Here is a 57,671-nt window from a genome sequence, read left to right on the forward strand (position 1 = left end):
CCACTTTGCCGCCTTCAATACAGGTGTAAATAGGCGGAGGAAGATAATAGGCATTTCTTTCTACCAATGAATAGGAAATGGAAGTGCGTCGATCTTTTAAATAGTTGGTGTACTCTTCTTTTTGGGCATCGCGTTCCCCTAATTTTTCTTTCTTTTCGTCGCGTTGTTCCCGGAGTTTTTTTAATTGATCTTCGAAACCGGAATTATCGGCATATTCCCCGGATTCGCTGCTCAAAGCTCTTTCTTCCATGAGCTCTTCCAGTGTTTTTAGAGGTTCTGGGTTGCCAACACTGGGTTTTGCGGTTTCGTTGAGGGCCATGTGGCTTTTAATGGGGTCATTGGCAGCTCGCATTTCTTCCAGTCTCTCTTCCTCTTCCTCAATAAGCTTTTCAATATCCTCGTCGGCCAGGCTCATTTCAATAACATACTCATCCTCTTGTACGCCCCCTAGGTGAATATTGAAAAGCAATAAAATCACTATGGACATAGAGAAGAAAGTAATCAAAAGTGATAACTGGCTCTTGTTAAGGTTCATGGCTTTACTATAACCGCTTTTTTATTAAAATATTTTATTTGGACCTATTTAGGTCGGTGTATTTACCTCAAGTTTTTCCTTGAAAACATTGGGGCTTGTAGCATTATCTACGTTGAAATCCCCTATTTTGGTTCTTCTTAGTTTGCTAAGATGGGCCCCGGACCCCAAAGCATTGCCAAAATCGTGCGCAAGGGAACGTATATAGGTCCCTTTGCTGCACACTACCCTAAAGTCCACTTCGGGGAGATTAATTCGGGTGATCTCAAATTCAAGAATTTCTATTTTTCTTGATTTTATCTCTACTTGCTTCCCTTCCCTGGCGAGTTCATATAATCGCTTCCCATCTTTTTTTAAGGCTGAAAAAATAGGGGGTACTTGGTCAATCTCTCCTAAAAATTGTGTAGTAGCTTCTTGGATTGATTCATTGGTAAGATGTTCTGTGGGAAAGGTCTCGTTCACTTCGGTCTCCAGGTCGTATGAAGGCGTAGTAGCTCCCAAAGTAATAGTTCCGGTGTACTCTTTTATCTGTCCTTGAAGCTCTGGAATTTTTTTGGTGAATTTCCCCGTACAGATAATCAACAAACCTGTGGCCAAGGGATCCAAGGTGCCGGCATGACCGATTTTTATCTTTTTTAGGCCAAATTTTTTCCGGATGGCCCATTTTAGGGCATTCACTGCTTGGAACGAAGTCCATTCCAAAGGCTTATCGATCAAGAGTATCCGACCGTTCAAAAAATCTTCTTGGGTATTCAAAAAATTGGGATTTTGGCATCAAATATACTGATCTATCCCCAAATGCTCCAAGCAAGGGCAATTAACCCAACTATTAAACAGTAAATGGCAAAATAACTAAGCTTGCTCTGGCGTACCAGCTTGATCATCCAGGTACAGGCTGCCAATCCGGCAAAAAAAGCGGCTGCAAACCCTGCCCCCATGGCTATGGCCTGATCACCATGAAAATTGATTTCGCCTCCCATAAGATCTTTGGCCACTTTTCCCAAGATCAACGGGACTACCATTAAAAAGGAAAAACGTGCCGATTTTGTCTTGTCAACTCCTAAAAGTACGGCAGCCGAAATAGTTGCCCCACTTCGGGAAATACCGGGCAGGATGGCAACGGCCTGTGCCATTCCAATAATGAAGGAACTACGAAAAGAAACACCTTTTTCCGTAGTTTTGGCCAAATCTGCCAAATACAGTAAAAATGCCGTAATTATGAGCATTATCCCTACGATTACAATGGCCCCATCAAAAAATACTTCGATAAAATCGTTTAAAAACAATCCTACCAAGGCGGCGGGAATCATCGAAATAACAATCTTTAAGGAAAATTGGGTCTCTTCGTTCCATTTAAATTGAAAGAGGCCTTTTAAAATATCGAAAACATCTTTCCGAAATACCACCAAGGTGCTCAGTGCAGTGGCAAAGTGCAAGATTACGGTAAATAAAAGGCTTTCCTCTGGAACGGCCTGTGCTCCCAATATGGCTTTTCCCAATTCCAAATGTCCGCTGGACGAAACGGGTAAAAATTCGGTCAATCCCTGAATGATTCCAAGGATAATAGCATCGATTATCTCCAAATTACTCCTTGTTTTTCTTGTTAGGATTCAACAAAATGGCGTACACTTGAATGCCTAGACCGATAAGAATCAAGGTTGGTGCAAGGCGGATTCTTCTAAAGTTGTATATCTCGGGGTTGAATACTTCGGGGTCGTCGCTTCCGCCACCGCTCATCAAAATAAACCCAAGGGCAATAAAGGCAATACCTATAAATAGGAAGAGATAGTTTTTCTTCTGGAAAACAAATTCTTTTGTAGGCTTTGAACCGTTGTTGTTTTTCTTGCTCATGCTGCAAATTTAGTAATAAAGATCGTCCGTTCTCAGGTTTAAAAAGCGTTGGGTCGCAAAATGGGTGCTGGCCCACGAAATGATAACGCCCAAACCAAATACACTAACGAACAAAATAATGAGAACGATATAATCTTGCAAAAGATTCAGTTCGGGGAAGTTTTTGTCGATATAGAACACCAATACACCCAACCCGATCAAAGCGACAACTGCCCCGACCATGCCCAGTTTAATGTTGGTCCAGATAAAAGGCCTTCGGATAAAGGTTTTCGTGGCGCCTACCATTTGCATGGTTTTAATAATGAATCTTTTGGAATAAATGGAAAGTCGGATGGAACTATTGATCAATAAAACGGCAATTACGGTGAAAACAGCACTGGCCACCAATATCCATAAACTGATTTTCCGTGCGTTGTTGTTGAGCAAGGAGATCAAGGGTTTGTCATAGCTAACTTCGTCCACGTAGGCCTTGGCCGCCAAGTCTTCTGCAATCTCATCAATTTGTTGTGGAGAGACAAAATCGGCCTTTAAATGCACATCGATGGAATTTTTCAAGGGATTGTAGCCCAAGAACTCTTCAAAGTTTTCGCCAATTTCCTCGCTGTATTGTTCGGCCGCATCTTCTTTGGAAATGTATTCGGCGGATTTTGTGTGCTCCGCAAGGGCCAAACTTTTTTGTAACTGGTCAATCTCGACCGGCTTGGCATTATCTTTCAAAAACACCGAAATAGTGATCTGCTCTTTAAAATGGTCTGCCAATTTTTTGGTGTTGAGCACCAAAAGGCCCAAAACACCCAAAAGAAACAGGACCAAGGCAATGCTCAAAGCCACGGAAAAGTAGGAGGAAATCAGTTTTCGTCTCTGATATCGTTCAATATATTGGCTCATAGAATAGAATCAGTACGTAAAAATAGAAAAGTAAATTGTATTTAGGGGATTAAACCTATTTTTGCACACGAAATTGAACAAGATTAACAATGAATTACGATTTCCGCGAGATTGAGGCCAAATGGCAGAAGTATTGGGCAGAAAATGAAACTTTTAAGGCATCCAACGATTCCAATAAACCTAAATTTTATGCATTGTCGATGTTCCCTTACCCCTCGGGGGCAGGCCTGCACGTAGGGCACCCGCTAGGATACATTGCCACGGACATTTATTCGCGTTACAAAAGACACAAAGGATTCAATGTGTTGCACCCAATGGGCTACGATTCCTTCGGGTTGCCAGCGGAGCAATATGCGATTCAAACGGGTCAGCATCCTGCGATTACGACGGAAAACAACATCAACAGGTACCGTGAGCAGTTGGACCAACTAGGTTTTTCTTTTGATTGGAGCCGCGAAGTGCGAACCTCCAACCCACAATATTACAAGTGGACACAATGGATTTTTATCCAATTGTTCAACGCTTGGTACAATAAGAAATCGGACAAAGCAGAAAACATTTCCAGTCTGATCTCCATTTTGGAAAAAGAAGGGAATACCAATGTTGAAGCCGCTTGTGATGATGATGTTCCAAGTTTTGATGCAGCCACTTGGAATACGTATTCCGACAAGGAAAAGCAAGAAATCCTTTTAAAATACAGATTGACCTATTTGGCGGATACCGAAGTAAACTGGTGTCCTGCCCTTGGAACCGTTTTGGCCAATGATGAAATCGTAAATGGGGTTTCCGAGCGTGGAGGTCACCCCGTAGTCCGTAAAAAAATGACGCAATGGAGCATGCGCATCACCGCTTATGCCCAGCGTTTGTTGGACGGATTGGATAAAATTGATTGGCCGCAACCTTTAAAGGATTCCCAAACCAACTGGATTGGGCGATCTGTAGGTGCTTCGGTTACTTTTAATGTGTTGGACGCTGAGCGTAGTCGAAGCGACCGGGATGTCACTTCGAGCACAGTCGAGAAGCCTTACGAGATAGAGGTCTTCACCACCCGGCCCGATACCATTTTCGGTGTAAGTTTTATGACGTTGGCTCCAGAGCACGAGTTGGTGGCCAAGATTACGACACCTGAGCAAAAAGCAGAGGTTGATGCTTATGTGGAAGCTACGGCAAAACGTTCCGAGCGCGACCGTATGGCCGATGTAAAAACCATATCTGGGGTGTTTACGGGAGCTTATGCAGAACATCCGTTTACCAAAGAACCTATCCCGATTTGGATTGGTGACTACGTGTTGGCCAGTTATGGAACGGGAGCGGTTATGGCCGTACCCTGTGGCGACCAACGCGATTATGATTTTGCAAAACATTATAATATAGATATCCCCAATATTTTTGAAGGTGTCGATATTTCCGAAGAGGCATTTGCTGATAAGGAAACTACTATTATTGCCAATTCTGATTTTCTAAATGGGCTTTCTTATAAAGATGCCATGAAGAAAGCCATTGCCGAGTTGGAGAAGATCGGACATGGCGAAGGAAAAGTGAATTACCGTTTACGCGATGCCGTATTTAGCCGTCAGCGCTACTGGGGCGAACCATTTCCTGTATATTATAAGGATGGTATGCCGCAAATAATCGATTTGGAGCATTTGCCCTTACAATTGCCCGAAGTGGAAAAATATCTTCCCACGGAAACGGGTGAGCCGCCATTGGGCAACGCCACCGAATGGGCGTGGGACGTAAAACAATGTACAGTGGTCAATAATCAATTAATTGATCATGAAACTGTATTCCCTCTAGAATTAAATACCATGCCGGGTTGGGCGGGAAGTTCCCAATACTTTAATAGGTATATGGATCCACGGAACGATGACGCTATTTTCTCTCCAGAAGCCATCAACTATTGGCAAGATGTGGATTTATATATTGGAGGTAGCGAACATGCTACGGGCCACTTGTTGTATTCCCGTTTTTGGCAGAAGTTTATGTTCGATATGGGCTACGTGCCCAAAGATGAATTTGCCCAAAAGTTGATCAACCAAGGAATGATTACGGGGACGAGTGCGTTTGTTTATAGATTGGAGTTGAAAGATTTTACGGATTCACTGGGTAATTTCATCCAAGGGAGGAAATATTCTCAAGAAGAAGTTGATCAAATAACAAAATTTATAGGACGTTATAATAATAAGATTTTAGTATCAAAGGACTTGTTGACTAATCAATTGTATCCGAATGCAGATTTCGGTGATGGTGAGTTAAAAATATTTTCACATTTTCCTTCTCTAGAAGCCGCACTAAAAGAGAAATTCCCAGTATTAAAAAACTTGTTAGATGGAATTTTAAAAGCGGTAATTAAAATTCACGCCGATGTTTCCTTGGTCAATGCATCCGATGAATTGGATGTGGAGGCCTTTAAAGAATGGCAACCTGAATATAAAGATGCGGAGTTCATTCTAGAAAATGAAAAGTACATTGTAGGCCGCGAGGTCGAAAAAATGTCCAAATCCAAATACAATGTGGTGAACCCAGATGCCATTTGTGAGGAGTATGGGGCAGATTCCCTTCGTTTGTACGAAATGTTCTTAGGGCCATTGGAGCAGTCCAAACCTTGGAATACGGCAGGTATTTCCGGAGTGCACTCTTTCCTTAAAAAACTTTGGAAGTTATATACAAATGGGTCGCTGAATGGAGCTGAAACGGAACCCACCGCCGATAATCTCAAAACGCTGCACAAGACCATCAAAAAAGTGGAAGAGGATATCGAAAACTTCTCGTTCAATACATCCGTATCTACCTTTATGATCTGTGTAAACGAGTTAACATCTCAAAAATGTACCAGCAAGGCGATTCTGGGTCCATTGGCAGTTTTGGTTTCACCTTACGCGCCGCACATTGCCGAAGAGCTCTGGGAGCGGTTGGGCAATACCGGGTCCATTGCCGAAGTGCCTTTCCCGAAGTTTGAGGAAAAATATTTGGTGGAGAGCAGTAAGGAATACCCGATATCCTTTAATGGAAAAATGCGCTTCAAATTAGAGTTGCCGTTGGATATGAGCAAGGAGGATATTGAAGCCGCGGTGCTGGCCCATGAGAAAACGAAGGAGCAGTTGCAGGGCAGAGAACCTAAAAAGGTAATCGTGGTTCCAGGTAAGATTGTAAATATTGTTGGGTAATCCGATAAATTGTTGCTGTCATTCCGAACTCGATTCGGAATCTCATACGATTAAATCAGTTTTATGGGAACCTGAATCAAGTTCAGGATGACGAAAACATCACCTTACGATAAAATCAATACGAATTTTATAAGAATACCCTCAAAAAAGCATGCCGACCGGCATGCTTTTTTGTTTAAAACACAACACCCCTTAAAAAAATAGGGGTACAAAGTCAAAAACATATAAAAAAATTAATTAGACCTATATAAATAGAGGGTATAAATGTTAAAAAATATATTATTTAACCTGACACCCCTACTTTTTATCGATTATTTCTGTTGTGATTCATTTTTTTTGTACAACTTTGGTCCCAGAAACCATTAAAAACAACAAAATGACTGTTGGGATACCGAAAGAAATCAAAAACAATGAGAGCCGGGTGGGCATGACGCCCGCTGGAGTATTTGAATTGGTAAAGAACAATCACACGGTTTACGTGCAATCAGGTGCAGGTGAAGGCAGTGGTTTTTTCAATCAGGATTATCAGCAGGCCGGGGCCACAATTTTGGATACCATTGGCCAAGTGTATGCTATGAGCGATATGATCGTTAAGGTAAAGGAGCCCATAGCAGAAGAATATAACCTAATTCAGGAAGGACAGATTGTGTTTACCTACTTCCATTTTGCTTCCAGTGAAGCCTTGACCAAGGCCATGATCAGGAGTAAGGCCATTTGTATTGCTTACGAAACGGTGGAAGATGAAGATGGAACCTTGCCCTTGTTAACCCCAATGTCCGAGGTTGCCGGCAGAATGGCAATACAGCAAGGAGCAAAGTATCTGGAAAAGCCTGTTAAGGGTAAAGGAGTGCTTTTGGGTGGAGTTCCCGGAGTTTCACCAGGTAGGGTTTTGGTTCTGGGAGCGGGTACTGTTGGTATTCAGGCTGCTAAAATGGCAGCAGGTCTGGGTGCGCAGGTCACTATTTTGGATGTGAACATGAAGCGCCTCCGGTACGTGAACGACATTATGCCAAGTCATGTTGTAACCGGTTTTTCTAACGAGTTCAACATCAGAAAACATATAAAAACGCACGACCTTATTATTGGGGGAGTGCTTTTAAAAGGGGCCAAGGCACCCAACTTGATCACCAGGGATATGCTAAAGGATATGCATCCGGGCACCGTAATTGTCGATGTTGCCGTAGATCAGGGAGGATGCGTGGAGACCACCAAGCCTACAACCCATGAGGACCCGGTTTTTATTATAGATGATGTAGTTCACTATTGTGTAGCCAATATGCCAGGGGCAGTGCCTTATACTTCTACAGTTGCCTTGACGAATGTTACACTGCCCTATGTGCTACAATTGGCCAATCTAGGATGGAGAAGTGCATGCAAATTGGATCCGTCCTTAAAAAAAGGATTGAATGTTGTTGAAGGAGAGATTATTTACAAAGAAATCGCCGAAACTTTTCATTTAGAGCCCGTAATGGCCTAACAAACTAACATTTTGACAGTATTTTAACCCTGCCACGATTTGGCGGGGTTTTTGCATTTATGTGGTATATTTATATAAACGATTAAATTATGATGACATATTATATATTGATCGGGGGAATTGCCCTGATCAGCTGGCTGGTGAGCAACCGATTAAAGAGTAAGTTCAAGAAGTATTCCAAGGTGCATTTGCGCAATGGGATGAGTGGTGCGGAGATTGCCCAAAAAATGCTGGATGATCATGGAATTAGGGATGTTAAGGTTATTTCCACCCCCGGAATGTTGACGGACCACTACAACCCTAAGAATAAAACCGTAAACCTTAGTGAAGGTGTGTACAACCAACGAAATGCTTCTGCTGCCGCGGTAGCGGCACACGAATGTGGACATGCGGTACAACATGCGCAGGCATATGAATGGTTGACCATGCGTTCCAAATTGGTTCCTGTGGTGAGCGTTACCTCTGGAATGTCCACTTGGGTGGTTTTTGGTGGAATTATGCTGATGGCCGCTACGGGTGTAGCGGGCGGTATTGGCTTTTATATAGCTGTTGCTGGTTTGATTATGATGGGATTTGCTACTTTGTTCAGCTTTATTACCCTGCCCGTTGAGTACGATGCCAGTAAAAGGGCTTTGGTGTGGTTAAAGCAAAAGAACATGGTTACCCAAGAGGAGTATTCCGGAGCAGAGGATGCACTAAAATGGGCGGCAAGAACCTATTTGGTCGCAGCTTTGGGCGCCTTGGCCTCCCTATTGTACTGGGCGGTACAGGTTTTTGGAGGAAGAGATTAAGAATTGATTATAACTCAAATAAAAAGGGGCCGATCGGCCCCTTTTTTAATGACTTTCAGAAAATTGACTAGTCAATCCAGTTTGCTACTTGATTGTCGATCATTTGGAGTCCAACACCTTCGGTGCCCGTTACCTCGATCATATCCAAGATGTCCCTTACGGTATTTTCTTCTTCCACCTGCTCCATTACAAACCAATCCAAGAAACGCTCGGTTGCAATATCGCCGGATTCACGGGCTTTTTTAACAATATTGTGGATTGATTTGGTCACTTTTACCTCATGCTCCAGAGTAGATTCAAATACATCAACAATGGAAGAGTAATCGTGGTTGATATTGGTTACTTCCGGTGAAATTGGGTTCCCTCCTGTATCAACCAAAAAATTGAAGATTTTCATCATATGTTCACGTTCTTCCTCTGCTTGTTTAAAGAAAAATTTGGCGCTGGTAAAAAAACCATTTTGCTCGCACCATGAGGCCATGGCCAAATAGGTCGCAGAGGCATGGGCTTCCATTTTTATTTGTCCGTTGAGCAAATCCATGGATTCCACTTTTATGCTCATACTTTGTCTTGCGATATCTTTCATAATACTAAGTTTCTAATGTGATTGTGATATAAAGTTACAGATTTAAATCTGTACAGCGTACAGGTCCCTTTAATTTAGAAACCAATTAAGACTGGATAAAAGTAAGTAGGTCTTTTACGTAAGGGCTTCGGCTTTGGCAGAAAGTCCTATGGCCACAAAACCATTATGGATAAGATTTTTAAGATCTAGTACCTCTAAGGTATTAAGGATGAACAAATGCTCTTTATTGCAAAGCATCAAAACTTCGAAACCGTGGGAATTCAAATCACTATCAAAATGGTCTTCTACGGAGATGGACAGTATTTTATGCCTAAGGGATAACAGCTCGCAAAGAGACATGCGAACTAGCTTTTGTCCAAAATCGATATAATATCGGCGTTCGGCCGTGGATTGATAAAGTGTATAATATTTGGATTTGAATACTACATTCATGGGGTCAAATGTAATATTTATTTAGATTCAATACAAATATCAAATCCGTATTTGTCTATCAATTTGCTGATCCAGGGAGATAAAGGTTTCTGTTCGTGATACTCCTTCGATCTGTTGGATTTTTTTATTGAGGACCTGCATGAGGTGTTCGTTGTCCCGGCACAATACTTTAATGAGTATGGACCAGTTTCCTGTGGTGTAATGGCATTCCAGTACTTCCGGAATTTCTTCCAATTGTTTTACCGCTCTCGGGTTGGTCATGGCCTTGTCCAAATAAATGCCGATGTAGGCCATGGTAGAATAGCCCAATACTTTTGGGTTGATTACAAATTTGGATCCTGCCAATAGCCCTGAGCTTTCCAGTTTGCGGAGTCTTTGGTGTATTGCGGCTCCCGAAATGCCTATGTTTCTTGCTATTTCGAGAATGGGTCGTCTTGCATCCTCCATGAGATACCTTAGGATCTTTTTGTCAATACCGTCTATTTTTACGGAACTGTTATTGTTTTTCACTTCTTGAATTTTAAAGTATAGCTAAAGGTATCCAAAATCTAACAAATTTTAACTCGCTACCGAATCGGGATTGTAACCTAAATAGGGAACTTGATATTCTTTGAACTCGATGCCCTGGGTACGCAATTCGGATAAGATAGGTTCGTATACCTCTTTGCTTATAGGAATTTGTACACCTGGTGTCGTAATTTCTCCGTTCAGGATTTTTAAGGTGGCGATAGCTACGGGAAGACCTACAGTTTTGGACATTGCCGTATAACGTCGGTTTTCACCGATGACCACCATATTGGCATCAATCTGTTTTTTTTCGCCATTTAATTCGTATCCAAACTTGTGGTACATTACGATCATATCCTTTTCGTCTTCTTTCAGGGTCCAGCTATCCTCAAGTATGTATTGGAGCATTTGTGCAGGCGATGCATTTTTGAGCGGAATTTTTTTAGAGTCGTCAAAAATGTTCAAGTCCAAAAGCTTGCCCCACATAATATCGTCTTGGTCAATCTTTAGGTAATGTCTCATTTTTAACTCTACCGAATCTGTAGGCGAATAGGGAAGAAATAAATTCACAAATTCGCGATAGGACATTCCTTCGGAATTTTCAATGGAGTAACTATCATCCGTCATGCCCAGGACCACAAACATTTGCCATGCTTTGGAAAAACCTACCCTTCGCATGGTTCCTCTAAAAAGTGTTAACGCGTCTTGCAGGCCGTACGCTTCGCGGTACTTTAAGGAATCGCGATTGGCATAGGCTTCAAATGTGCCGTAGCCCTCGACGTCCATAAATTCTGTCCTTCTGAACAATTTTTGATAGGGTATGTATTTGTACGTGCCCTCTTGGATAAATTTTGCTGCGCCTCCTTGGCCGGCCAGTACCACGTTTCTGGGATTCCAGGTAAATTTATAGTGCCATAGATTGGTGTCGCTTTCCGGGGCTACCAATCCGCCGGTAAAGGATTCGAACAGCAACATTTTTCCACCTGCGTCCCGGATGCGATCTATTACCTCCATGGCGCTCATATGGTCGATTCCAGGGTCAAGACCAATTTCGTTCATAAATACAAGGCCCTTTTCTTTTACTTTATCATCCAGAGCCTTTAGTTCGTTACTTATGTACGATGCTGTAATAAGATGTTTATTGAATTCGATACAATCGTGTGCAACGTTTATGTGCAGACTTGCTGGTAACATGGAAACTACAATGGAGGCTTCCGATACAGCTTTTTTCCTATCGGCCTCATTAAAAATATCCAACGTAAATACCGTGCAATTGGAATGTCTGGAAAATTCATCGGGGATATTTTCGGGACGAAGATCCCCGATTTTTAAATGAATATTTTCTTCGTTCGCCTTTTTTAGAAAATAATCTAGTAAGTATGAGGTTGATTTACCTGCGCCTAAAACCAATATAGTGCGGACCATGTGTTTTGTTTACTTTTGTTTAATCGTTACTAAGGTATTAAAATGTTATATTTTTAAAAAAATAGCAAATAAAAGTTATGAACAGAACAATTTTGCTCACTGGAACCTTTTTGGGAATGTTGGCGATAGTGTTGGGGGCTTTTGGCGCCCATGGGCTTGAGAAGCTTGTGGATTCCGATGCTGTTGATACTTTTGAAACAGGGGTTCGGTACCAGATGTATCATGCCTTGTTCCTTCTTTTCCTGGGTATGTATAATGGTGTTAAGATTAAAGCAAAGAAGCCGGTTTTTATCCTTTTGCTATTGGGTGTTGTATTGTTCTCTTTTTCAATTTACCTATTGGCATTGAACAGTTTAACTTCATTTGACTTTAAGATTATCGGCTTTTTAACACCAATCGGGGGAGTTTTCTTGATCATGGCTTGGATTTATTTGGGATATCACATTTTAACCCAAAAAGAACTCAATTAACCCATATTTAAAAGGTCGAAAAGCGAATATTTTCTAGTTTTGTACCAACAAATAAACTAAACTATGAAGGATTCTGCTTCAGCCACGAAATCGATTTCGTTAAAAACGTATGGGATAACCCACGATAATATCAATTATCAACTTTCACCGGACGAGCTGCACGACATTACCATTGAGTTGGGTATGGGCAAAGAGGCCTCCTCTGGAGCTTTGGCCGTTAACACGGGGGAGTTTACGGGAAGATCACCCATGGACCGTTTTATTGTTAAGGACGATATTACATCCGATAAAATATGGTGGGGCAACATTAATATTCCCTTTGAGAGCGAAAAGTTTGATAAGCTTTATGATAAAGTAATCGCATATCTCAACAATAAAGAGCTGTATGTTAGGGACTCTTATGCTTGTGCCGATCCAGAATATAAGTTGAACATACGGTTGATCAATGAATATCCTTGGTCCAATATGTTTGCCTACAACATGTTTCTTCGCCCTACCGAAGAAGAATTGCAAGGTTTTGACCCGGAATGGACTGTTGTAAATGCACCAGGTTTCAAGGCCGATCCAAAGGAAGATGGAACCCGCCAGCATAATTTTGCCATACTTAATTTCAGTAAAAAAATTGCCCTGATCGGGGGTACCGGGTATACGGGGGAGATTAAAAAAGGGATTTTCTCTGCTTTGAACTTTATTCTACCTGTATATAAAAACACCTTGCCCATGCATTGCTCCGCAAATATGGGGCAAGATGGGGATACCGCAATATTCTTTGGGTTGTCGGGAACCGGAAAAACTACCTTGTCCACTGATCCCGACAGAAAGCTAATCGGTGATGATGAGCATGGATGGACCTTCAAGAATACGGTTTTTAATTTTGAAGGTGGTTGTTATGCAAAAGTTATAGACCTTGCCGAAGAGAAAGAGCCAGAGATCTACGGTGCCATAAAAAAGGGGGCAATTTTGGAGAATGTGATCATGGACGATAATGGGGTGGTCGATTTCGCCGATACCTCCATTACACAAAATACAAGAGTAAGTTACCCGATTCATCATATCGAAAATATTCAAGAGCCGTCCATTGGTGAAAATGTAAAGAACATCTTCTTCCTTACTGCCGATGCTTTTGGTGTGTTGCCTCCAATTTCTAAGCTGACACCATCCCAAGCGGCATACCATTTTATTTCCGGATACACGGCCAAGGTTGCAGGGACCGAAGCGGGTGTTGTGGAACCCCAGCCCTCTTTTTCGGCATGCTTTGGAGCTCCGTTTATGCCGCTTCACCCTACTAAATATGCTGAAATGTTGAGTAAGAAAATGAAGGAGTCCGGTGTTGATGTTTGGTTGGTGAACACAGGTTGGACCGGCGGACCATATGGAGTTGGTACCCGTATGAAGTTAAAATACACCAGAGCAATGATAAGTGCGGCATTAACAGGTAAACTTGGGCTGTACAATTACGAAAACTATCATATACACTCCGTATTCGGGGTGGCACAGCCAAGGGAATGTCCTGGAGTACCTAAAGAAGTGCTCAGTCCACGAACTACTTGGAACAATGATGAGGCTTACTACAAAACAGCTTTTAAATTGAGCAATGCCTTTAGGGAAAACTTTAAAAAGTTTGAATCTTATGCCAGTGAGGAAATCCGAAGGGGAGGCCCGCAACGGTATGCATTCTAAAAAAATAAAGCCCCGATTTTCGGGGCTTTTTTATTGATCAAAATTTCGACTTTATTTGTTTACACTGGTAATGTATTTCTGCAGTGCCATGGTCATCGATGGAGTCTCCGGCGTTGGCGCCTGAATATCGATTCTAAGTCCTGCATTGGTCGCGGCCTTTACCGTACTATTGCCGAAAACGGCAATTCTCGTGTTGTTCTGTTCAAAATCCGGAAAATTCTTCATCAAGGACTCAATGCCAGAAGGGCTAAAGAATACCAAGATGTCGTAATAAACGTTTCTTAGGTCGGAAAGATCACTGATCACGGTTTTGTAAAAAATTCCACGTGTCCAATTAACTCCCAATTCGTCCAATAATTCGGGGACAATAGGTTTTAGGGAATCAGATGACGGTAATAGGAATTTTTCGTCCTTATACTTTTTGATCAGAGGAATCAATTCGTTGAAAGTCCTTTTTCCAACATAGATTTTTCTCTTACGGTATACAACATATTTTTGTAAGTAATAGGCAACTGCCTCCGACTGACAAAAATATTTCATTGAATCCGGAACCTTGAAGCGCATTTCGTCAGCAATTCTAAAAAAATGGTCAACAGAGTTTCTACTGGTCAAGATAATTGCAGAGAAGTTGTTCAAGTCGATTTTTTGTTGCCTAACATTCTTGGCCTCTACGCCTTCAACATGAATGAATGGTCTGAAATCTACTTTAATTTTCTCTTTTTCAATTAATCTTGAGTAAGGTGAGTTTTCGACTTTGGGTTCTGGTTGGGAAACCAAAATTGTTTTTACTTTCATAAGTTATCAACCTTTTAAATAGCTTCCAATTAACACCAAGGGCGCAATTTCGAGTGCGCAAAGGTACAAAATAAAATAGACAAAATAAGGGAACAGTGCTTTTTGATAGTTCTTCAACAGCTTGGCCACACCAATGCCATTAATTAGGGCAACACATAGAATTGCAGTATATATTGCTGTTTTTGAGTTGGTTGTAATGTAAATCAATAATATGTTGGTGAGTAAAATTACAATACTGCTGTAGTTGAGGTAAGAAATTTTACTAAAAATCAGGCCGCTTATAACAACTGTATTGTTAAAAACATATCCCGTGAACATTTGAACTAAAAATTTAACCAGTTCGAACAGGGCCAAAAAACCCAATAATATAAAATAAATGGTAAGAGGTTCGCCATCCGGCAACAAGGAAAAAGTTCTTAAGACCAAGTAAAGAAACAGTGAAAGGTTGATTAATTGGAAAAGGGTTAAAAGTAGATGGAACCAATGGGAAAATTGCCCTTTTTTATTATGGAGAAGAATGTATTTATCATTAAATGGAAGGATAATAAAATTCAAGAATTTTTTGTGGTACAAATACTTGCCCAAAGCCAAAACAACCAAACTGATGAACAGCGTAACCGTCATCCAATCTATAGAAATGATCGTTTTTTCAACCGGTTCCATCATTCAATTTTAATAGGTTGTCCGTTTAGTCCGGGAGGCAATCCATTTTCTGCAATTCCAATCCTAAAGTAAGATGGGTTTTCCATTTTGGACAGGGGTAGATCAAAAGAATAGAACAAAGTGTCCTTGGACCGCAAGGTTGATGCTTTCGGCGTTAGCTTATTAACTTTTAAAGAACGCATTTGTTTTACTTGTTTGTGTTTGTTGGAATAGGAAATGGTGAATTTTAATTGCTCCAACGGGATGTCAAAAGGATAAGGATTGTATACTTTTAAAGAATAACCCGTATTGTTTTCCTTTTTGTCCACTATGCACTTTAGATTTCGGTACGATTGGAAGTTTTCAATATAGTTTCCAAAAAATATGGTGCTGTCCAAATGCATATAGGTCACATCCCCACTCTTTTTATATTTGGATACGTACAATACTTTTTTGCCGCGAACCCTTTCTTCGGAACCATCTATGGAATATTGGTTTTTTCGGTACATATAATTGTTCAAGGAAATGGATGGAACCCCCGAGTAAAATTCATATTTGGGAGCCCTGCGATAGGAGTTTTCGAAAACAACCGGAACACCCCCGGACTTTTCTTTAAGTTCTTTGGCCCAAATCTTGTTGCCATGGGTTTCGTAGAGCATGGGAAATAACGGGTAGTGTACCATCCATGCTCTGGCGTACATTAAAAGCACCAAGCTGACAATACCTGTTCGGTACATCCATTTTCTACTTTTTTTATTGCTGATCAGGTAATCAAAAGCAATTATGGCCAACGGGATCGAGACAACAATGGTCCACTGCGCTTGTACCCTTCTGTTAAAACTGGAAATGAAAAAGAAAATCAATACACCGTATACCAAATAAACCAAAGCTTTGGAAAAAGTATCCTTGGGCCTGAACTTAAAAAGCGAACCATAGATCCAATAGAACAATAGACCGACTATTGCAATAATGTTCAAGAAATATCCCAATGTAAAACCATCAAAGGAATAGGCTTGGTTGGGCCGTTCGTACAAATGGAAGGTAATGGATACAAAGTTGTTCTTATAGAGCCAAACAAAGTGGGGAATGTAGCAAATCAAGGCCAGTATTACTGCAAGCCACGCTTTTTTGTTAAAAATTAGTTTGTAGTTGGAAAGGAAAACAAACAAGATGACCAATACCGCATGGTACTTACTGTACATAAGCGCAGCCATGGTCAGGCCCAGTAAAATTGTGGTCAAGATAGCCTCGTTTTCAAGAAAGCGTTTGTATAGCCATAGGAACAGGGCGGTAAAGAACAGTAGGGATGTATCGGGCAAGGTTAAAAAACCATATGCGTTCATCAAGGTAAAAGAAAACACCAACAAGAAAAAATGAACAACATAGTCCTTTTTCTTGGGGTTGTCCACCAAAAGCCAGAGCAAAATATAGGTGCCGGCCGAAAGTATGGTGCTCATAAACCTTACCCCTAGTTCACCATCAAAGAAAAGACTACTTAGTTTGATCAAAAAGGCAACCATGGAAGGATGGTCAAAATATCCCCAGGACAAGTTTTGCGCATAGTACCAGTAATAGGCCTCATCGTAAATCAATTCCGTTATCGAAGCTTGAACAAGATTGAGTACAAAAAGAACCGCTAATAGTATAAAAAAAAGTCTGGGAAACTTTTGAGACATTAAAATAGGTTTTTTAAAGGCGCAAAGTTACAAATATTGAACCAGTGACCGTATTACTTGCCAAAGGTTACTTGTGCAGGCAAGATAGAAAACCTTATTTTTGACAAACTAATACAGTGCGAATGTCAGACGGCTTGGTCATTATACCCACATTCAATGAAATTGAAAATATCGAGGCCATTATAAAAACGGTCTTTGATCTAAAGAAGAATTTTCATGTACTTGTGGTAGACGACAACTCTCCGGATGGTACTGCCGATTGCGTCCGGAAATTGCAAATTGACTTTCCGGAACGACTGTTTTTGGAAGTCAGAAAAGAGAAGTCTGGTTTGGGGACGGCGTACATCCATGGCTTTAAATGGGCCCTGAAAAAAGGATATGAGTACATTTTTGAGATGGATGCCGACTTTTCACATAGACCTGCCGACCTATCCAGATTGCACAGAGCTTGCTTAAACGGAGCCGATGTTGCCGTGGGTTCCCGGTATAAAAAAGGAGTAAATGTGGTCAACTGGCCCTTGGCCAGGATCTTACTTTCCTATGGTGCATCTTTCTATGTAAAGTTCATTACCGGAATGAAAGTGCACGATCCCACTGCTGGTTTTGTATGCTACAAACGAAAAGTGCTCGAGACCATTAATTTGGATAATGTGCGCTTTATTGGCTATGCCTTTCAAATAGAGATGAAGTATAGGGCGTACCTCAAAAAATTTAAGATAGAGGAAGTATCGATAATTTTTACCGATAGGGTAGAAGGAAAATCTAAAATGAACTCGGCAATTATCCGGGAGGCCATTTTTGGTGTGATAGCCATGAAATTTAGAAGTGTATTCTTTAAAAAGAAATTTTAGTATGTCAAAAATTCTGTTGAAAAACGCCAACATTGTAAACGAGAACAGCATTTTTGAATCCGATGTGTTGTTAGAGGGTGATTTTATTCTCCGTGTCGATGCCGATATATCCAATCCCAATGCGAAGGTAATCGATTTGAATGGAGATCTTTTGTTGCCCGGTGTTATAGATGATCAAGTACATTTTAGGGAGCCAGGGCTAACGCACAAAGGTACCATTGCCACAGAAAGCAGGGCGGCCATAGCTGGGGGCATAACCACTTTTATGGAACAGCCCAATACCAACCCGCAAACGACCACAATAGCAAAATTGGAAGATAAATTTGCCATTGCTGCAAAAGATTCCTTCGCTAATTACTCCTTTCTTTTTGGGGGCACAAACGATAATTTGGAGGAACTAAAACGGTTGGATAAAAATGCCTGCTCCGGGGTCAAACTGTTCTTGGGCTCATCAACAGGAAATATGTTGGTGGACAACGAGCAAGTATTGGAGCAGATTTTTAGCAATACCGAAATGGTGATATCCACCCATTGTGAGGACGAGGGGACCATTAGGACCAATTTGGAATCATATAAAAAAATGTACGGGGATAACATTCCTATAGAGATGCACCCCATTATCCGGAGCGCGGAGGCATGCTACCTAAGTTCATCAAAAGCGATTGCCTTGGCCAAGAAAACAGGGGCGAGATTGCATGTCTTTCACCTTTCAACGGGCATCGAAACCGATTTGTTCACCAATGAGATTCCTTTGGAAAATAAAAAAATCACATCGGAAGTCTGCATCCACCATCTTTGGTTTTCGGATGAGGACTATGCAAAAAAGGGAACACTCATTAAATGGAATCCGGCGGTTAAGACCAAAAACGATAGGGCCAAACTTTGGGAAGCCCTCCTAGATGATCGTATTGATGTTGTGGCCACGGACCATGCACCGCACACCATGGAAGAAAAGGACAACCCCTATACAAAAGCACCTTCTGGTGGACCTCTGGTACAGCACGCACTATTGGCCATGCTACAAAAAGAACAGGAAGGTGTTATTACTTTGGAAAAAATGGTAGAGAAGATGTGCCATAATCCAGCCAAGCTTTTTGATATTGATCGGCGAGGATTTGTTCGAGAAGGGTATTTTGCAGATTTGGTTCAGGTGCACAGAGGTTCTAAAAACGAGGTTAAAAAAGATAATATTTTCTATAAATGTGGATGGTCCCCGTTCGAAGGTGTTACTTTTGGCTCCGAAATAAAGCGAACCTTTGTAAATGGTTTATTGGCGTTTGAAAATGGTAATTTCCATCCAGAGAAAAATGCAAAGAGGCTCACTTTTAATCGATAAGGAATGATACGTACCATACTTTTTTTTATAGGTCTATTTTTTTTGATGGTCTCCTGTGCGGAAAAAGTAGTGGAAGAACCGGAAAACCTTATTCCAAAGGAACAAATGATGGATATTCTCCATGATCTGGCAATTTTTAATGCAGCACAAGCAACCACGAGCAGAAAATTCAAGGATTCCAGAATCGATATTATGGATTTTATCTACACCAAGTACGATATTGATAGTGCACAGTTTTCGCAGAGCGATCTGTATTATGCTTCGCTTCCTTTGGAGTATCAGGCCATTTATGAAGGTGTGGAAGCAAGGGTGAAGCAGAAAAAAGATACATTGGAGGCCATTGGAAAGCGTCGTAACGATAGTGTTCGTGCGGCAAGTTTAAAACGGACCGATTCCATTAAGGCCGTGCGCGAAGCCAATGAAAAGAAATCTAATTCTTCGTCATAAACTTATCGCAGCAAAAAGCGATGGCTTTATCCAGGTCCGCAAACGTGAAATCTAGCTGCGATCGTATCTTCCGATTACTATAAATTTGCTGTTGATACAATCCTTTGGCCATTATTCTGGATAGCCTTCTTCTTTTTCCGAACAAATGGCTTCTTGCCCAATCCAACCGCCAAAAGAGTTCCAACATAAATTTGGAAACTTTCCGGTCTGGTGGCTCAACGCCCAATTTTGGAGCTATTTTCTTAAATAGTTCTCCATAGGTCATATTTTGGCCCACCAAAATAAATCGTTCGGTTTTAATCTCCGATGCCATGAGCATCGTCATGGCTTTGATAACATCGTGCACGCTTACAAAACCGGTGCCACCGGGGATGTAATACTTTTTTCCTTTGGCTGCATAGGAAAAAAAGGTGCCGCTGCCGGACTTCCAAAAACCAGGACCGATCACAACACCAGGGTTTACGATAACCACGGACAGGCCTTCTTGTGATGCGCGCCATACCTCGAGCTCAGCCTCATATTTGGTAATTCCGTAAACAGATGCCTTGGTTTCGAGCCATTCGGTTTCCTCGGTGATTTCTTTTTGTTTAAGGCTTGGTCCTATGGCAGCAATGGAACTTACGTAGCACAGTTTTTTTACCTTGTGCTTTAAGGAAAGGTTCACAATGTTCGCAGTACCTTCAACATTGGTGCGCTCTAAAGCTTTAAAATCCGTGGGGTCAAAAGAAATCAGTGCGGCACAGTGGAATACTTGAGAGATCCCATCAAAAAGCGAATCCAAACCACCTAAATTGGTAATATCGGCCCTAACCCAATCAATTTGTTCCACCAAATCTGACGGATTGTCGGTATAGTATCCAAAAACGTTGTGGACTTTATCAATGGATTCCTTTGTCCTATAATTGCTTCTGACCTTGTTCCCATTGCTGATCAAATGGAAAAGTAAGTGGGAACCGATCAGTCCAGTGCCTCCCGTAACCAAAATCATACCGTAAAAGTACCTATTTGTGCTGGAAATATTCAGTCAAATGCCAACTTCATTTTATATTTGCACCTATTCCAAAAAACTGATCATGACGAAGAACTTTGTTCAAGAACTACAATGGAGGGGAATGGTACACGATGTGATGCCTGGAGCCGAAGAACATCTTATGGAGGAAATGCGTTCTGCCTATGTAGGGATAGACCCTACCGCAGACTCCCTGCATATTGGACATTTGGTGGGAGTAATGATGTTGAAGCATTTTCAATTGGCAGGCCACAAGCCTTATGCTTTGGTGGGTGGTGCCACGGGCATGATCGGTGATCCTTCTGGAAAATCAGCCGAACGGAATTTGCTGGACGAAAAAACACTGCGCCATAATCAAGAAGCCTTAAAATCTCAATTGAGCCGGTTTCTGGATTTCGAAAGCGGTGGGCCCAACGCTGCGGTCTTGGTCAACAATTACGATTGGATGAAGGATTTTTCGTTTTTGGAGTTCATCCGGGACGTTGGCAAGCATATTACCGTTAATTATATGATGGCCAAGGATTCCGTAAAAAAACGTCTTTCGTCCGATGCCAAGGAGGGTATGTCCTTTACCGAATTTACCTACCAACTGGTGCAGGGTTACGATTTTTTATACCTCTACCAAAACCACGATTGTAGCCTTCAAATGGGAGGTAGCGACCAATGGGGCAACATTACCACGGGGACCGAATTGATCCGTAGAATTGGTGGTGGAAAGGGATTTGCCCTTACGTGTCCTTTGATCACCAAGGCAGATGGGACCAAATTTGGAAAAACAGAAGGCGGCAATATTTGGCTGGATGCAGAAAGAACATCGCCCTATAAGTTTTACCAGTACTGGTTGAACACTTCGGATGAAGATGCCGAAAAGTATATCAAGATCTTTACATTTTTGAGCAGGGAGCAAATAGAGAATTTGGTTGCTGAACATAAGGAGGCTCCACATATGAGGGCGCTTCAAAAGAGATTGGCAGAAGAAGTTACTATCATGGTGCATTCCCAGGAAGATTTGGACAATGCGATTAAAGCGAGCAATATCCTTTTTGGAAAGTCAACTTCAGAAGACTTGAAACAACTCAATGAAAAAACGTTTTTGGATGTTTTTGACGGGGTGCCACAAGCCACTATTGGTAAAGAGGAACTAAATCCAGGTTTGGACATGATAGGGGCGTTGGCCGCCAAAACCGGGTTTTTAGGATCCAATGGTGAGGCAAGAAGAGAATTAAAACAGAATTCCATATCCGTAAACAAGGAAAAGGTTAAAGAAGATTACCTGATTACCGAATCGGATTTGATCAACAATAAATTTGTACTGCTACAAAGGGGCAAAAAAAATTATTTTGTGTTGATTGCGGAATAACCAATTCACACGGGTCAAACAAATTGTTGGGACAGTCTTAAAAAGTTCAGGATAACAAAGGACATTTTCTTGAACATAAAGCAATATAAAAAAGCCATCTAAAAGATGGCTTTTTTGTTAGGTTAAAAATGTAATTCCATATCTGCCGCAAATCTCGGTTATTTTGGAAAAATCTGGCGGGCCAGGGGGCAAGTTGCCCAATTCTTCGAACATTAGTTCCAGCCCTGCAGGGAATACACTTAAAATGGTTTTGCAGTCTTTATCCCCGACTACCTTCCAAGTGTGTGGAATATTTTTAGGCGCAAATGCCAAATCACCTGCCTTTAAAATAGTTGTTTGGTCCCCAACAGTTACTTCTAGCTCGCCTTCCAAAACTTTAAAGATTTCGTCTTCATTGGTGTGAACGTGTGGTGGGATCATTGTGCCGGGAGGATTTACTTCTTCTATTAAGGTAAAAAGACCGTTGGTGTCCTCGCTGGTAAGTTTAAATGTTTGTTGGTCACCGATAACATTTACTTGTTTGCCCTCTCCCTTTCGTACAATTTTTGGTTCCAGAGTTTTGTTGTTCTCTTCTTCCTTTGAATGTACATGGGCGAATCCAGGTAAAGTGGCCAATGCCGCTGCAGAGAGGGCACTTCTTTTTAAAAAAGCACTTCTATTCATAATCTCGATTGTTTGGTTATCTCAATAAATTACGTAAAATATTGATAACGCAAAGGTTATAATGTTATGAAAAGATGGGTTTTGTGTATAATTGGATGTATGGACTATGTAATATTACAAGACCATCAAGTTGCAACCGCGGATATCGGAATCATCAAAACGGCCCAAAACTTCAAAAGTTCCGTTTGGATAGGTTTTTCCTAAATCCTGTGTGGCAATAAATGAACAAGAATAAATGTTCGCTAAATCGATAACGTTGATACCTCCCGTTTTACCGGCCGATTGGATAGATAATGGGTCCTCGGTATCCCGAGTAATGATTTTCATCCAAGGTGGGGTCTTAAAAATGCCATTGCCTTTCGAATATGCTTGGGACAGAAGCTCCGTCATTCCATATTCGGAATGTACTTTCTCCACGCCCAATCCTTTTTGCAGTAATTGGTGCAGTTCTTCTCGAATCAATTCTTTACGACGACCTTTCATTCCACCGGTCTCCATTATAATGGTATTTTGTAAGTTCATCGAAAATCTTTCTGCTAAATCCAATAAGGCAAAGGAAACACCGATCAAAAGACATTTGGTTCCCTTCTGTTCCAATTTGAGCAGGTTTTGGTGCAGTTCGTCCAGATTGTGAAGATAAAAACCACTGCTTGGATGAGCGGATTTATTGATCAAATCATTGACCATATAAATTAATGAGGATCCTTCCCTTTCGAGGTAAGATGGCAATAAGGCCAGAATACAAAACTCTTTTGGTGAACCATAAAATTTATAAAAAGCGGACAAGAAACTCTTTTCGTAAAGTTCGATTTCCGGAACAAAATGCTTGCTTGTGGAAGTTTTGGTTGTGCCACTGCTTGTAAATACTGTTTCTGCTTCCTGTTCTGTGGAGCGTACAGCGTGGGTCTTAAAAAAAGATATGGGCAAAAAAGGAATTTCCCGTGTTAGTGAAACAGTTTTCGGGGTCTTGCCCAAATGGTTGCAAAATTGGTGATAGACTTGGTTGTTCTGGTATTGAAACCTAAAAACATCCAATGCGACCCGGTCAAAATCGTAAGCGTTGGAGATGGAAAATATGCGATGGGTATCAAACTGTTTCATTGAGCCCCAAAATTACCTAAAAATAAAAAAGCCCTTGATGAAAAGGGCTTTAAAAATGTTGGGCAATTTTTATTTGATCACCAATTTTCGGGTCATTGTTTTTTTGCGTTCCGTTACTTGGAGTACATAAACTCCGGGAACCAATCTGGAAATGTCCAAAGTATTGGTGTTTATTCTTTTTGTAAGCACAACTTCGCCAAAAACATCGTAAACTCTGATTTCTTTGGTTCCGTTGGATTCCGTCGTAATATACACTTCACTTCCATAGGCCGGGTTAGGGTACATTTTAAAACCCTTGAGCTCTTGTACGGGCTCATTGTTCACTGTTACCAGCTCCTGACCGAAAGAAAATAAAGGTAAAGCCATAAGTAAAACAAAGTAGATTTTCTTCATATTGCTGATTTGGGGTCTATGTGCAATATAAAAGTAGATAACCATGTTAAGTTGTACCACATTATGTTGTGAAAATACTAAAACTGGTGGTAAAGCGTTGAAAGCTGTTGTTTAGGATTGGAAAATGAGGTTAAAAAGGGCCGAACTACTTAACAATGAGCTTTCTAGTGGCTACCTTGTTTTTTTCGAAAACCCTTAAAATATAAACACCTTTATCCAAATTGGAAAGGTTGAGTTCCTTACCAAGAATAGTGGTTTCCAGGACCTGTGTCCCCAACACATCGAAAACGAGGATTTTTTTTGGTGCATTTAGAGCTGTTTCGATGTAGACCTTTCCTTGAGTAACCGGATTGGGGTAAAGTTTGAAGCCTTCAATATCGGCACTTGACCTGGCATTATCCTGAGAAAAACCAAGTGTACAGATAAATAAAAGAATTACGAAGTAAAAGTGCTTCATACGTTAATGGTTGCAAACGGTATGCCACAAATATATAAAAATTGCTTTGCCAAACCGGAACCAATTGATGAATAGAGGGTTACTTTTCGATGAAATGCAAAAAAGAAGCCCTCGATTTTTCGAGGGCTCCTTTAATTTATTTAGAAATTTTATTCGTTGATACCAACTGTCCAGTCAGCACCCCAAGTAGCGACATCGGTTCCAGTACCGTTGCCAACTCCAGAGATAACATCGCTTTCGTTAAATACAGCTCCGGTATCGTTTTTCAAAGTCGTGGTAACATTGTTGAAGGTTACATCAACAATATTTAAAAGATCATCCAAAACGCCTTGTCCTGTATCGCTGTCGTCCAAGTCGAAAGCCTCTTCAAAATCGGTTACAACAACATTGGTAAATGTTCCTTGTGTTCCAGCACGTAATCTTATTGCTTCACCAGCGTTGTTTGGACCTCCTACAACGGTTACATTGGTTACAGTTGGGTTAGAAAAATAACCACCTTCGTTACTAAAGTCTGTGTTGAATCCATCACATTCAAAAGCTTTGTCGTTGATGGTTCCTCCATGTTGTACGTATACATCGGTCAGGGCACCGGTAAATCCTTCTGTCCAGTCGATTGAATCATCTTCGGAGTTCACAACGATCAAGTGGCTTGCTTCTACGGTTCCGCCAAAAAATTCGAATCCGTCATCGGATGCTTCGTAGATTTGAACGTAATCTATCTCAGTACCGTTACCAACAGCGTAAAGGGAAAGTCCGTTCAATTCGGCGTTGCCATCAACTGCACCACCGGAATATTCGATACGAACATAACGAAGCACACCTGAATCATCGCCAGGAGTGTTTCCTCCGTAAGACAATGCCCCTACTTCTGAAGTAGCAAGGTCGGTTGATCCATCAGGAGTGGAGTTGATAGGCGCTTTTCCTAAAAGAACCAATCCGCCCCAATCACCAGGCCCAGGGTCTGCACTGTTCGAAGTGAAAACGATTGGGTTAGCAGATGTTCCATTGGCATTGATCTGTGCTCCTTGGAGTATTGCGATATAGGCGTTTACACCAATTGGTTCTACTTCAATGGTCATGCCTGCTGGAATGGTCAAGGTTGTTCCTTCTGCCATAAGGACCGGCCCTGTTACCGTATAGGCAATATCGGGGTCCAAAGTAAGGTCTTGTGTGTATAGACCATTAAGGTTTACGGAGGTTACTTCATCTCCGCCACCATCTGAATTGTTGGTGGTATTGTTCGTAACACTGTTATCGGTGATAACAATATCTGAGGTATCGTCAGCTTCACAAGCAATGAACAAAGCAGCGGCTATACCTAAAAATAAAAACTTGTTTTTCATTTGTCAGAATTTAAATAGAATTAAAATTTATATTTAAGGGTTAGCCCAATGTTAACCCCAAGATTATACTCTCTTATTACAATGTCCCCTAAATCGGTTCCTTCTCTTATCAAAGAAATATCCGGGTCCAAAATGTTTTTTGCTGAAAGATTGGCTTCAAAGTGTTCTCCGAAGGAATTTTGCCAAACAAAATTTAAAGTAGGAACCGCTTTTTCAACAATGTTGCCCAAACTACCTGCTCCTAAAGAGAAAATACGATCGGAAAAATAGGAAAAGGCCACTGTGGCTTTAGGCCTATAGTTACCAAATGTAGGACTGTAGTTTAGGTCGGCGTTAATAATAAAAGGGGATGCTCCTTCAAGTTCATCGGAATCTCTGTCAAACGAGGTTCCGAAGGTATTCTCTGTACCAGCGGGAATATCTTTTAAATCTTGCTCGGTGTGTGTGTACGCCGCATTCAACCCCATGGAAACAATGGCATTGTCATCACTGTCCATTAAAAGGTTTTTTCTAGCTTCCAGTTCAACACCGTAGATATCTGCTTGTTCTCCAGTTCTAAAATAACGTTGCGTTCCGGTTGCGTCGGCAGCAACAACTCGGTTTACTGGGTCTTTAATGGTTTTTGCAAAAGCAGCAATGGAAATTATTTCCCCTCTTTCCAAGAACCATTCATATTTAACATCATAGTTATAAATATCGGAATAGGTAGGGCCATTTCCATCCAGACCACCCAAAAGGTCGGGATTACCTCCAACCCTTTGTGTCACCGATTCGTACACAAATGGAGCAACTTCCTTAAATTCTGGGAAAGATGCGGTCTTGCTAAATCCAGCCCTAAGATTTGAATTTTCGGTAAGTGCATATTTTACATTTATACTAGGTAAAAAGATGTTTTCATAAACTTCTCTAAAACCTGGATCTACCGGACTTATGTTGATAACATCGTATTTTACCTTTTGACTGAAAGATTCTATTCTTATACCAGGTACAATACTGAACTTGTCGGTAACACCCAATTCGGCCGTTGTGTAGAATGCATGGATGCCTTGATTTCCTTTATATGTGTTTTCTGGCAATCCAGGTCGGTTGGTGTTGCCTATTTCGTTAGTGATCGGGTTAAGAACTATAGTGTTCCAAAGACCTTCTCCAGCAGGGATATTGATATTTTCTACGTTAAATATGGAATTGAGATTGTTTACATCTGTAATGGGAGTATTGTCCCTGTTTACAATATCATATCCATAACGGGTACTATTGAACCTACGCTCCTTTCTTCTTCCGTTATAGCCAAAGTTAAGTTTTACCTTGTCTGAAACTTTATAGCCTAAGTTCATAAAGCTATTTAGCTCGTTTTCGTCTATGCTTTGGAAAAAGCGTTGGTTGTCGAAAGGAATGTTGGTATAGAAAACAGGGTTGGTGCTATCATCATTGTCCAAGGCAAACTGATAGTTTTCCAGGGTGATACGCTTTCTGTCCGGTTCATCAGAAAAAACTTTGTTGAAACCAACTCCCCAATCTAGGCTCAATTTGTCGTCAAAAAGGTGTTGACCGGTCAATTGGTTTACGAAGATCATATCTTGGTTGAATTGAACGTTCATTACGTAGAACCCTTGGTCTGTGTCCAAAATGGCATCTCGGTTGGTGCCCTGTCCATTTACTCCGTAGTATCCTACCCTGTCGGCAGCACTGTTTACGAACAAAGAACTGAACTTGAGTTTATTTTCCGTATTAATGCGATAAGTTACGTTTGCCAGAGCAGTTGTTGTAGTTTTGTAAGCATACTCACGAACGTTGGGGAAATCCACTTTTAGTACATTTGTGAAGTCTCTTGCGGGTCCCTCCCAAATTTCAAATCCATTGGAAAAACTAGCTGTTCCAAAAAAGCTCAATCGGGATTTATCGTTGTTAAAATCGAAGGAGTAACCTCCCTCGATAGCTCCGCTTAGGTTAATTGGTTCCCATGCAGACTCAGGGTCCACACCATGGGATAGAACTACCGCGAACGGGTCATTGTCATACCTGTTGTAAAAACCAAAGTCACTTGTTCCCTCGCTCTTAAAAAATTCTTCGCCAGCAGCATTGGAATTGATTCCGCCACCAAGAGAAACTTCAAGGTATCCATCGCCAGTGTATTCTTTTGAGTCGATATTTACATTTCCAGCAGCAAAATCACCATAAAAAGTTGGGCTATAAGCCTTGCTTACCGAAACATTTTCGATAATACTGGAACCGAACAGGTCTAAGTTGATATTCTTTTTTTCTACATCATTCGACGGAAGCGCGAGACCGTTCATTGTAGTGTTTTGGTAACGATCGCCCAATCCTCTTACATAAACATTGCTGGAACCTTGTTGTTTGGATATTCCGGAAATTTGTGCAACGGCCGCAGCGGCGTCATCAATACCTTTTAATGTCAGTGCCTCCGCGCTAATGGCTTCTTGCATTACCAAAGCATTTTTCTGCTGTAGAAGAAGGGCTATTTCTGAATCTTTTCTGGCAGTAGTGGTAACAACGACTTCATCTAAACCTACGCTACTGGCACCAAGGCCTGCATTTATTTCTGTAACTTTTCCAGCTTCGACCAGAACATTTGGTATTTCCAAGGTCTCGTACCCTAAAAAGCTAAATACCAGAGTATAGGTTCCTGGCTCAACATCAGCTATTTGAAAAAGACCATCAAAATCCGAAGTGGTACCCATGGTAGTTCCTTTTATCAGTACATTGGCAAAAGGTAGAGGGTCATCGTTAAGTTCCTTGTCCGTAAGTTTCCCCACAACGCTACCGTTCTGTTGTGCGGATAGCGAAAAGGTAAATAAGGACAGGGCCAATATTAAATATGTTTTCATGCTCTACTGTGTAGGATTAATTTTGGGGCAAAGAAACAGGGAGGGTGTAAAAGCCGTGTTAGAGGTATGTTAAGTGTTTATTTCAGTTGTGTTACAATAAGGTTACCAGATTAAATGAACGTTAAGCATTTATCCCGTAAGTGTATTATCTTTACATTTGAGCGTTTAACACAGAAATACCAACCCATGAACAACAAGGATATTAAGATTCTATTGGTTGACGATGAGCCCGATATATTGGAAATTATTGGGTATAACCTTTCGGCCGAAGGATATGAGGTCTTTACCGCAAAAAACGGCGTCGAGGGCGTGGCCAAGGCCAAAAAGAAAAACCCGCATCTGATCATTATGGATGTGATGATGCCAGAGATGGATGGTATTGAAGCATGCGAAGTTATCCGAAGTACTCCCGGTCTGGACAATACCATAATTACATTCCTTACAGCTCGTGGCGAGGACTACTCCCAAATGGCCGGTTTTGATGCTGGAGCCGACGATTACATTACCAAGCCAATAAAGCCCAAAGTCTTGGTAAGCAAGGTAAAAGCTTTGTTAAGAAGGTTAAAGGACGAGAAAAAAGAAGTAGAGGATATAGTTAAGGTCGGTGATATCGTCATCAATAGGGAAGAATATAAAATTGTGAAGGCCGGAGAGGAAATGGTACTGCCAAGAAAGGAATTTGAACTACTCTCCCTACTTACCTCCAAACCCAACAAAGTGTTTAAGCGCGAGGTTATTTTGGATAAAGTTTGGGGCAACGAGGTAGTTGTGGGCGGGCGCACCATAGATGTACATATTAGAAAACTACGCGAAAAAATCGGCGACGATCACTTTAAGACTGTAAAAGGTGTGGGGTATAAGTTTGTACTCTAATGGCTATAAAGCTTAAAAAGTCATATAAATTTGCTTTAAGGTCTTCCCTGGTCATAACTTTCTTGATTACGGTCCTTTTTGTTGCATTCCATAACGATTTCGGGGATATGCCCTGGCCAAATGTAGTGCTGTTTGCTTTTATAAGTTTTATCATTTGCTTTACCATTATCCAGATCAGGGTGGAACGTTTTATCTATCGTAGAATAAAAAAAATATACGATGATGTGTCGCTACTTGAGTCGTCTACCTTTTCTTCCAAACCGGTTACCACCGATATGAGGACCTTGGTCCAAGAAATCGAAAAATTTGCCGAAGGAAAGAAGATTGAGATCGACACCCTTAAAATTAGGGAAGAGTACCGAAAAGATTTTTTAGGCAATGTTTCCCACGAACTAAAAACACCACTTTTTACAGTGCAAGGCTATATTCTGACCTTGCTCGATGGGGCAATGAACGACAAGAAACTTCGTAAAAAGTATCTACAACGTGCCAACAAAGGGGTTGAACGGCTTATTTACATAGTAAAAGACCTCGATTTGATCACCAAGCTCGAAGCTGGAGAACTTAAACTGGAGCGAGAGGATTTTGATATTATAGAGCTTATTCAAAATACGTTCGATCTCTTGGAAATGAGGGCGGCCAAAAAAGAGGTGTCCTTAACCTTTGATATGAATTATCCCAATCCCATCTACGTGAATGGGGATAAGGAGAAAATACAACAGGTAATGAGCAATTTGTTGGTCAATGCCATTAAATATGGATTGCCCAAAGGAACGGCCGAGGTAAGTGTGGAAGATTTGATTAAGAACAAGGTTATCGTAAGGGTGACGGACAATGGTGCCGGAATCCCAAAACAGCATATACCTCGTTTATTCGAACGCTTTTATCGTGTAGATCAAAGTGGAAGCCGTTCGGAAGGAGGGTCCGGTCTCGGATTGGCCATAGTAAAGCATATTGTGGAGGCCCATGGTGAGAAAATCTATGTGGAGAGCGAAGTGGATGTCGGTTCCGAGTTTTCATTCACCTTGGAAAAAACTTCCGCAGCGACAAAAACACCGAACAAAGAAGAAAAATCCACCATCGGTTCAAACTGATTCAGCCCTTTATAATCCACCACTTTGGATAGGTCGTCTAAAATAAAGTCTTCTTGGGTGCTAAAGGGGACCAAGCCTTGTTTTTGCATACGTTTCGCCAAATATTCCTGCTCGTACTGGCCCGGTGTTGGAATAAAAAATGCTTTTTTCTCCAATTTTGCCAAATCCATAACCGTAGTGTACCCAGATCGGCAAAGAACCTTTTTGCTTTGGTTCAGCGCATTCTCCAGCTCATCCGATTTCATAAAGTTGAATAAGGTTATTTTTCCATGGGGCGAATGTATTTCTTCGGATGTCTGTTCCTCTTCGATCTTACCTTTCACAAATAGGATATGGCCCTTGAACCCATTTAGCTCCTTGAGTAACTTTTCTTCCAAAAGGGTGCGTTGTGGTTCGGGACCGGAGAGCAGGACCATTAAATCGTAGATAATGGGGAGTTCCTTTTTTTCAAATCGGCTTAATGGGCCCAAATATGCAATATTCAGCTTCGTCTTTTTTAAATGCCCCAACTTTCCGGTTAAATTAGGTTTTCCCTTTACATCGGGCACCCAGCATTCATCAAACTTTTTAATGATTTTTTGATGGGCCTTGGAGCTCATCCATGTTGTGTTCCCCGAGAGTACATTGAGCTGGTGAGTAATAAAAACGCAAGGCACTTTTTTGTAATAAGCACCAAGACGATTGTCGGAAATAATGCCATCCAGCCCATACTCTTTTACCAAGCGTTTTACCGCTTTCTTTTCCTTGGCCATTGCTTTAAGCACTTTGGGGGAATCCCAGATCATTTTTATCTTAAAATGCTTTCCTTTTTCCGCATAAGATATTTTGTAAGATGGCAAATCAAAAACCGGTAAATGGGGAAACTCCTTTTTAAGGAGCGCCAAGGCAACGCCGTCCGAAGCAATGAAAGGTTGATGTCCGTGCTTTAATAGCTCATGAATAATAGGTATGCATCTCGTGGCATGTCCCAGACCCCAATTTAATGGAGCGACCAGAATGCGTTTGGAAGAATTCATAACAACAAAAAAACAAAATGCGAATTGCTTTTAGATTTCCTTAGTTTTGCCAAATCATTAATTTTTTGCGCAATTCGATACCAAAGTGGGAAGTAAAAATAAACTCAAGAGGTTCAAGGAGAACGAAACATTTGCCAATGTGGTGCAGCCCACACGAGAAGATGTTTTGGCCGGGTTTAAGCATAAGGGCCAATGGGCCTCCTTTTTCGGCAACAACAATCCCATAGTTTTGGAGTTGGGTTGTGGAAAAGGGGAATACACTATAGGTCTTGCCCAAATGGACCCTGACAGGAATTACATTGGCATCGATATTAAAGGAGCGCGATTTTGGCGTGGGGCCAAAACAGCCATTGAGCAAAACCTGGGTAACGTGGCCTTTTTGCGTACACAGATTGAGTTGGTGGACCATTTGTTCGACGAAGGAGAAGTGAGCGAAATCTGGATTACGTTTCCCGACCCACAGATCAAGTACAAGCGAACAAAGCATAGGATGACAAACCCTGTGTTTTTAGAACGCTATAAAAAAGTACTGAGGCCGGGAGGGGTAATTAATCTTAAAACCGACAGCGAGTACATGCACGGGTATACCCTTGGCCTATTACAGGGCTTGGGCCACGAAATACTCTATGCCAACCACGATGTGTATAAAAATGAAGGAGCACCATCCGAAGTTCTGGAAATTCAGACTTTCTACGAAAATCAGTATCTTGAAAACGGAAAACCAATCACATATATCCAATTTAGGATCAACTGATCAATGACCCACGTACTCATCCTCTTTTTTGCCACATTTTCGGCAGCCTTTATGGCTACCGTACCCCCGGGCTTGCTGAATATGAATGCAGCTAAGGTGAGTGTGGAAAAAGGAAAGCTCAATGGGGTTATTTTCAGTTTGGGTGTATCCAGCACCATTATGGTTCAGGCCTATATTGCAGTGTACATATCAAAATTTCTGTACCGCAATCCGCAGGTGATCGATATTCTTTTTAAAATTGCCGTTGCGGTCTTTGCCTTTTTTGCCATTTACTTTTTTGTGATGGCTAAACGGAACAAGACCAAATCCCAGCAGGGCATAAAGGAAGTAAATCTAAGTAAAAAGAATAGTTTTTTTAAGGGCGTTCTCTTGGCGGCCCTTAATTTGTTGACCATTCCCTATTATAGTGGTTTAAATGCCATGTGGAACGAGGCGGGTTGGATAAAGTTCAAGGCCGAGGACATTACCACCTTTGTAGTAGCGGCGGGCGCGGGTACATTTTCTGTACTATATCTGTATACTTTTTATTTTGATAAAATGGAAACAAAGACCAACCGTTTTTCCAAAAATTCCAATTATATTTTGAGTGCCCTAATGCTCTTATTGTTGATCATTACCCTAATTCGTATTATGTACCGCTAGTATGGAGGAAATAAGCTTCTTTGACAAAGTTTACGAAGTAGCCAAACAGATACCTTATGGCAGGGTGACATCCTATGGGGCCATAGCCAAATATTTGGGAGCTGCCCGTAGTGCCAGAATGGTAGGTTGGGCCATGAACAATTCCCATACTAAAGATGTTCCAGCACATCGGGTAGTCAACCGATCGGGCATATTAACGGGCAAGCACCATTTTGATGGAAGTAATATGATGCAACAATTGTTGGAAAACGAGGGCATCTCGGTCAAGGACAACCAAGTTGTCGATTTTCAGAAATACTTTTGGGATCCCGTAGTGGAATTATGATCAATATCCCGGGGGGTGCATTTCTTCAAACGAAGTGTTGTCCTGAAAAGCTTTTGCCAATAATAGAATACTTTCCTCATCGTACAAGTTCCCCACGAAGGTCATACTGGTAGGATGATTTTTTTTATCCAATCCGGTTGGCACTGCAATTACAGGGTGCCCTGTTAAATTTGTGGCCAAAAGTTGATCGTTTCCAAATGAAGGGGAAATCAAAACGTCGTAATTCTTCATTAAATCCTGCATTTTTTGGATAAGCACCTGTCTTTGCCTGTTGGCCTGAATGTACTCCACAGCAGGGATAAACCTGCTTTGTCTCAGGGAATTGGCGCGTGATCGCCGGTCCTGTTCAACCATAGTGTCCACTCCTCCAGAACGTACAAGTTCATCAAAAAAAGCACCGGCTTCTGCCCTCAGAATAATATCGAATCCTCGATAAGGAATATCCTTGGGCATTTCTACAGCGGTAGGTTCAATACCAAGATCCTTTAGCGATTTTAAGGCGTTTCTTAAATTGTCGCCAGAATCAGTAGTATCTTTTTCAATATCTTTTTTTAAATAGGCCACCCTCAAACTTTTGATGTCTCTTTTCCAATCCACACCAAAGGGCAGGTCTATGGTGGTCAGGTCATTTTTGTCCTTTCCTTGAATCGCTTCAAAAACAATTGCGCAATCTTCGGCATTTCTTCCCAAAGGCCCAACTTTGTCCATTGACCAGCTTAGGCTCATAACACCATGCCGGCTCACCCTGCCGTATGTAGGGCGCAGGCCTGTGACCCCATTCCGTGTGCTCGGGGAGGTAATGGAGCCCAAAGTTTCCGTGCCCAAGGCAAAAGGAACAAGCCCAGCAGATGTAGCAGAACCTGACCCTGCCGAAGACCCACTGGCTCCTTGGGTAGTGTCCCAAGGATTTTTTGTTTTGCCATCGAACCAAACATCGCCACGGGCCAAAGCTCCGGATACAAGTTTGGCCACTAAAATGGCTCCGGCATCCTCAAGTTTTTGAATTACGGTGGCGGTCTCATCAATAATTTGATTCTTATAGGGTGCTGCGCCCCATGTGGTAGGGTAACCGGGAACGGACATTAAATCTTTGGTTCCATAAGGGATACCGTGCAGGATGCCCCTATACTTGCCATTTTTTATCTCTTCGTCAGCTTTTTTGGCCTGTTCAAGCGCCAAACTTTCGGTAATGGTAATGGTACACTGCAAAGCAGGTTGATACTTTTTTAATCGCTCCAAAAAAAATGTGGTGAGCTCGGTCGAGGTTATTTTCTGATTTTTGATCAATGAGGCCAATTGAGGAATAGTGTAAAAGGCCAGCAGATCATAAGGTTTAGGGATTTCTACATTGTCGGGAATAATCCATTGGCTGCCATTTTGCTGCTTTGGCATGGTAAAATCAAAAGGAGTGGGGTCAAAGCGCACGGCAGGAAATACATCATTGCCCAAAGAATATTTGCGCAAGGAATCGAACCCGCTTCGATTTCTTTTAAGATAGGGGTAAAGTGTGTCGATCGCTCTATCGGAGAACTTCAGTCCGATCAATTTCTCGGATTTCTTTACGTCTCGTTTAGTGAAGGAATTTTTATGGGTTGAGCAAGAGATCCAAAACAGAGAAATAACCAAAAGGGCGAACAGGGTAACTTTGTTTTTTGGTAGCATGTTGGTCGAGTTAGTTGGATTATTGCTTCTAAACTACAGTTTTTCGGAAAATTGCACATAATAATCTATATTTTTTATGAAGGGATTGCGTTGTTGCCAGTATGTAAAAAGTAAAAACCCATTTATTTTGAAATTCAACAGTACTACTTCTTAATCTAACCCCAACACCGTATCTTTGTAGTTTAGAACCAGTTCAAACAATTGGTCAATAAATTATTAGGTTTCATGAAGTTGAAAAAAGCAGATATTCTAAGAGCATTGGAAAAAATATCCGCCCCGGGTGAAGGCCAAAATATGGTCGAGAGCGGTTCGGTGAAGAATGTTCAGGTATTCGGTGATGAGGTAGAAGTGGATGTAACCATAAAGAATCCTAGTCTTCAGGCCAGAAAGAAGACCGAAGTGGAGATTTTGAAAATCATCCATAGTGAAGTTTATGAAAAGGCGAAGATCAAGGTCAACCTAAAGGTTGATGCCCCTGCAAAACCGAAAGTGAATCAGATAAAAGGAAATCCCATTCCGGGAATTCAGAATATTATAGCCGTTGCATCTGGTAAGGGAGGTGTTGGAAAGTCAACTGTTACTGCTAATTTGGCCGTAACCTTGGCCAAAATGGGCTTTAAGGTGGGATTGCTGGATACCGATATCTACGGCCCGTCCATGCCCATTATGTTCGATGTGGCCACGGAGAAACCTTTGTCCATAAATGTGGAGGGCAAGGCTAAAATGAAGCCTATCGAAAATTATGGCGTAAAGCTACTTTCCATCGGATTTTTTACAGAACCCAACCAAGCTGTGATTTGGAGGGGGCCTATGGCAGCAAAAGCATTGAACCAAATGATTTTTGATGCGCATTGGGGAGAGTTGGACTTCTTGTTATTGGATTTGCCTCCAGGAACGGGAGATATCCATTTAAGCATTATGCAATCCCTACCGGTAACCGGGGCAGTGGTAGTGAGTACCCCTCAGGAAATTGCATTGGCCGATGCCAGAAAAGGTGTGGCCATGTTCCAGCAAGAAGCGATAAATGTGCCCGTATTGGGAATCGTGGAGAATATGGCGTATTTTACACCTGCTGAACTGCCGGACAACAAGTACCACATATTTGGTGAGAACGGAGCAAAAAACCTTTCGGAAGATCTAAATGTACCGTTCTTGGGAGAGATTCCGTTGGTGCAGAGCATCAGGGAGGCTGGAGATGTGGGAAGGCCGGCTGCTTTACAGACCGCGACCCCTACCGAAGAAGCCTTTGAGGAACTGACCAAGAACGTGGTTCAGGAGATGGTGAGAAGAAATACCGATCTTCCCCCTACCGAAGCAATTAAGATTACAACAATGGCCGGTTGTTCCGCCGTTAAAAAGAAATGAGCATGGCAACAATGACATCAGAAGAAACAAAAAGCAATGTAGTAAAAGCATTGGATGAAATACGTCCGTTTTTACAAAGTGATGGCGGGGATATTACTTTGGTCTCCATTGAGGACAATATTGTTACGGTGCGATTGGAAGGAAATTGCATTGGTTGCAGTGTAAATCAAATGACCCTAAAGAGCGGAGTGGAAATGACCATAAAAAAGTACGCTCCCCAGATTGAGAAAGTGGTCAACATCACCTAACTGATAAAAATCATTATTCCTTTTTTGGGCAAGTAGTAAGTTGCATGCCAAAAATTCTAGTTTATGATCAAAACCGATATTCTGATAATTGGGGCGGGACCTACGGGTCTCTTTGCTGTTTTTGAAGCAGGCCTGTTACAACTCAAATGTCACTTAATAGATGCATTGCCACAACCGGGAGGGCAATGTGCCGAGATATACCCCAAAAAACCCATTTACGACATCCCAGGATATCCAGAAGTGCTCGCTGGGGAATTGGTGGACAATTTAATGGAACAGATCAAACCGTTCCAACCTGGATTCACCTTGGGAGAACGCGCCGAGACCATCGAAAAATTGGACGATGGCTCTTTTATCGTTACCACCAATAAAGGAACTAAACACCATGCGCCCATAGTTGCCATTGCAGGCGGACTGGGAAGCTTTGAACCAAGAAAACCGTTATTGGAGAACTTGACCAAGTATGAGGACAATGGAGTGTCCTACATGATCAAGGAACCTGAGGTCTATCGAGATAAAAAGGTATTGATTGCCGGGGGAGGAGACTCTGCGTTGGATTGGTCCATTTTTTTGGCAGACGTGGCCAAAGAGGTTACGTTGGTGCACCGAAGAAATGAATTTAGAGGAGCATTGGATTCTGTTGAGAAAGTTCAGCAGCTCAAGAACGAAGGAAAAATCAATCTGATTACACCCGCAGAAGTAATTGCCTTAAAAGGTGAAGATGAATTGGAGCGAGTAACGGTAAAAAATACCGGAACCGCCGAAGAAATAGAAGTTGACGTTGATACTTTTATTCCTTTATTCGGACTTTCGCCCAAGTTGGGGCCAATTGCCAATTGGGGATTGGAAATCGAAAAAAACGCGATAAAGGTCGACAATACCTACGATTATCAAACAAATATTCCTGGAATTTATGCCATTGGGGACGTTAATACCTATCCTGGCAAATTAAAACTTATCCTTTGTGGATTTCACGAGGCTACCTTGATGTGCCAAAGTGCCTATCAAAAAATATTCCCGGATAAAAAATATGTAATGAAATATACCACCGTAGGAGGTGTTACGGGATTTGACGGAAGCAAGAAAGAAGCACCAAAAGCCGTAGTAAAAGCTATTGACTAAGAATAAATTAAATTTAAATCGTTAAGAAAACCACCTGTAATGGTTTTTAAATAGGTATGAGCGATATCAAATTAAAAATAGTAGACCGGGACGGCAAACTGCACGAGGTGGATGCCCCAACAGATATGAACATGAACCTAATGGAAGTTGTGCGTTCGTACGAACTTGCTCCAGAGGGTACCATAGGAATATGCGGTGGAATGGCCATGTGTGCCTCTTGCCAGTGCTATGTGAAATCCGATCACCAGCTTCCTGAAAAAACAGATGATGAGGAGGCGATGTTGGCCGAGGCTTTTTTTGTAAAGGACAATAGCCGTTTAGGCTGCCAAATTCATATTACCGACGATTTGGATGGTCTGGAGGTGGAGTTGGCACCGGAAGAAGGCTAATGGAACTTTCTCTTAAAAGCCCAGGTTCCAGTAAAAAGCAAAAACTTTATCTTTAGTCCTTCTGGTAATTAAAAACATGGGAAGGACATTATTATACGGGTTACTTTTTCTACTGTCCATAAGTAGCCCTGCTCAAAAAAAAGTCCCTATTTTAACCGAAATAGTTACGGACAATGCCAAGATTTTTACAGAATCCGAGCTCGATGTGCTACGCACAAAACTCTATCAATTTGAATCGGAGACGACCAATCAATTAGTGATTTTTACGATTAATGAGCTTGGTAATGAGACTATTGAGCAATATGCACTCAATGTCTTTAACCAAAATAAGCTGGGGCAGGCGGGCAAGGACAATGGTATTCTGATTCTTTTTTCAAAACTGGATAGGGAAGTTAGGATAGAGGTGGGCTATGGATTAGAATCATATATTACCGATGCGGTGGCCTCGAGGATTATTAGAAATACCATGATCCCCAAATTTAAGGAAGAGGACTTTTTTTCAGGTTTGGACCTGGCAACGGACCAGATTATCAAGTTTCTTTTAGATCCCGGGGCATTGGAAGAGTTTAAGGAGGAAATGGATTTCGAAGAGGCAGCACCCTGGTGGCTTTACGGGGTTATTGGATTGTTTTTGATGGTCTTTGTTGCCGCAGGAGGATTTGTTTTTTATAAAGGCTATAGTACATTTCTGGAAATCCTAAGAGGTATGTTCATTGGAAAACTAGCTATTTTCCGTGGAGTTTTTATGGCCTTATTTATGGGAATGCCTGTAATTTTTGGCTTGGTATTTATGGGGATGCCCCTCTTTTTCATGGGTTTACTTTTTGGCTTGGAAGACCAAATGAACGCCATGGTGGAGGATTTAACCTGGATATTTTGGGGACTTATCCTTTTTATCCTGACAACAATTGCATTGGTGATCGTAAAGATCAAAAGAAAGGGCGATGAAGAAATAAAGGTGTCGTTTTTTAAATCGGATAAGGATTATATGAGCAAGACATTTTCGTCCACCGGAACCCATTCCTTTGGTTCTGGGTCCGGGAGTAGTTCGTCGGGCGGTTTTTCCGGAGGTGGCGGGAGTTCTGGTGGAGGTGGTGCCAGTGGGAGTTGGTAATTGTAGCCGATTTAATGTATTTTCACAAAACTAACTAAACTCTTCTTCCGATATGAGAATTACTATCCTTGTAGTGCTAATGTTATTTTTTTCTTGTGCAGAACCACCTAGGACCGAGGTACAAGAATGGGAGTCCCAAGCCGAAAATATTACAATTATACGAGATGACTTTGGAGTGCCCCACGTTTATGGAAAAACAGATGCAGACGCCGTTTTTGGATTGTTGTATGCACAATGCGAGGATGATTTTAACCGTGTAGAACAAAATTATATCTGGGCCACGGGTCGCTTGGCGGAAGTCGAAGGTGAAGATGCATTGTACAGTGATCTTAGGGCCAGACTTTTTATGACCGAAGAAGAAGCAAAGGAAAACTATAATAACAGTCCAGAGTGGTTACAAGAACTTTGTGACGCCTTTGCGGATGGAATCAATTATTATTTACATACTCACCCAGAGGTAAAACCCAAGTTGCTTACTCGTTTTGAACCATGGATGCCCATGTATTTTAGTGAAGGTTCCATTGGTGGCGATATTGAGCGGATATCTACCCGTAAAATCAAAAGTTTTTACGAAAGTGGCATGGAATTGCCGGAGATGGAAGCATTACAAATCAAAAAAGAAGAGGAAATGGCCGAGCCACAGGGATCCAACGGCATAGCCATTGCAGGAGACCTGACCGAGTCCGGTAACGCCATGTTGTTGATCAATCCGCATACTTCATTTTATTTTAGGGGAGAGGTGCACGTAGTAAGCGAAGAAGGGTTGAATGCCTATGGTGCTGTTACCTGGGGTCAGTTTTTTGTGTATCAAGGATTCAATGAAAAAACAGGTTGGATGCACACCTCGACCTATACCGATGTAATGGATGAATTCAAGGAAACCATAGTTAAAAATAATGGTAAGCTATATTATCAATATGGGGAAGAATTGCGACCGGTTGATTCGAGTTCCGTAACACTAAAATATAAGGATGGGGAAACCTTAAAGGAGAGGACTTTTCCGATGTACCGAACTCACCATGGTCCTATTACCCATCAAGTGGGTAAACAATGGACGGCTTCGGCCATGATGTGGGAACCCGTAAAGGCATTGGAGCAATCCTATATCAGAACCAAACAGAATGGATACGATGGTTTTAGGCAAATGATGGATATCCGAACCAATTCATCCAACAATACTGTGTATGCCGACGCCGAGGGCAATATTGCCTATTTTCATGGCAACTTTGTGCCCAAACGCGATACCATTTTTGATTATACCGAGCCGGTGGACGGTAGTGATCCAAAAACAGATTGGCAAGGATTGCATACAGTGGATGAAAATATCTTGGTGTTGAACCCAGGGAACGGTTGGATTCAAAACTGTAACTCTACACCATACACTTCGGCTTTGGAATATAGTCCAAACCGTGAAGATTACCCAAAATATATGTCAAGGGACCAAGAGAACTTTAGGGGCATCCATGCCATCGAGCTGTTGACAGATGGTAGCGGATATACCTTGGACAGTCTAATCGAACTTGCGCACGACCCCTACCTGCCGGCTTTTAAAGCTTTGATTCCCGGTTTGGTGAAGGCCTTTGATCAAAACCCGATTTCTGAACTAAGAGAACCCATTGAGCTTTTACGAAAGTGGGATTATAAAACGTCAAAAGAATCGATTGCCATGACCTTGGCCCATTTTTATGGAACAATTTTTTGGAGGGAAGCGATAACCGGAAAAATGGAGAATCGCCCTTCACAGTTCGAATTATTTAACAACAATGAAGAATGGGTGTCCGCAGAGCGAAGGCTGGTGCTGTTCGAACAAGTGTTAGAAAAGCTTAAAAATGATTTTGGTTCATGGAAAACACCCTGGGGAGAGGTAAACCGATATCAACGTTTGAATGGTGATATCCGTCAACCATTTGATGACGAAAAACCAAGTATTCCCATTGGATTTGCCAGTGGTAGTTGGGGAGCATTGGCGGCATATGGAGCTCGCTATGATAACAACACAAAGAAAATCTACGGTACCCGGGGCAATAGTTTTGTAGCGGTAGTGGAGTTTGGTGAAAAGGTCAAAGCGAAGACCATGTTGGCCGGTGGCCAAAGTGGCGACCCGGATTCGCCACATTTTAATGATCAAGCACAACGCTATGCCGATATGGAATTTAAAGACGCGGCATTTTACAAGGAAGATGTATTAAATCGAGCTAAGGCCAACTATTCCCCGGGAGAAAAGCATTGACAATATTAGTCGTTGCCGTTTTCTACAGTGCTATCTTCTTCCTTTACAATGATCAAGCTGGCCCGAGAACCTGTGGAAAGGTTCCATCGGTTGTTGTGGATTACCACACCTTTATCATCGGTAACTAACACTTGTGCCGTATTGGGTCCAGAAGAACCTTGGTTGAGGGCCTCAAATTCGATTCGGTTAAAACCTTTCACCAAATCCAGGTTGATTCCTTTAAAGGAACCATCGAGCAATAGGTTATATTCGGCCACTTGGCCATTTACATAAATTTTAATGCGGTCCCCGTCCACATACTCGTGGTCCCGGGCAACAATGCCCACAAATTTTGCTGTAGTTTTAAAATCGCCCAAGTATTGGTCGCCAAAATGTTCGTTTGCACCTTTTTCCTTTTTTTCCATTACTTTGGGATCGATCACCATATCGTGCCCTGCTTGCAATAACTGTCTGTCGGGGAGCATTTTTACACCCGGTTTCTCATTTTTGGAAGTAAGGTTTTCGTCCAGTACAGAGGGCATTCGCAGTAAAGTACCTTGGTTGCTTGCCTTAACATCGAGTTTGTTGTTATCGCCAATCTTTAATGGTCGGGTGGTGGGCAAATCGCCCTGGGCGAACATTGGGAATGCCAAAAGCACAGTGCCCAACAAAACAAAAACTCTCTTTTTCATGGCAAGACAGGTAATAATGCAAATATAAATTTAGCAAATACCTTGCCACGAACATGATAAAATGGAGTTAAATCGTTAATCTGCAGGGTTGATGTTAATTTCTTTCTTTTATCCAAATAGGGGACGTAGTAAAGGTATGCTCAAAATAATAAGATCTTGCTTTATGGGGATTTGATCAAAAATAACGTTTACCTCATCCATTGAGCCGGCTTAAATTGTATCTTAACACAACTAAGAAAAAACAACAAATACCATTCTTTTTTAATCGACCCAACATCAAAATGAAAAAGCGACAATTCTTGCGCCATATTGGACAAGCGGCCATGGCAGCTCCATTACTGCCGCTCACCGTGGAGAACAATTATAAGAATACATTGCCCTACCCGGATAAAAATACCGAGGCTTTTTGGGAGAGGATCAGACAGGATTATAAGCTAAAGCCGGATTACATTAACTTGGAAAGTGGATATTATAATATAATCCCTATTCCTATTTTGGAAAAATTTACCCAGCATGTACAAAACGTAAATTTTGAAGGGTCGTATTATATGAGAACCGTGCAATGGGAAAATAAAAATAAGGCAGCGGCTCGGGTGGCCAAGTTGGTCAATTGTTCGGAAAAAGAATTGATTATTACCAGGAACACTACAGAATCCCTCGATATGATCATTGGGGGGTATCCTTGGAAAAAAGGTGACGAAGCTGTTTTTGCCGTGCAGGATTATGGTGCCATGCAGATTCATTTTCATCAGATGGAAGATCGTTATGGAATAGTATGCAAGAAAATATCCTTGCCCAATCATCCCGAATCCGACGAGGAAATAGTGTCCCTTTACGAATCCCAGATTACGCCTAGGACCAAATTGCTAATGGTATGCCATATGGTGAATGTAACCGGACAGATATTGCCCATTAAAAAGATTTGCGAAATGGCACATTCGCACGGGGTCGAGGTAATGGTGGACGGTGCCCATTGTGTGGGGCACATTAAGGTGGATATTTTGGATTTGGACTGTGATTATTATGGGGCCAGTTTGCATAAGTGGCTTGCTACCCCTCTAGGAGCAGGGATGTTGTACGTAAAAGAAAAACACATACCCAAAATATGGCCTTTATTGGCGGAACATGAGAAGGACCACACCAAGATCAGAAGACTTAACCATACTGGGACACATCCAGTACATACCGACCTTACCATCAACGATTCGGCAGATTATCTGGAAATGATAGGCCTGGAACGAAAGGAAGAACGCATGCGCTATCTTCAACGGTACTGGAGCGATCAATTGCGCCATGTGGAGAACGTGGTGATCAATACCCCGATAGAACCGCACCGAAGTTGTGGAATTGCCAATGTGGGCCTAAAACATATAAAACCAAGCGATATGGCCAAAATACTATTGGATGAATTTAATATTTGGACAGTGGCCATAGATTTTGAAAACGTTCACGGTTGCAGGATAACACCCAATGTATTTACCACGACGGCAGAGCTGGATCAATTTGTGGTGGCGGTCAAAAAGTTGGCGGAGCGGACCTAATTTTCTATATAATCTTTAAGTTTTTCAGGACCTTCCAATAATACCCTCACAATTTGAAGCGTACCATCTGGTCTGGTATCGATGTGCCATTTAATCAGTGAAATGGTTCCGTTTTCGATTTCGATGCCGGTTATGCTCCTCGGGTGAACACAGCTCCCATCGTTAAAAAAGGGTATTTGCCCAGGTTCCGGAAATCGCGGCCGATGTGTGTGCCCTGCCAATGTAACAAGTAGGTTTTTACTGAGAATCCATCGTTTGATTCGTTTTTCGATTCGGATGAGCTCTTTGTAATTTTTAGCGGGACTTGTTGGGTCGGCAATGCCCACAACTTGGAGAGGTTTCCACAAGATCCTGACCAAAAAGCGGCCAATACGCCAACAGACATAGTTCCACCAATCCGCTTGGTGTCCGTGGATACAAAAGATCTCTTGTTCCGTATCCTTATGTTTTAAGATCAAAGCTTCGTGATAAGTAATGCCCTCAAAAAGTTCTTTGTCCGAACCATCAATGGGCTCAAAATAGTGGGAGAGATTTTTTTCTACGTATTCGGGGTCCCGGTACACCATATCGTGGTTGCCCCAGAGCATGTGCAAGCGTTGCTCCAAATGGAACCTTCGCAAGAGTTGATACACGTTCTTGTGCGCTTCAAAAATGGAATCAAAGCTCAGGTTTTCCCAGAGTTCGTCACCATCGCCCAATTCTACATAACAAAAACCTTCGCGATAGTAATGGTTAAGGGCATGGAAGTATATATTTCGGTTATTGGCAAAATCATCGGCAAAGCTATTGTCGCCGCGATGACAATCGCTGAAAAAGATGAACTTGTCTTCCTCGCCGAACCAAATGGTCTTGGCATTTTTATAGGCACGGTTCAACCGGGATGAAGAGGACATGAAAATGTTTTTTGCTAAATATCCTTAAAAATGGTGATTTGTCCATAAAGATATCGATAAAAGGACGGGCATCGTTACTTTTTGTAACTTTGCATCACAATCCTCGACTAATTGCGTATGAAGCAAGATTACAATGCTGAAAGTCCTTTGGTTCAACTAGTTAGTTTCAATAAATTGTTGGAACACTATGATGAACAGGTAAATAGCCCCAACGAGCATGTGGCCGAACGGGCAAAGTATGTATTGGACGTGCAGGCTCCGTACCCTATCTTAAGGGAAGGTTTTACGGACTTGTCCTTATTGGACAAGCACAAGGATGTAATCAGGGTGATCTTAGAAGATTCTTTTTCGCCCATCTTGACCAAAAATGAGATCAAGACGGCTTCGACCCCTTTTGAAAATATTGTGTTCAATTCTTCTGAACGATTTCGACAGATATTAAAAGATGCCGGGGAGAACTTTGAACCAGAAATAACCAATATACCCAATGAGTTCGGTTACATTATGAGAAGTACCGTAATTCTCAAATTCTATTATGGGTACAACTTGGATTTTAAGCGTCCTTTCTTTTACGATATCCCCGATACCAATGGGGTAATGCGCAGATACCGAATTTTGTACAACGCGGACTTTATGGAAATTACTCCCACCGAAAAGGCCAAGGAAATTACCCAGGAAGATGTAGATGAGCTGTTGGACAACTTTTATAACCTGGACCTGTGGAAAGAAAAAATTCCGCCCAATAGTTTTATCGCCAAAGGATTTGTTATTTCCAATATGTTCGATGTTACCGCGGAGCACTCGGTTTCGGAAATAAAATCTACCCTGATTGGAAAGACCCAAAAGGACAGGGAGTCCTTTATGGAGAGCTTCGAAGATACTTTTAGATCGTTTTTTAACCTGAACGATATTAAAGTAGGTTTTGCAGGGTATGATTCGAGTGCGAACCACTTTTTCAAGATCTACGGCAAAGGTATGGAGAGCTACATCCTTAACGGAAACGATATGGAGGAATGCGATTCATCTTTTTGTACCTATTCCCATGGAAAACTGTTTAAGGAGAATAAATATTTTGCAATTTCCAACGTAGAGAAATATTTTAAAAAGACGGAAGGAAAAGTCCAACCGTATAAAAACTTAATGGACCAAGGCATAAAAAGTGCCATTTTGGCCCCAATTGCCGTTAATGGGGAACTGGTAGGAGTGCTGGAACTGGTGTCCGGCAAAGTAAACGAGCTCAATAGCGTGAATGCCAATAAATTGGATGATGTTATGCCGTATATTGTTGCGGCAGTGATGCGCACCATTGAGGAGGAGGAAAACTTGATAGATGCCGTTATCCAACACGAGTGCACCTCTGTCCATCCGTCGGTCTATTGGAAGTTCCAAGAAGAGGCCAAACGCTTTATGGCCACCGAAATGGCCGGTGAAGAACCTGTGTTCAAGGAAATAGTTTTCAAGAACGTGTATCCGTTGTATGGCCAGATAGATATCAAGGATTCATCAAAAGAAAGAAATCTCGCGATTCAAAGGGATTTAATGATACAGCTTTCCGAAATAAACGATGTTTTGGAAATTGCTTTCAAAAAATACAAGCTTCCCATCTACGAAGAATTAATGTTCAGGGTAAACAACTATTTGAGCGAGGTTAAAGAAGCTTTGTTTACCCATACGGAACAAGCGGTTTTTGATTTTGTAAAAGAAGAAGTGTGCCCGGTGTTCGATCACCTACAAAAAGGAGAGGACACCGAGATAAAAGTACTTCTGGATAAATACAACGAGAAAATAGATAGAGCTACCGAAAGTTATTACGACCATCGTAAAAATTATGATGACAGTGTAATGGAGGCCAACATGAAGCTGGCAGCTTTACTGGACAAAAAACAGGAAGAAGCACAGGAGATGTTCCCACACTATTTTGAGCGATACAAAACCGATGGAGTGGAGCATAACATGTACATAGGAAGTTCTATAGCCAAGGATAGGGAATTTAGTGAGTTGTTCTTGAGCAACCTAAGGCTTTGGCAACTTCAGGTAATGTGCGAAATGGAAAACAGATATTACGCCCTAAAGCCCCATTTGCCGGTAAAATTGGATGTGGCCTCCCTATTATTGGTGTACAGTACATCTTTGGCCATACGTTTTAGAATGGACGAAAAGCGTTTTGATGTGGACGGTACATATAATGCAAGGTACGAGGTGATTAAAAAGCGTATCGATAAATCCTATATCAAAGGGACCAATGAGCGCCTTACCCAAAAAGGAAAGTTGTCCATAGTGTATTCGCAACGTAAGGACGAAAAGGAATACCTAAGGTACATCAGCTTTTTAAAGGCCAAGGGTTATTTTACCAATAATATAGAAATTGTTGAGCTCGAAGGTGTACAGGGTGTATCTGGATTAAAGGCGATCAGGGCCGAGATTTTATATCAAAAGGATAAAAAATCGGAAAGGACCTATACGTATGATGACCTAATGGCCGAATTGAGTCTTTGATCTAAAAAATCAATCTGTCCGGTCCAAAAAACCTAAATGCGATCCCAAATGCAAGTACCGATATAATTATGCCCAGCATAAATATGTTGTAGGTTACGCGCAAAATCTTGTATTTTCGATCTAGGACCACGCCCAAGTAGTAGAGGTCTTTGGTGAGAGAGGAGTATACATAGTCCTTATCCTTGATCAATTCTTTTAAAGCCCATTCGTATTCTTGTAGCTCCATTTTATGGAAATTGCCAAAGAACAACAGATTTACCCTTTTTTTCTCAACATCTTCCTTGGTGAACTTGCCCGATGTAATATTCGGCCTAGTGGCCAACACGGAAAGGACCATGGAAATTACACTGAACAAAATCAATATAAACGTTGGGTAGATCATATAGGAGTTGGAAGGATTGTCCAATTTGGTGAACAAATTGGCCAGTACCAAAGAAATTATGATGGCGTTTACAGATAGCAAAATGTTGGCCTTGGTATCTGCAATATCACTAAGTTTTAAGTGGTTGCGAAGGGTTACGCGATATAGTGTTTGAACACTGCGGTCAGGACTTTCACTTTTATATTTGGCCTTTAAGGCCTCTTTCTTGGCAATCTTCTTTTCGTCTTTCTTTTCTTTAAGAAGTTGTTTTAGGTTTTTTTGCTTTCCGTCTTCCCAATTTTCCTTGGCATAATCCGTATAAAAAACATGATTTCGGAACATTTTAATGTTCTTGTCCCTCCATTGCTTGGAGGTATACTTGCCAACACCTAATTCCTCAAGTTCGTCTTTTAAAAAATCGGTGGTCTCCCAATAGCTTCTCTTTGCCAAATGCGAAAAATCCGCGTCACAAATTATGCTCTCCATTAAATTATCGGGCTCTTTGGACATTTTGGTGGCCATGATCAAGGAGCATACTTCCTCTATAGTAGTGTTATCCACCCCGTTATCCGTAAGAAAATCGGTTGCGATCTTACATCCTTTTTCTTCGTGTTCTTCCATTCCGTTCACATGGCCTACATCGTGGAACCACGCCGCAACGAGCAATCTTTCATTTTCTACCTCTCCAAGGTCATAGTAGTTGATCAATTCTTTAGTACTTTTAACAACTCGTTCGGTATGTCGTAAGTTGTGGTACAAGAACTTGGAATCTAGCTTTTCTGTTAATAGATTGGTAACGAAGAGTTTAGTTTTTTCAACAATTTCCGACATATCTTCTGATTGGAGACATCCAAATTACAAAATTTTGGAATCAACCTTGTGAGATATGAAGAAACATTACTTTATAGGCTTATTAATTGTGTTTTTGTATGGCTGTGCAACGTACCAAACCAAATATGCCGAGCCTTTTACCAACAATACCGAGTGGGAAGATAAAGAAGTAGAGCACACTTTTTATCTGATAGGAGATGCAGGGAAGTCTCCCATGGGAGAGCTCAACCCCACCTTAAAAAAAATCAAAGATGTTTTGGACAATGCCGACAAAAATAGCACGGCAATTTTTTTAGGGGACAATATTTACCCGGCAGGTTTTGTGGATAAAGATAAAGATCGAGAAGGATATGAACATTCCAAACATTATTTGGATGCGCAATTGGCTACTTTGGATAATTTTAAGGGGAAAACCTTGTTTATTCCTGGAAACCACGATTGGTACAGCGATGGGCTGAAGGGTCTAAAAAGAGAGGAGGAATACGTGGAGGATGCACTGGACGATAATGAAGCCTTTCAACCGGAGAACGGCTGCCCCATTGAAGATATAGAAATCAACGATGAACTATTGGTAATTGCCATCGATACGGAATGGTACCTGATCAATTGGGACAAGCACCCAACCATGAATGATGAGTGCGAGATTAAAAACAGGGGCCGGTTCTTTGAGGAGTTTGAAAGTTTAATTAAAAAAAACAGGGATAAAACCATTCTTGTGGCCATGCACCATCCTATGTTCACTTATGGGTCGCACGGTGGTCAATATTCCTTTAAACAAGGTTTGTACCCTAATGGGGGCAAGGTGCCCATGCCCATTTTAGGGTCGGCGATCAATCTTTTGAGAAAAACTTCCGGGGCCACGGCAGAAGATATTACCAACAGGCGCTACAACGAACTGAAAAAACGAATCGTAACCCTCTCTCAATATTCGGACAAGGTGATTTTTGCTTCCGGTCACGAACATACGCTTCAATACATTAAAGAGTTTGGAAAACCACAAATTGTAAGCGGTTCCGGAGCCAAAACAGGAGCCACACGCTTATTGAATGGCAGCAAATTTTCCACCGGAAGAAATGGATATGCCATCCTCAAAGTATTCACGGACGGCTCTTCCAAAGTCGAGTTCTATGGTGCCGATGCAGATAGTCACGAGCTTTTGTTCGAAACCCAAGTCCTACCTCCTGATAGATCTACTAAAAAAGTGGAACTTTCCGATGAGTTCCCAGCATACAAAATGGCTTCGGTGTATTCGGCCGAGGATATAGAAAAAAGTGGGTTTCATAAGTGGCTTTGGGGTGAGCGTTATCGAAAATATTATGCCACACAGGTAAAGGCCCCCACCGTTCGGCTCGATACGCTTTTTGGAGGATTGACTGTGGTCAGGAAAGGAGGGGGGAATCAATCCAATTCGTTGCGACTTGCCGATAGGCAAGGAAAGGAATATGTAATGCGCGGCCTAAGAAAAAGCGCCGAAAGATATTTGCAGGCCATTGCTTTTCAGGATCAGTATATTATAGGTCAGTTTGAGGATACCTACACAGAAAAATTGTTGTTGGACCTATATACCGGCGCACACCCATATGCCCCTTTTACCATAGGTAAACTTTCCGATGCCCTGGGAATGTTCCATACCAACCCGAAATTGTATTATGTGCCCAAACAATCTGTTTTGGGGGACTATAACCAAGAATTTGGCGATGAGCTTTATATGATCGAGGAGCATGTGTCCGACGATCACGATAACCTAAAAAGTTTTGGCTATACAAAAAAAATAGAAAGCACATACGACCTCATGGATAAATTACGAGAAGATGAGGAGTATAGTATCGATCACAAAGAATATGTAAAAGCGCGTTTGTTCGATATCCTTGTGGGAGACTGGGACAGGCACGTAGATCAATGGCGTTGGGCTGAGTTTGAGCAGGAAAACGGGAATAAATTATATAAACCCATTCCAAGAGATCGTGATCAAGTGTATTCTCGCTGGGGAGATGGTCTTATCATGAATTTTGGCTCTAGAGCTGTACCGGCACTTCGAATTTTTGAAGGATTTCACGAAAAAGTGCGAAGCGTTAAAGGCTTTACATCCTCACCAAGAACATTTGCTTTGGATATGGCATTATTGTCCGAAGCCGACTTGGATATGTGGATAGAGCAAGCCAAGTTTATCCAAGATAATATCAATGCAGATATTATTGATGATGCCTTTATGGCTTTTCCCGAAGAAGTTAGGGACGAAACACTGACGGTGATCAAGTCAATTTTATTGGCCAGAAAGCAAAACTTGGTCGAGACCGCTAAGGAATATTTTGCCGTGCTCAATAAATACAGTGTGGTGACGGGAACGGATAAAGACGATTATTTTAATATTGTATCCATGCCCAATGGGAATGTCGAGGTGCGGGGCTATAGAATAAAAGGTGGAGAGATGACAGACTTGTTTTTCAGCAAGGTCTACAGCCCAGAATATACCAAGGAAATCTGGTTGTATGGTTTGGATGATGATGATGTATTCAATATTAAAACAGCCGACTCCAAAATAAAGGTTCGGATTGCAGGAGGACAGAACAACGACATCTATAAAATCTCCGAAGACTCCAAAAGGATATCGGTGTATGATTTTAAAACTAAGAAAAATACTCTAGATGAAGCCTATGCCGGTAGGATCAAATTAGTGAACGATTATGATACCAACACCTATGACTTTTTGAATATAAAAGGGAATAACAACCAAGTGCTTCCGATGATCGGTTTTAATCCGGACGATGGGGTAAAAATTGGACTTACCAACACCTATACCTTTAATGGATTCAGAAAAAATCCATTTACACAACAACATACTTTTAATGCGTCCTATTTTTTTGCCACCAATGGATTTGATCTAGGGTATAACGGGGAATTTGCCCATGTGTTCAATAAGGTCAACCTGGCATTGGATGCCCGTTTTACAAGCCCTAATTTTACCCTCAATTTTTTTGGTTTTGGCAACGAATCGGTGAACAATGATGATGATGAACCTTTGGGGCTGGACTACAACAGGGTGCGTATCCGAACGTTACAGTTTTCACCTGCTTTGGTGTGGCGAGGATTTTATGGATCCAAGGTAAAGCTTGGGATTTCTTATGAAAATATCGAAATAGAGGAGACAGAGGATAGATTTATCAATGAATTCTATATTGCCAACGGAGAGGAAAGCCATTTAAGTTTCTTTGGTGCGGATGCCTCTTACCATTATTCCAATGCGGACAATACTGCTTTCCCGACCATCGGAATGGCTTTTAGCCTGGAAGGTGGGTTCAAAACCAATCTGGACGATTCTTCAAGGTCCTTTGGTTACATAAAACCTTCCTTTTCCATGGACCATAAACTTACCGCAGATGGTCGAGTTGTGTTGGCCTCAAAAGTTAACGCACATTTTACCCTTGGGGACGGCTACGAGTTTTATCAAGCAGCAAGTTTAGGGGGCAACAATGGACTTCGTGGTTTCCGTTTCCAAAGATTTACGGGAAAAAAGGCCTATGTTCAAAGTACCGACCTGCGTTATAGTTTTAGGCGTACCAAAACCGGTGTGTTGCCGGTAACCCCGGGTATATATGGTGGTTTCGATTATGGACGGGTATGGTTCCCTGGCGATGAATCCAAAAAATGGCATAATTCCTATGGGGGTGGTTTTATTTTGAACGGTGCCGACGTCCTATCTGCCAACTTTGGACTCTTTAACAGTACGGATGGTGTGCGTTTTGCCTTTGGCCTGGGGTTGGGATTTTAGTCGATATCCAACCTGTATAGTTTACGACCACCATGGTTGTTTTGCTCATCGGCAATAAAAAGTGTGCGGTTATCTACAAAACAGATCGATTCTGTTTGTGTAGGAGTGTTGATGTCTATTATCTTTATGGACGCATTGGTAAAGTTGGGAGCATCAAAATCTGTCAACAGGAATATGTAACCATAGCTTAAAAGAGCGATAGTTTTGCCATCCGGGGAAATATCCGCCCCGGTTACCGAGCAATGATCTTGATTACTGCATAAGAACAGATCACCCAAAAACTCGGCCTTGTAGTCCCCTTCTTTATCCGGTACACGATATATCCATGTTTTTCCGGAGTACGGTCTTGTTCTGTTTTTGGTAAAAATATAGAGGTGGTCATCCAGGTGAAAAAAACCTTCAGTGTCAAAATATAGATTCTCTTTTTTAGGGGGAAACTCTTTCTGCTCAGGGTACTTAAACTCGATTTTTTCTGCGTTGGGCTCTTTTTTGCCCATTTCGTCTTTAGGAACCTTGTAAATCACCAAGTTTTTGCGGTCATTTCCATTATTTCCAAAATCCCCGATATAAAGGTTGCCATTGTTGTCCATGGCCAAATCTTCCCAATCCTCATTTTTGGCATGGTCTATTTCCAAAGACTTTTTTATATCACCCTCTTGATCTACCAAATAGACATGGTCTTTGTTGCCGCTATCCTCTATTACCCAGATTTCCCCATCATGGGTAATTTCCATACCCGATACTTCTTTTAGTTTGGATGGAAACTTGCCCATGGGATCCAATTGTGCCAAATAGGACTTTTGTGCACAGGCCTGTAATGCGATCAAAATAAAAGCAAAGACAATTTTATTCATTGGTTTCCTTTATGGGCATAAATACCTCCGTGGTCCACTCTAGCTCATTTCCTCCCATGTTCGGGTTATTATAGAAAATTTCCAAAGGTTGTTTCTCAATAGAGATGTTGTTCTTTTCCGCATAGTCCCAAATAGCATACCAAGCACGGTCGGAGGTTATGTAATTTCCGTGATAAATGGCTTTAATGGAATTTTTGCTAAAGATTCGTTTATACTCGATATCTGGATGGTCAGGAAGTCTTTCCGAACGTATGATAGGATTGCAAAAGTTATAGGATAGACTATTGTTTTCCAAGTCCCAATCAAGTACTTCTACAAAAGGAGGTCCGTTCAATTTGATTTCTTTTTCCAGCAAAATGGCATTCAAAAAATTGTAATTGGCCATCATGCCTTTGGCTTTGTCCTCGGGCGTTGTTTTTAATTGGACACAGGCACAGAAGGAAGAGAAGGTTTCCTCTTCACCTTCAATGGAAACCGTGAAATTTTTAATATGATCGATCAGGAAATCGTTAAAGTCCAAAAGGAGTTTTCGTGACCCTTTTTCAAAATCGGTGTCGGCAAAGGGAACAGCCAACCTATTGTTCAACGAATTGTGTACATCTTTGATATTTACCTGAACAGCACTTAGCGAATCGTGAATCGGGTCGATCTCCCATTCGTACACATGAGTGGAGTCGTTCACAAAAATGGTCTGCTCAAAGTGGCGGGGGCTCGTGTACCGGATGGGTGACACCGAGTCGAAACCTTGGTTCCAAGCCTTAACAGTTTCGAATATGGTGCCGGGTATGGCCTTTGCCTTGAAATTAACTTGATAATCCTGTGGTTTTAAAAAAAGATACCACAGAATCACCCCCACCAAAAGGGCTAAAATAATTGAACTGATCTTCCTCATAACTAAGGAACAAAAATAGGGATTAACCTTTGGTCATATCCAATTTGTCCACTACAAATTTTCCAAGATCTCTACCCTGCTTAATGCCTACAACAATGGCTGCACGGTAATGGATACCACCGTACATTCGGCTCAATGCAGCCTCATCAGCAGCTTGATTAAACGAGGTAAACGATCGAACAGGCAGTCCGTAGGCTACTTCGGTGTCGTCATCAAAAGCAAAATCGTCACCAAAAATATCGGTTAAGGCAACGGCCGCAGCACCGGAAACTACACTGTGTCCGCTGGTGTATTCGGGAAATGGGGGAGTTTGTAGAACGGGCTCCCAACTATCGTCAATATACTCGTTAATTACGGTTTCCGGACGGATAAGATTACTTCTGTATTTCTCGTCCCAACAACTAATAAAGGCATCTGCGATCGCAATAGATGTTTTTGTATAGGCATAAACGGTTTTGGCAAAGTCGGCATTTGTTTTTCTGGAAGCAATTTTGGATATGCCGATCCAATGCGCTCCAGGTGTAATTTTTTTTGTTGCGAACATTAGGTGTCCCCGGGTTACCGAAACATAAGGGTTGCAATCCCAAAATTGTGCAATGGCAATTTCTTCGGATTTATCACCTTTTCCGATCATACTTTTGCGTACTTCATAAACTTCCATCACCTCTTTGTAAAAATCGGAGTCTTTTTCCATTGAAAATTCTGGAGGAGGTATAGGTTTAAATTGTTGAGCTGAATCTATGGCAAAGGGACGTATTTTCTCCCAATGTGGTTCAATACCGTTCATGTAGGCCGGGGGGGTGGGCTGCCATCTGGAGGGGTCCTCTGAATCCACTGAAAACTTGGGCATGGTACGGGTTTCCTTGTAATTGTCCTTATCCATCCATTCGCCGATAAAATTGGCTACTTGCAGGCCGTATTGCTTGGAAGCCATAAAAACAGGTTCATTTTTTTCTGTCCAAATAGTATAAAGGCTGTCTCGGAAACTTTCGATCCTTTCCTCGGAAAAGATAAGTCTCTTGTTTAAATCCATGTGGGCCACCAAGGCTGCCATTTCGTAATTGATGTTCTCCTCGTTTTCGGGTTTTGGAATGCTTTCCAGACCGGTAACCTGCCCCGCCAAGGAATTATATGAATCATTTTTTAGGGCCACGATTTCGTAAGCGGCAATATTCGGGTAGGCAAAAATCCTACTGGCAACGGGAGGAGAGAAAATATCATGAATCATGACCTCGATGACTTTGTCCACGGAAGCATGGAACTCCTCTGGAGAAATTTCAATAGGTTCCTGTTTTTTTTGGCATGATGCCAGAACCAATACCAATGCTGTGATTATGCTTTTTCTTTTTTTCATGGCCTTTTGCTTATTTGTTGATTTTATAGACTTGTAGTTTATCGTTGTTGAATACTGCTAACAGATATTTTTGGTTGTTTATACTAATAGTTTGAAGGTGTCGAATGGATTTTTTGGTGAAATCCAAGCCCAACTGATTGCCCATTATAATTTCGTTCTCACTTTTTAGTAGGGCACCTGGGAAAGAATCCAGTCTGCCGTGATATGGTTTTACACCAAAATAATTGCCACCGACCAAAACTTCGGATGTGCCGTCACCATCAAAATCATCTACCAGAAAAGACATTATTGGTGCCACTTGAAGTTGGTTGGCAAAGGGAACAAAAACAAAATTCCCGTCTTCATTTCTCAGATATCCCGATTTTAGCGTGCTAACTTCTAATATGGCGGCTTCCTCCAAAGCTTCCTTGCCAAATATGTCTTCCATGGTTTGCCCGGCAAAAGAAGCATAGGTAGTATATTTCTTTTTAAGAAAGACCATTTGAGATGCCAGTCCATCCAAAGTCTCCAAAGGGTAATAGTTGCCATTTTTTTGCATTGCCGTAACCGTTTCGGTCTGGCCATTCTTGTCAAAATCGTTAAAAAACAATTTCATGGGATACTTGGACGAAGCTTTAAATTTAGAGTTGGTGCCCCAATTGCCAAGCAGATAATCCATATCTCCATCTGCATCGATGTCAAATGCTTCAATAGTTTGCCAAAGCCCGGAAAGATTGTCCTGTTTTATTTCGGTGAACGTGCCGTTTTGGTTTTTCAAGAATTTAGGGGACATCCATTCTCCAACAATTATAAGGTCGGTTATGTTGTCTCCGTCGAAGTCACTCCATATGGCATCGGTCACCATTCCTTTGGAATGGGTTTTAAAGGAAGTGTTCACCGTAAAAATGCCGTTTTCATTTTCGAGCAAGTAGGAACTGGCTGGCGCTCCGAATTTCGCTGTAATTGTATGTCCACCTATGAAAACATCCAGATCACCGTCCCCATCGAAATCAAAAGGACGGACAACGGATGAATTTTGATATTTTTCCGGCAAGGTGATCAATGTAAAAACCGTGTCCTTTTTCTGGTAATATGCATCCAACAACGGACTTGCTTTTCCGAAAAAATCCCCACCACCGGAACTTACGATTAAATCGTTCTCACCATCATTGTTAAAATCGGCAATCGCGGCCGAAATATTTTCTTGAATGGAATCTTTTTGGAGATCGGCAAACTTTTGACCTATAAAGGAGGTGTCTTTTTGAATATAAATTTTTGCGGATTTATACTTGGATCCACCTAGGAAAATATCTTGCTTGCCATCACCGTTAAGATCTCCAATCGCCATGGCCGGACCCCGATCGGAGATTTGGTAAGGAATCAGCTTTTCTCTATTAAAGTCCGTATAGTTGTCCTCCACGTGGTAATAATCCAATCCCAAAGTGTTGGCTACAGGTTCAAATAATTGTTTTACCGGCTTATGCAACGATCTATAGTCGAATGGCCTGGTATTTTCTGGTTTGATGGTTATGGTTTGGTTGGCAGCTAGATCCGGCAGAACTTGATAGGTTTTGTTCGGCCAAATAATTTTTATGGAGTCGATTTGCTCTTCATTTTTGTAACCAAAATGAATCATGGGCTCCGAAGATGCCTGAAACCCACGGGTCGGGAAAAGTTCTTTGAACTGAAGTCCGTTCTTGGAATAGGAATATACCTTGGTCCCGATTCCAAAAGTATTGTTTTTGGTGTAATCGAACCTTAGTTTTATATAATTGCCCTTGCCGTTGGTTTTATTGATGTAAAGGGAGGCGGGTTGGTTAATGTTGTTCGTTACCAAATCCAGGTCACCATCACCATCAAGGTCTGCGACGGCAGTTGCTCCGGAAATTAAGGTGTCTTTGTTGATCCATTTGTCCGACATGTCGTCGAATAACAGGTCTTTACCTCCTTTGAATACATAATTGTGAACATTTCCCGAAGGCATTAAAGCTAAGGCTTGCTGGTCCACTAACTTGGTATTGTCCATTTTGCCCTGGATCTGTTCACTGGAGACAAACTTGATAAAGTCGAGGTCGTTGGGCCTTTTGGGAATCCCGTTGGAAATAAATACATCCTGCTGGCCATCTAGGTCATAATCACCAAAAAGGGCGCTCCAGCTCCAGTCGGTCGCTGCAATGCCGCTCATTAAGGCCGTTTCCATAAAATTGCCGTCAGGTTGGTTAACGAACAACATATTTCTGGTAAACTGGTAATGATACCCGAAGCGTTCTATTCGCATTTTTTGGGTTTGTATATTATCATCCCCTTCGGAGGATTTTAGGGCCACTTCGTCTTCTGGCAACATATCCAAAGAAAGTAAATCCGGCCTACCATCGTTGTTGATATCGGCTACATCGCTCCCCATGGAAAACCTTGAGGTGTGACCAAAGTATTTTTTTAGGCTCTCGGTAAAGGTGCCATCTCCATTGTTG

51 protein-coding genes (2 of these 51 only partly in view) are annotated in these 57,671 nt (G+C 41.7%); 23 read left to right on the plus strand and 28 right to left on the minus strand.

Annotated elements, in window-relative coordinates; all coding sequences use genetic code 11:
- The 5 genes in view from AB9K32_RS15480 to AB9K32_RS15500 are tightly spaced (at most 48 nt apart) and all read right to left on the minus strand, a layout consistent with a single transcriptional unit that may run on beyond the window.
- Nucleotides 1–535: the 5' portion of an energy transducer TonB gene (locus tag AB9K32_RS15480; RefSeq protein ID WP_252080764.1), read on the minus strand. The gene continues 185 nt to the left of window position 1, outside the view; 535 of the gene's 720 nt are visible here — the first part of the coding sequence; the start codon lies at nt 533–535; its stop codon lies off the left edge, out of view.
- A gap of 48 nt (nt 536–583) precedes the next feature.
- Nucleotides 584–1,288 carry a tRNA pseudouridine(55) synthase TruB gene (truB, locus tag AB9K32_RS15485; RefSeq protein WP_369885685.1) on the minus strand — a complete coding sequence of 235 codons (705 nt, stop codon included), beginning with the start codon at nt 1,286–1,288 and terminating at the stop codon, nt 584–586.
- Nucleotides 1,289–1,320: 32 nt separating this feature from the next.
- Nucleotides 1,321–2,115 (minus strand): undecaprenyl-diphosphate phosphatase, encoded by a 795-nt coding sequence (locus tag AB9K32_RS15490; RefSeq protein ID WP_224836245.1) that lies wholly within the window; start codon nt 2,113–2,115, stop codon nt 1,321–1,323.
- 1 nt (nt 2,116) lies between these two features.
- On the minus strand, nt 2,117–2,383 hold the full coding sequence (locus AB9K32_RS15495; protein WP_293298747.1) for a DUF3098 domain-containing protein: 267 nt from the start codon (nt 2,381–2,383) through the stop codon (nt 2,117–2,119).
- Nucleotides 2,384–2,392: 9 nt separating this feature from the next.
- Nucleotides 2,393–3,271, minus strand: coding sequence for a cell division protein FtsX (locus tag AB9K32_RS15500; RefSeq protein WP_369885686.1), 879 nt, complete (start codon nt 3,269–3,271; stop codon nt 2,393–2,395).
- Nucleotides 3,272–3,360: 89 nt separating this feature from the next.
- On the opposite strand from AB9K32_RS15500, the gene AB9K32_RS15505 reads away from it, so the two are divergent.
- From AB9K32_RS15505 to AB9K32_RS15515, 3 genes are all read left to right on the plus strand, one after another.
- A complete protein-coding gene (locus tag AB9K32_RS15505; protein ID WP_369885687.1) occupies nt 3,361–6,438 on the plus strand; it encodes a leucine--tRNA ligase in 3,078 nt (1,025 codons plus the stop codon).
- 376 nt (nt 6,439–6,814) lie between these two features.
- Complete coding sequence (ald, locus tag AB9K32_RS15510) at nt 6,815–7,915, plus strand: alanine dehydrogenase (RefSeq protein WP_369885688.1); 1,101 nt, start codon at nt 6,815–6,817, stop codon at nt 7,913–7,915.
- Between the two features lie 89 nt (nt 7,916–8,004).
- A complete protein-coding gene (locus AB9K32_RS15515; protein ID WP_224836250.1) occupies nt 8,005–8,706 on the plus strand; it encodes a zinc metallopeptidase in 702 nt (233 codons plus the stop codon).
- A 67-nt stretch (nt 8,707–8,773) separates the two neighbouring features.
- On the opposite strand, the gene AB9K32_RS15520 is transcribed toward AB9K32_RS15515, so the two are convergent.
- From AB9K32_RS15520 to AB9K32_RS15535, 4 genes are all read right to left on the minus strand, one after another.
- Nucleotides 8,774–9,292, minus strand: a complete 519-nt coding sequence (locus tag AB9K32_RS15520) for a ferritin (RefSeq protein ID WP_224836251.1) — start codon at nt 9,290–9,292, stop codon at nt 8,774–8,776.
- A gap of 114 nt (nt 9,293–9,406) precedes the next feature.
- On the minus strand, nt 9,407–9,724 hold the full coding sequence (locus AB9K32_RS15525) for a hypothetical protein (protein WP_338196978.1): 318 nt from the start codon (nt 9,722–9,724) through the stop codon (nt 9,407–9,409).
- Nucleotides 9,725–9,763: 39 nt separating this feature from the next.
- On the minus strand, nt 9,764–10,234 hold the full coding sequence (locus tag AB9K32_RS15530) for an Lrp/AsnC ligand binding domain-containing protein (protein ID WP_224836253.1): 471 nt from the start codon (nt 10,232–10,234) through the stop codon (nt 9,764–9,766).
- 48 nt (nt 10,235–10,282) lie between these two features.
- The gene (locus tag AB9K32_RS15535) at nt 10,283–11,656 is read right to left on the minus strand and encodes a saccharopine dehydrogenase family protein (protein WP_293298760.1); all 1,374 of its coding nucleotides are present in this window, start codon (nt 11,654–11,656) and stop codon (nt 10,283–10,285) included.
- 77 nt (nt 11,657–11,733) lie between these two features.
- Here AB9K32_RS15535 and AB9K32_RS15540 point away from each other — a divergent pair, with 77 nt between their 5' ends.
- Both AB9K32_RS15540 and pckA read left to right on the plus strand, forming a co-directional pair.
- On the plus strand, nt 11,734–12,126 hold the full coding sequence (locus tag AB9K32_RS15540) for a DUF423 domain-containing protein (RefSeq protein WP_224836255.1): 393 nt from the start codon (nt 11,734–11,736) through the stop codon (nt 12,124–12,126).
- Between the two features lie 63 nt (nt 12,127–12,189).
- Entirely contained in the window at nt 12,190–13,806 is a 1,617-nt protein-coding gene (gene pckA / locus AB9K32_RS15545; protein WP_369885689.1) for a phosphoenolpyruvate carboxykinase (ATP), read from the plus strand.
- 51 nt (nt 13,807–13,857) lie between these two features.
- Here pckA and AB9K32_RS15550 read toward each other — a convergent pair whose 3' ends face one another.
- From AB9K32_RS15550 to AB9K32_RS15560, 3 genes are read right to left on the minus strand one after another with little or no spacing between them, the layout of a single operon-like run.
- Nucleotides 13,858–14,601 (minus strand): uroporphyrinogen-III synthase, encoded by a 744-nt coding sequence (locus AB9K32_RS15550; protein ID WP_224836257.1) that lies wholly within the window; start codon nt 14,599–14,601, stop codon nt 13,858–13,860.
- A 6-nt stretch (nt 14,602–14,607) separates the two neighbouring features.
- The gene (locus AB9K32_RS15555) at nt 14,608–15,267 is read right to left on the minus strand and encodes a DUF4271 domain-containing protein (protein WP_369885690.1); all 660 of its coding nucleotides are present in this window, start codon (nt 15,265–15,267) and stop codon (nt 14,608–14,610) included.
- A complete protein-coding gene (locus tag AB9K32_RS15560; protein ID WP_369885691.1) occupies nt 15,264–16,919 on the minus strand; it encodes an ArnT family glycosyltransferase in 1,656 nt (551 codons plus the stop codon). The genes AB9K32_RS15555 and AB9K32_RS15560 overlap by 4 nt, the downstream gene beginning before the upstream one ends.
- A 122-nt stretch (nt 16,920–17,041) precedes the next feature.
- On the opposite strand from AB9K32_RS15560, the gene AB9K32_RS15565 reads away from it, so the two are divergent.
- The 3 genes from AB9K32_RS15565 to AB9K32_RS15575 are packed head-to-tail and all read left to right on the plus strand — an operon-like array spanning nt 17,042 to nt 19,553.
- Nucleotides 17,042–17,770, plus strand: coding sequence for a polyprenol monophosphomannose synthase (locus AB9K32_RS15565; RefSeq protein ID WP_224836260.1), 729 nt, complete (start codon nt 17,042–17,044; stop codon nt 17,768–17,770).
- Between the two features lies 1 nt (nt 17,771).
- On the plus strand, nt 17,772–19,106 hold the full coding sequence (locus AB9K32_RS15570) for a dihydroorotase (RefSeq protein WP_369885692.1): 1,335 nt from the start codon (nt 17,772–17,774) through the stop codon (nt 19,104–19,106).
- A gap of 3 nt (nt 19,107–19,109) precedes the next feature.
- Entirely contained in the window at nt 19,110–19,553 is a 444-nt protein-coding gene (locus tag AB9K32_RS15575) for a DUF4296 domain-containing protein (RefSeq protein ID WP_224836262.1), read from the plus strand.
- On the opposite strand, the gene AB9K32_RS15580 is transcribed toward AB9K32_RS15575, so the two are convergent.
- Entirely contained in the window at nt 19,537–20,541 is a 1,005-nt protein-coding gene (locus AB9K32_RS15580; RefSeq protein WP_369885693.1) for an NAD-dependent epimerase/dehydratase family protein, read from the minus strand. The genes AB9K32_RS15575 and AB9K32_RS15580 overlap by 17 nt on opposite strands.
- 85 nt (nt 20,542–20,626) lie before the next feature.
- Between AB9K32_RS15580 and tyrS the strand changes: the two genes are divergently transcribed.
- Nucleotides 20,627–21,922 carry a tyrosine--tRNA ligase gene (tyrS, locus tag AB9K32_RS15585; RefSeq protein WP_369885694.1) on the plus strand — a complete coding sequence of 432 codons (1,296 nt, stop codon included), beginning with the start codon at nt 20,627–20,629 and terminating at the stop codon, nt 21,920–21,922.
- Nucleotides 21,923–22,039: 117 nt separating this feature from the next.
- On the opposite strand, the gene AB9K32_RS15590 is transcribed toward tyrS, so the two are convergent.
- The 6 genes from AB9K32_RS15590 to AB9K32_RS15615 all read right to left on the minus strand — a co-directional run bounded on the left by AB9K32_RS15590 (nt 22,040) and on the right by AB9K32_RS15615 (nt 28,725).
- Entirely contained in the window at nt 22,040–22,585 is a 546-nt protein-coding gene (locus AB9K32_RS15590) for a cupin domain-containing protein (RefSeq protein WP_369885695.1), read from the minus strand.
- Between the two features lie 114 nt (nt 22,586–22,699).
- The gene (locus tag AB9K32_RS15595) at nt 22,700–23,686 is read right to left on the minus strand and encodes an acyl transferase (protein WP_369885696.1); all 987 of its coding nucleotides are present in this window, start codon (nt 23,684–23,686) and stop codon (nt 22,700–22,702) included.
- A gap of 69 nt (nt 23,687–23,755) precedes the next feature.
- Entirely contained in the window at nt 23,756–24,079 is a 324-nt protein-coding gene (locus tag AB9K32_RS15600; protein WP_224836267.1) for a T9SS type A sorting domain-containing protein, read from the minus strand.
- Nucleotides 24,080–24,224: 145 nt separating this feature from the next.
- A complete protein-coding gene (locus tag AB9K32_RS15605) occupies nt 24,225–24,536 on the minus strand; it encodes a T9SS type A sorting domain-containing protein (RefSeq protein WP_224836268.1) in 312 nt (103 codons plus the stop codon).
- A 149-nt stretch (nt 24,537–24,685) separates the two neighbouring features.
- Entirely contained in the window at nt 24,686–25,879 is a 1,194-nt protein-coding gene (locus tag AB9K32_RS15610) for a multidrug transporter (RefSeq protein ID WP_224836269.1), read from the minus strand.
- A 20-nt stretch (nt 25,880–25,899) separates the two neighbouring features.
- The gene (locus AB9K32_RS15615) at nt 25,900–28,725 is read right to left on the minus strand and encodes a TonB-dependent receptor domain-containing protein (protein ID WP_369885697.1); all 2,826 of its coding nucleotides are present in this window, start codon (nt 28,723–28,725) and stop codon (nt 25,900–25,902) included.
- 186 nt (nt 28,726–28,911) lie between these two features.
- Between AB9K32_RS15615 and AB9K32_RS15620 the strand changes: the two genes are divergently transcribed.
- The gene (locus tag AB9K32_RS15620) at nt 28,912–29,598 is read left to right on the plus strand and encodes a response regulator transcription factor (RefSeq protein ID WP_224836271.1); all 687 of its coding nucleotides are present in this window, start codon (nt 28,912–28,914) and stop codon (nt 29,596–29,598) included.
- Nucleotides 29,598–30,692 carry an ATP-binding protein gene (locus AB9K32_RS15625; protein WP_293298801.1) on the plus strand — a complete coding sequence of 365 codons (1,095 nt, stop codon included), beginning with the start codon at nt 29,598–29,600 and terminating at the stop codon, nt 30,690–30,692. Before AB9K32_RS15620 ends, AB9K32_RS15625 begins: the two co-directional genes overlap by 1 nt.
- On the opposite strand, the gene AB9K32_RS15630 is transcribed toward AB9K32_RS15625, so the two are convergent.
- The gene (locus AB9K32_RS15630) at nt 30,578–31,708 is read right to left on the minus strand and encodes a glycosyltransferase (protein ID WP_369885698.1); all 1,131 of its coding nucleotides are present in this window, start codon (nt 31,706–31,708) and stop codon (nt 30,578–30,580) included. The two genes, AB9K32_RS15625 and AB9K32_RS15630, sit on opposite strands and share 115 nt — an antisense overlap.
- Nucleotides 31,709–31,793: 85 nt before the next feature.
- Between AB9K32_RS15630 and trmB the strand changes: the two genes are divergently transcribed.
- The 3 genes from trmB to AB9K32_RS15645 are packed head-to-tail and all read left to right on the plus strand — an operon-like array spanning nt 31,794 to nt 33,429.
- A complete protein-coding gene (gene trmB / locus AB9K32_RS15635; protein ID WP_369885699.1) occupies nt 31,794–32,462 on the plus strand; it encodes a tRNA (guanosine(46)-N7)-methyltransferase TrmB in 669 nt (222 codons plus the stop codon).
- Nucleotides 32,463–32,465: 3 nt separating this feature from the next.
- Nucleotides 32,466–33,104, plus strand: coding sequence for a LysE family transporter (locus AB9K32_RS15640; protein WP_224836275.1), 639 nt, complete (start codon nt 32,466–32,468; stop codon nt 33,102–33,104).
- 1 nt (nt 33,105) lies between these two features.
- A complete protein-coding gene (locus AB9K32_RS15645) occupies nt 33,106–33,429 on the plus strand; it encodes an MGMT family protein (protein WP_369885700.1) in 324 nt (107 codons plus the stop codon).
- Here the strand turns inward: AB9K32_RS15645 and AB9K32_RS15650 are convergent, their stop codons facing one another.
- The gene (locus tag AB9K32_RS15650; RefSeq protein ID WP_369885701.1) at nt 33,430–35,091 is read right to left on the minus strand and encodes an amidase; all 1,662 of its coding nucleotides are present in this window, start codon (nt 35,089–35,091) and stop codon (nt 33,430–33,432) included.
- Between the two features lie 225 nt (nt 35,092–35,316).
- Between AB9K32_RS15650 and AB9K32_RS15655 the strand changes: the two genes are divergently transcribed.
- The 6 genes from AB9K32_RS15655 to AB9K32_RS15680 all read left to right on the plus strand — a co-directional run bounded on the left by AB9K32_RS15655 (nt 35,317) and on the right by AB9K32_RS15680 (nt 41,559).
- Entirely contained in the window at nt 35,317–36,456 is a 1,140-nt protein-coding gene (locus AB9K32_RS15655; protein ID WP_369885702.1) for a P-loop NTPase, read from the plus strand.
- 11 nt (nt 36,457–36,467) lie between these two features.
- Complete coding sequence (locus AB9K32_RS15660; RefSeq protein WP_293299146.1) at nt 36,468–36,704, plus strand: NifU family protein; 237 nt, start codon at nt 36,468–36,470, stop codon at nt 36,702–36,704.
- A gap of 63 nt (nt 36,705–36,767) precedes the next feature.
- Nucleotides 36,768–37,826, plus strand: a complete 1,059-nt coding sequence (locus AB9K32_RS15665; protein ID WP_369885703.1) for an NAD(P)/FAD-dependent oxidoreductase — start codon at nt 36,768–36,770, stop codon at nt 37,824–37,826.
- A 56-nt stretch (nt 37,827–37,882) separates the two neighbouring features.
- Nucleotides 37,883–38,215 carry a 2Fe-2S iron-sulfur cluster-binding protein gene (locus AB9K32_RS15670; RefSeq protein ID WP_252080740.1) on the plus strand — a complete coding sequence of 111 codons (333 nt, stop codon included), beginning with the start codon at nt 37,883–37,885 and terminating at the stop codon, nt 38,213–38,215.
- 76 nt (nt 38,216–38,291) lie between these two features.
- Nucleotides 38,292–39,329, plus strand: coding sequence for a YgcG family protein (locus AB9K32_RS15675; RefSeq protein WP_369885704.1), 1,038 nt, complete (start codon nt 38,292–38,294; stop codon nt 39,327–39,329).
- Between the two features lie 52 nt (nt 39,330–39,381).
- Complete coding sequence (locus AB9K32_RS15680) at nt 39,382–41,559, plus strand: acylase (RefSeq protein ID WP_369885705.1); 2,178 nt, start codon at nt 39,382–39,384, stop codon at nt 41,557–41,559.
- Between the two features lie 5 nt (nt 41,560–41,564).
- On the opposite strand, the gene AB9K32_RS15685 is transcribed toward AB9K32_RS15680, so the two are convergent.
- On the minus strand, nt 41,565–42,230 hold the full coding sequence (locus AB9K32_RS15685; protein ID WP_224836283.1) for a hypothetical protein: 666 nt from the start codon (nt 42,228–42,230) through the stop codon (nt 41,565–41,567).
- A gap of 281 nt (nt 42,231–42,511) precedes the next feature.
- Here AB9K32_RS15685 and AB9K32_RS15690 point away from each other — a divergent pair, with 281 nt between their 5' ends.
- Complete coding sequence (locus tag AB9K32_RS15690; RefSeq protein WP_369885706.1) at nt 42,512–43,771, plus strand: aminotransferase class V-fold PLP-dependent enzyme; 1,260 nt, start codon at nt 42,512–42,514, stop codon at nt 43,769–43,771.
- Here the strand turns inward: AB9K32_RS15690 and AB9K32_RS15695 are convergent.
- Nucleotides 43,768–44,664: a metallophosphoesterase gene (locus AB9K32_RS15695; RefSeq protein ID WP_224836285.1), complete on the minus strand. Its 897-nt coding sequence runs from the start codon at nt 44,662–44,664 to the stop codon at nt 43,768–43,770. The two genes, AB9K32_RS15690 and AB9K32_RS15695, sit on opposite strands and share 4 nt — an antisense overlap.
- A 117-nt stretch (nt 44,665–44,781) precedes the next feature.
- Here AB9K32_RS15695 and AB9K32_RS15700 point away from each other — a divergent pair, with 117 nt between their 5' ends.
- Nucleotides 44,782–47,160 carry a GAF domain-containing protein gene (locus tag AB9K32_RS15700; RefSeq protein WP_224836286.1) on the plus strand — a complete coding sequence of 793 codons (2,379 nt, stop codon included), beginning with the start codon at nt 44,782–44,784 and terminating at the stop codon, nt 47,158–47,160.
- Nucleotide 47,161: 1 nt separating this feature from the next.
- Here AB9K32_RS15700 and AB9K32_RS15705 read toward each other — a convergent pair whose 3' ends face one another.
- Nucleotides 47,162–48,352 carry a Pycsar system effector family protein gene (locus AB9K32_RS15705; protein ID WP_252080735.1) on the minus strand — a complete coding sequence of 397 codons (1,191 nt, stop codon included), beginning with the start codon at nt 48,350–48,352 and terminating at the stop codon, nt 47,162–47,164.
- 55 nt (nt 48,353–48,407) lie between these two features.
- Between AB9K32_RS15705 and AB9K32_RS15710 the strand changes: the two genes are divergently transcribed.
- On the plus strand, nt 48,408–52,121 hold the full coding sequence (locus AB9K32_RS15710; RefSeq protein ID WP_369885707.1) for a metallophosphoesterase: 3,714 nt from the start codon (nt 48,408–48,410) through the stop codon (nt 52,119–52,121).
- On the opposite strand, the gene AB9K32_RS15715 is transcribed toward AB9K32_RS15710, so the two are convergent.
- The 4 genes in view from AB9K32_RS15715 to AB9K32_RS15730 are tightly spaced (at most 22 nt apart) and all read right to left on the minus strand, a layout consistent with a single transcriptional unit that may run on beyond the window.
- Complete coding sequence (locus AB9K32_RS15715; protein ID WP_369885708.1) at nt 52,118–52,975, minus strand: hypothetical protein; 858 nt, start codon at nt 52,973–52,975, stop codon at nt 52,118–52,120. The genes AB9K32_RS15710 and AB9K32_RS15715 overlap by 4 nt on opposite strands.
- The gene (locus tag AB9K32_RS15720; protein WP_369885709.1) at nt 52,968–53,867 is read right to left on the minus strand and encodes a GyrI-like domain-containing protein; all 900 of its coding nucleotides are present in this window, start codon (nt 53,865–53,867) and stop codon (nt 52,968–52,970) included. The genes AB9K32_RS15715 and AB9K32_RS15720 overlap by 8 nt, the downstream gene beginning before the upstream one ends.
- A 22-nt stretch (nt 53,868–53,889) precedes the next feature.
- On the minus strand, nt 53,890–55,221 hold the full coding sequence (locus tag AB9K32_RS15725) for a vanadium-dependent haloperoxidase (RefSeq protein ID WP_369885710.1): 1,332 nt from the start codon (nt 55,219–55,221) through the stop codon (nt 53,890–53,892).
- Between the two features lie 10 nt (nt 55,222–55,231).
- A protein-coding gene (locus tag AB9K32_RS15730; RefSeq protein ID WP_369885711.1) for a VCBS repeat-containing protein crosses the window boundary here: on the minus strand, nt 55,232–57,671 show its 3' portion. Its footprint extends 800 nt past the window's final position; 2,440 of the gene's 3,240 nt are visible here — the last part of the coding sequence; its start codon lies off the right edge, out of view — the gene reads right to left on this strand; its stop codon occupies nt 55,232–55,234.

This window comes from Allomuricauda sp. XS_ASV26, from assembly GCF_041224615.1.
Classification (GTDB): domain Bacteria; phylum Bacteroidota; class Bacteroidia; order Flavobacteriales; family Flavobacteriaceae; genus Flagellimonas; species Flagellimonas alginolytica.

Coding starts and splice junctions, on each gene's coding strand:
- AB9K32_RS15495 (WP_293298747.1), bottom strand. CDS start 2,383: ATGAGCAAGAAAAACAACAACGGTTCAAAGCCTACAAAAGAATTTGTT.
- AB9K32_RS15500 (WP_369885686.1), bottom strand. CDS start 3,271: ATGAGCCAATATATTGAACGATATCAGAGACGAAAACTGATTTCCTCC.
- AB9K32_RS15505 (WP_369885687.1), top strand. CDS start 3,361: ATGAATTACGATTTCCGCGAGATTGAGGCCAAATGGCAGAAGTATTGG.
- ald (WP_369885688.1), top strand. CDS start 6,815: ATGACTGTTGGGATACCGAAAGAAATCAAAAACAATGAGAGCCGGGTG.
- AB9K32_RS15515 (WP_224836250.1), top strand. CDS start 8,005: ATGATGACATATTATATATTGATCGGGGGAATTGCCCTGATCAGCTGG.
- AB9K32_RS15520 (WP_224836251.1), bottom strand. CDS start 9,292: ATGAAAGATATCGCAAGACAAAGTATGAGCATAAAAGTGGAATCCATG.
- AB9K32_RS15525 (WP_338196978.1), bottom strand. CDS start 9,724: ATGAATGTAGTATTCAAATCCAAATATTATACACTTTATCAATCCACG.
- AB9K32_RS15535 (WP_293298760.1), bottom strand. CDS start 11,656: ATGGTCCGCACTATATTGGTTTTAGGCGCAGGTAAATCAACCTCATAC.
- AB9K32_RS15540 (WP_224836255.1), top strand. CDS start 11,734: ATGAACAGAACAATTTTGCTCACTGGAACCTTTTTGGGAATGTTGGCG.
- pckA (WP_369885689.1), top strand. CDS start 12,190: ATGAAGGATTCTGCTTCAGCCACGAAATCGATTTCGTTAAAAACGTAT.
- AB9K32_RS15550 (WP_224836257.1), bottom strand. CDS start 14,601: ATGAAAGTAAAAACAATTTTGGTTTCCCAACCAGAACCCAAAGTCGAA.
- AB9K32_RS15555 (WP_369885690.1), bottom strand. CDS start 15,267: ATGATGGAACCGGTTGAAAAAACGATCATTTCTATAGATTGGATGACG.
- AB9K32_RS15560 (WP_369885691.1), bottom strand. CDS start 16,919: ATGTCTCAAAAGTTTCCCAGACTTTTTTTTATACTATTAGCGGTTCTT.
- AB9K32_RS15565 (WP_224836260.1), top strand. CDS start 17,042: ATGTCAGACGGCTTGGTCATTATACCCACATTCAATGAAATTGAAAAT.
- AB9K32_RS15570 (WP_369885692.1), top strand. CDS start 17,772: ATGTCAAAAATTCTGTTGAAAAACGCCAACATTGTAAACGAGAACAGC.
- AB9K32_RS15575 (WP_224836262.1), top strand. CDS start 19,110: ATGATACGTACCATACTTTTTTTTATAGGTCTATTTTTTTTGATGGTC.
- AB9K32_RS15580 (WP_369885693.1), bottom strand. CDS start 20,541: ATGATTTTGGTTACGGGAGGCACTGGACTGATCGGTTCCCACTTACTT.
- tyrS (WP_369885694.1), top strand. CDS start 20,627: ATGACGAAGAACTTTGTTCAAGAACTACAATGGAGGGGAATGGTACAC.
- AB9K32_RS15590 (WP_369885695.1), bottom strand. CDS start 22,585: ATGAATAGAAGTGCTTTTTTAAAAAGAAGTGCCCTCTCTGCAGCGGCA.
- AB9K32_RS15595 (WP_369885696.1), bottom strand. CDS start 23,686: ATGAAACAGTTTGATACCCATCGCATATTTTCCATCTCCAACGCTTAC.
- AB9K32_RS15600 (WP_224836267.1), bottom strand. CDS start 24,079: ATGAAGAAAATCTACTTTGTTTTACTTATGGCTTTACCTTTATTTTCT.
- AB9K32_RS15605 (WP_224836268.1), bottom strand. CDS start 24,536: ATGAAGCACTTTTACTTCGTAATTCTTTTATTTATCTGTACACTTGGT.
- AB9K32_RS15610 (WP_224836269.1), bottom strand. CDS start 25,879: ATGAAAAACAAGTTTTTATTTTTAGGTATAGCCGCTGCTTTGTTCATT.
- AB9K32_RS15615 (WP_369885697.1), bottom strand. CDS start 28,725: ATGAAAACATATTTAATATTGGCCCTGTCCTTATTTACCTTTTCGCTA.
- AB9K32_RS15620 (WP_224836271.1), top strand. CDS start 28,912: ATGAACAACAAGGATATTAAGATTCTATTGGTTGACGATGAGCCCGAT.
- AB9K32_RS15625 (WP_293298801.1), top strand. CDS start 29,598: ATGGCTATAAAGCTTAAAAAGTCATATAAATTTGCTTTAAGGTCTTCC.
- AB9K32_RS15630 (WP_369885698.1), bottom strand. CDS start 31,708: ATGAATTCTTCCAAACGCATTCTGGTCGCTCCATTAAATTGGGGTCTG.
- AB9K32_RS15640 (WP_224836275.1), top strand. CDS start 32,466: ATGACCCACGTACTCATCCTCTTTTTTGCCACATTTTCGGCAGCCTTT.
- AB9K32_RS15645 (WP_369885700.1), top strand. CDS start 33,106: ATGGAGGAAATAAGCTTCTTTGACAAAGTTTACGAAGTAGCCAAACAG.
- AB9K32_RS15650 (WP_369885701.1), bottom strand. CDS start 35,091: ATGCTACCAAAAAACAAAGTTACCCTGTTCGCCCTTTTGGTTATTTCT.
- AB9K32_RS15655 (WP_369885702.1), top strand. CDS start 35,317: ATGAAGTTGAAAAAAGCAGATATTCTAAGAGCATTGGAAAAAATATCC.
- AB9K32_RS15660 (WP_293299146.1), top strand. CDS start 36,468: ATGACATCAGAAGAAACAAAAAGCAATGTAGTAAAAGCATTGGATGAA.
- AB9K32_RS15665 (WP_369885703.1), top strand. CDS start 36,768: ATGATCAAAACCGATATTCTGATAATTGGGGCGGGACCTACGGGTCTC.
- AB9K32_RS15670 (WP_252080740.1), top strand. CDS start 37,883: ATGAGCGATATCAAATTAAAAATAGTAGACCGGGACGGCAAACTGCAC.
- AB9K32_RS15675 (WP_369885704.1), top strand. CDS start 38,292: ATGGGAAGGACATTATTATACGGGTTACTTTTTCTACTGTCCATAAGT.
- AB9K32_RS15680 (WP_369885705.1), top strand. CDS start 39,382: ATGAGAATTACTATCCTTGTAGTGCTAATGTTATTTTTTTCTTGTGCA.
- AB9K32_RS15685 (WP_224836283.1), bottom strand. CDS start 42,230: ATGAAAAAGAGAGTTTTTGTTTTGTTGGGCACTGTGCTTTTGGCATTC.
- AB9K32_RS15690 (WP_369885706.1), top strand. CDS start 42,512: ATGAAAAAGCGACAATTCTTGCGCCATATTGGACAAGCGGCCATGGCA.
- AB9K32_RS15695 (WP_224836285.1), bottom strand. CDS start 44,664: ATGTCCTCTTCATCCCGGTTGAACCGTGCCTATAAAAATGCCAAGACC.
- AB9K32_RS15700 (WP_224836286.1), top strand. CDS start 44,782: ATGAAGCAAGATTACAATGCTGAAAGTCCTTTGGTTCAACTAGTTAGT.
- AB9K32_RS15705 (WP_252080735.1), bottom strand. CDS start 48,352: ATGTCGGAAATTGTTGAAAAAACTAAACTCTTCGTTACCAATCTATTA.
- AB9K32_RS15710 (WP_369885707.1), top strand. CDS start 48,408: ATGAAGAAACATTACTTTATAGGCTTATTAATTGTGTTTTTGTATGGC.
- AB9K32_RS15715 (WP_369885708.1), bottom strand. CDS start 52,975: ATGAATAAAATTGTCTTTGCTTTTATTTTGATCGCATTACAGGCCTGT.
- AB9K32_RS15720 (WP_369885709.1), bottom strand. CDS start 53,867: ATGAGGAAGATCAGTTCAATTATTTTAGCCCTTTTGGTGGGGGTGATT.
- AB9K32_RS15725 (WP_369885710.1), bottom strand. CDS start 55,221: ATGAAAAAAAGAAAAAGCATAATCACAGCATTGGTATTGGTTCTGGCA.